Below are 57,671 nucleotides of genomic sequence, written 5' to 3' on the forward strand. Positions count from 1 at the left end.
CCTGGGGTTGACAATCCTGAGCGGGTGCGTAAGCTCTTACAGGGGGTAGCCAAACTAGAATTCTTACAAGTGTACAACTCTCCCGAACTAGGCAGTGCCATTCAGGCGATTAACAACCTATTAGTATCCGAAATGGAACCGGGAGAAGGTGAATCGCTGGCAGATGCTTTAGCCGATGAGGGTGAAGACGATTTATCGGATTTAAACCCTACCGAAGATTCGGAAACACTGGAAGGAGCTTTAGACCAAGACGATGTACCGGAGATTGCGGAGAATGAAGGGGAAGATGATTTAGAAGCGCAGCTATCGGGGGCTGATGCAGATTCTACTGCTCTAGATTCTATGATAAACTCTCAGGTTTCGCCCTTGTATAGCTTGGTGCAGAATGGTTTCGGTGGTTTAGCCTACCGGGTAGAGGATACTGCTAAAATCAATGATATTTTCCAGCGGGAAGATGTACAGTCATTACTACCTTCTGATTTGAGCTTGGCTTGGCAAGTAAAGCCCGACGATGAACAGAACCCCGTGTTGCAACTGTATACGTTACAGCGGGGACGAGGAGGAAAAGCTCCACTAACTGGTGAGGTAGTTACAAACGCCCGTCAAGATTACGATCAAAATGCCCGTCCGGCAGTGAGTATGCAGATGAATGCGGAAGGAACCCGACTGTGGCGTCGGCTAACAGCCAATAGTGTTGGTCAGCAAATTGCGATTGTACTTGATAACCGAGTGTACTCAGCCCCAGTAGTGAATGAAGAAATTCCGAGTGGTAGCTCTATCATCTCCGGAAACTTTGAGATCCAGGAAGCCCAAGACTTAGCGAACATTCTGGAGGCCGGGGCACTACCCGCTCCCACCCGCATTGTGGAAGAAGCAATTGTTGGCCCTACCCTAGGTCGCTTGGCTATCAAGCAAGGGGTTACCTCTATCTTAGTCGGGCTAGGACTGGTGGTGATCTTTATGATTATCTACTACGCTAAAGGTGGATTGGTAGCCAATGTAGCCCTGCTGTTCAACATCTTCTTTGTACTGGGAATCTTGGCGCAACCAACGGTTGGTGCCGCACTCACCTTACCGGGCATTGCTGGTATTGTACTAACCATTGGTATGGCCATTGATGCTAACGTACTGATTTTTGAACGTATCCGCGAGGAGCTACGAAACGGAATGCGGCTGAAAGCAGCAATAAAGACCGGATACAACAAAGCCTACAGTTCAATTATTGACTCCAATGCTACTACGTTCTTAACGGCTCTAATCTTATTCATTTTTGGACAAGGGCCGGTACGAGGATTTGCCGTAACCTTGATGATCGGTATTATCTGCTCGTTCTTCTCGGCGGTGTTCATCACCCGGGTAATTATTGAATGGATGACCCGCAAAGGCGATGAAAGTAAGGTTTCCTTCTCAATGCCTTTCTCCGGAAACTTGCTCAATAATTTGAACTTTGACTTCATGTCGAAGCGAAGAATTGCTTACATCTTTAGCGGAGCTTTTATTGGTTTGGGATTGATTGCGCTTATCTCTCAACCTCTTAATTTAGGCGTTGATTTTAAGGGTGGCCGCTCTTACGTAGTGACATTTGATGAGGCGGTAGTACCTTCCGATTTAATGACTTCGCTTTCGGATGATTTTGAGGATAAAGCGGTAGAGGTAAAAACTTTCGGAGCTACTAATGTGCTGAAAATTACCACGAGTTATTTGGTAGGTGATGAATCAGACGAAGCCGATACTGATGTACGCCAGCGGCTATTGGGTGGAATTACCGAGTTTACCGGAGGGAATTTCGTAGAAAACACAGCTGAATTGGGAGAGAATCAGTTTACCATTTCTAGTTCATCTAAAGTGGGAGCCACTATTGCCGATGATATTTTGAATGCTTCCCTGGAGGCGATTGTCTTTTCACTGATTGTGATCTTCCTCTATATTTTAATTCGTTTCCGTAAGTGGCAGTACAGTACCGGGGCGATTATTGCCTTGTTTCACGATGTACTGTTTGTATTGGGGGCTTACGCCATTGCCGGACTACTCGGTGTACGCTACGAGGTAGATCAGGTATTTATTGCAGCAATGCTTACCATTGTAGGTTACTCCATTAACGATACCGTAATTGTATTTGACCGTATTCGGGAAACATTGGGGGTGAAGCCTCGGCTACCGCTAGAAGAGGCGGTTAATGAATCGGTAAATAACGTAATGAGCCGTACGCTAATTACTTCACTCACTACCTTGTTGGTGGTATTTATTCTACTCGTGTTTGGTGGTGAGGTACTACGAGGCTTCTCGTTTGCCTTATTTATCGGTATACTAGTCGGTACGTATTCATCGGTATACATTGCATCTCCGGTAGTAGTAGACCTGACCCAGCGACGAGCCGAAGCACCTGCCCGGAAGCCGCAGAAAGCCTAGTAAGGGTGTTTAGTGTTATGGTGCTTAAATAAGGGTTAATATAGTATCTATAACACTTCGCGCTTTAACACCATAACACTATTCCCTTTGAAAAATCATTAAGTGCTGTTGGGGCAGTAGGTCTTTGTTTTCTACTAATTCAAGACCTACTGCTTCCATTTCTTTTACGGCCTGGGCTTCGGTCATTTTGTGCCGGGGCTTGATAGGCACCGATGGGTCTTCCGCCCGGTATTCTACTAAGGCTACTTTCCCAGTGGGCGATAGCGACTCGGCAATCGCTAACATCATTTCGTAGGGATGAGAAAACTCATGATAGGCATCCACCAGTAGAACCCAATCTACTGAGCCTTTAGGCAGTTTGGGGTCTTCAATCGTACCCAAAACAGTCTCTATGTTTTTGATTTGCTGCTTCTGCTCTTTTTCTTCTATCATTTGTAGCATCTCCGGCTGAATATCTACCGCTAGCACTTTCCCCTGCGGTACCAGCGGACTCATCCGAAAAGTGAAGTAACCCGAACCCGCTCCAATATCCGCAACCACATCGTCTTGTTTCAACGCTAGGGCATCAATAAGCAGATCGGTACGTTCTTCCTTCTCTCGCTCCGACCGTTCCAGCCATCCGGCTCCCAAGTGCCCCATCACTTGGGCAATATCTCTCCCAAAGTAAAATTTCCCCGTACCATCCGCACTGGTCGGATTACCAAAAGTATATAGGCTATCCGTACTCTGAGTAGCACTTGTCTGCGTTTGAGGCGATTGAGCACAAGCTCCAAATAACGCCCCAACAAATAAAAGAGCAATAAAATGGCGGCAGATCATCATTGATTTGTTTTTTACCTTCTGTCTTTCAAAATTCCGTTCTCCGTTTCTTATTCAAGCTCTTCAGCTGGATTCCAAAAATGATGATCAAAATCTTGAACCTTATCATCTACAACCCTGACTCCCTCTTGCTCTAAACGCTCTTGCATAGCCGTAGGCGTAGCAAAATGATGTTTTCCCGTGAGTAATCCGTTTCGGTTTACTACCCGATGGGCAGGAACTTCGGGGTCAGTGTGCGCCTGATTCATGGCCCAGCCCACCATGCGGGCACTACCTTTAGCACCCAAATAATGTGCGATGGTTCCGTAGCTAGTAACCCTACCGGGCGGAATGAGTTTTACTACGGCGTACACATCCTCAAAAAAACTGTATTGGTCTTTCTTAGCCATTTAACCCTTGTTTTGCTACAAAATTCGCAAAATATAGCACATCCTTATCACGTTAGCCAACCAGATTCCGTTATATTGACGATACGAACAATTACGGTGTATGTCTAAACAGCTCTTTTTCCCTCTGGGATTCCTATTGGTATGCCTATTAACCGGATGCGCTACGTCGAAGAAGCCAACGACGCGTCGGTCGGTTTCTCCCCCTCCGGCCCGACCTGCTGCAAAAGTACCAAGTACTCCTAAGCGTACCGCCCGGATTAACAAATTAGACGACCAACAGCAAAAAATTATTAATACAGCTCGTTCCTTCGCCGGAACCCCTTACCGCTGGGGGGGCACCACTCGGGGTGGGATGGACTGTTCGGGTTTACTCATGATTTCGTTTCAGGAAGCTGGAATTAATCTGCCTCGCACATCAGCAGAGCAGAGTAAGTTTGGCCGACTAGTTAGTATTCGCGAGTTGCGCCCCGGCGATTTAGTCTTCTTTGCCACTAAAAGCAAACATAGCCGTAAAGTCACCCACGCGGGGTTAGTAACTGAAGTTAGAGGAAAAAATAATGTGCAGTTTATTCATGCCTCTACCAAGCTGGGAGTAGTAGAAAGTAATATCTTTTCCGATTATTATCGCCGTACCTTCGTAAAAGCCCGCCGCCCCTTTTAATTTTATCACTTTTTGCCTACATTCGCAATCCAAAATATAAGATGTGAAAGTTGAACCGGGTTACCGAATGATATGAAAAAGCTACTTTTCACATTTTATATCTGATATTTCGTATTTTCACTGGGGGATTAGCTCAGCTGGCTAGAGCGCTTCGCTGGCAGCGAAGAGGTCAACGGTTCGAATCCGTTATTCTCCACACACTACCAAATGCGAAATCAGAGATATGAAATACGAAAGCTTTCTCATCGCCCAGTACCCGGTTCAGCTTTCATATCTCATATCTTTTTTGCTTCACGTCTCAGCTTTCGTATTTCCTCAAAGGCCATACTGATTACGTGTGCCTTACAACAACCACTAATCCATAGTACCTAAACAAAATATGATATTCTATGGCTGTTGTATTCAAAGCGCAAGATAACATTCGCTTAGATGAGCAAAATACTAGCGAAGAATTAAAACACAATCAGTTTTTTAATCAGCTATTCGCCAAAGAGTTTGAACGCTTAGAAAAACAAGGACATACCTATTTAGATTATACCGGCGGAGGACTTTACGGAGCATCTCAACTGGAAAAACATTTTGCGCTTCTGAAGCAGAATACTTTCGGTAATCCACACTCTACCAACCCTACTTCGCAATACGCTACGGCATTGGTAGAAGGTGCTAGAAAAGCAGTAATCGAATACTTTGAGGCGTATGATTACTACTGTATTTTTACCCAAAATGCCTCAAGTGCCATCAAGATCATAGGCGAATCTTACCCGTTCGGCAGTAATGGTCAACTGTTGCTTCTGGTCGATAACCATAATTCTATTAATGGCCTCCGAAGTTACTGTAGCAACCGGGGCGGAACGTACGAATATGTCGCCCTTCAAGAAGATTTGACCGTGGATGCTACTCAACTTCGTGCTCAGTTATCTCAAGTTAACGATACCAATCAGAGACTATTTACCTTTCCGGCTCAATCTAACGTATCAGGCGTAAAGCACGACTTACAGTGGGTATTACAAGCCCAACAGCAAGGCTGGGATGTTTTGCTCGATGCGGCGGCGTTCGTTCCAACCTCGCCCCTCAATTTATCCACCATTCAACCCGATTTTGTGAGCCTATCATTTTACAAAATGTTTGGCTACCCTACCGGAGTTGGTTGCCTACTCGTAAAAAAATCAAAGTTCCATAAGCTGATAAAGCCCTGGTTCGCAGGCGGAACTGTTCGAATAGCTTCTGTCAGGGCCAATTACCATTTTCTGGAGAATAACCACGAGCGGTTTGAAGATGGCACTGTCGACTACCTATCCCTTCCTGCCATCAAGATTGGCCTCGATTTTATCAATCAAATTGGCATTGAGCGAATTAATAGCCGAGTGACGTCTTTAAGCGATTATCTTTATCGCGAACTTCAGAAAATACGTCATATTACAGGCGAGCCGGTGGTTCAGGTTTATGGCCCTACTAACCGAAAAGAAGTTGGTGGAACTCTGGCTATGAATTTCTACGATGCCCGGGGCGAGCGTTATCACTTTCAAACCATTGAACATGAGGCTAATAAGCGATCAATCTCCATTCGCTCAGGCTGCTTCTGCAACCCCGGCATTGACGAAACTCAGCACAATATTTACACTGCTGAGCTAGAAGACTACTTTGTTTCGCATAGAGAGAGCAGCCACCAAGAAATTGTCGAGCAACTAGGGCACACCCGGGGTGCGGTGAGAGTATCGGTCGGCATAGCCACTCGCAAACAGGATTTAGATTTCTTTCTGGATTTTGTACACTCTTTCAAAAACAAAACCCAATAGTGCAGCCTAATATTTCTCAATTAAGATAACACTTGCTTAAACCTTCCGTATTTAAGAGAGCATAGTCCATAAAGCTGACTACTTGCATAACCTTTCTTAAACGATCACTTGGCCTAGAGCATGACTACGCAATTTCTTAAAAAGATTTATGCCACACATCAAGTCTGCACTACTTGCCCGTCGCCTACTGAGGTAGCGACTTTTTTTGATAAGTTATTGGGGGCACTGTTCGCTGACTTCACTCAACTAGCCCATCTGTCAGAAGCAGCATTTGTGGGGCTGATGGAGCAATTGCAGCAAGATCTTGATCGTCTGTTGCAACAAAGTCCATCGCAATTAGGAAAAGTATCGCAAGTAACCCAGGCGTTTTTTGATGCGGTTCCTGCAATATATAATTTAATTCAAGATGACGTTACCGGAATTTACGAGGGCGACCCAGCGGCTAAAGACCGAAGCCAAGTAATTCGCTCGTATCCAGGCTTTTACGCAATTGCTGCTTATCGTTTTGCTCATCAATTACATCTTCTGGGCGTAGAGGACTTACCTCGTATTATTACCGAATACGCGCACAGTAAAACGGGTATTGACATTCATCCGTCGGCTAAGATTGGCTCTCATTTTTGCATCGACCACGGTACCGGAATTGTGGTGGGAGCCACTACCATTATCGGTAATCACGTTAAAATTTATCAGAACGTTACCTTAGGAGCACTAAGTGTGAATAAGGAAGATGCGGCAATTAAACGCCACCCCACCATTGAAGACCACGTGATTATTTATTCGGGAGCTACCATTCTAGGAGGCAAAACGGTGATCGGACAAGGCAGTATCATTGGGGGCAACGTTTGGCTCACCCGCAGCGTGCCACCTAAATCCAAGATTTATTACCAATCGAGAATGTATAATGATGCCGATCAGGATACTGATCTTATCATCCACAAAATCAGTTAGTATATTTTTCGTTCACTTTCTCTTCTATACCGTCTATGAAGTTCGTTGATCTCATTGGGAACACTCCTTTAGTAGAATTGCAAAATATTCCTAAAAAAAAGAATGTCACCTTACTAGGGAAACTGGAGGGAAATAACCCTGGAGGAAGTGTGAAAGACCGAGCCGCCTACGGTATGATTAGAGGCGCGCTAGATCGAGGTGATATTAAAGTGGACGATCAGTTAGTGGAAGCCACCAGCGGAAATACTGGAATTGCCCTGGCGATGATTGCTAGTATACTAGGTCTGAAGATGACTCTGATTATGCCGGATAATTCTACCCGCGAGCGGGTGCTGGCAATGGAAGCCTACGGGGCTAAAGTTATCCTCACTCCCGCCGAAAAAACCATAGAATACTCCCGAGAGCTAGCTGAGCAAATGTCTACTGACGAGGGCTATTTTATGCTCAATCAGTTTGCTAATTCTGACAATTATAAAGCGCATTATCGTACTACCGGTCCCGAAATCTGGCAAGGTACCGAAGGGCAAATCACGCACTTTGTTTCAGCCATGGGCACTACAGGTACCATCATGGGAGTGTCTCGCTATCTGAAAGAACAAAATTCAGCGGTACAGATTGTGGGTACGCAACCTACCGATGGCTCCCGTATTCCCGGCATTCGCCGATGGAGCCCTGAGTTTTTACCTAAGATCTTCGATCCGGAACGAGTGGATAGAGTAATTGATGTAAGCGAAGCCGATGCCCGAACCCATACCAAACGACTAGCGAAAGAAGAAGGAATATTATCAGGAATGAGTAGCGGCGGCGCGCTCTATGCCGCCTTACAAATAGCCGAAGAAATTGATTCAGGAGTGATTGTACACATCGTTTGCGACCGGGGCGACCGTTATCTCAGTTCTGATTTGTTTACTTGATTGCCCTCCTCTAGCTAATTCCCTTCCTCATACTGATACCGAACGGCTTTAGCTTTCAATATCAATGCTGCAGTTGCTTCCGAATGCTCTATGTCTATATCATGGAAAACAATCGCATCGGCTCCTACTGCCCTTGCTCGATCAATCATAGCCTGCTGAATTTTTTCTTGACTTGCCAATGATCCTCCGCCATTAGCTAGGGTTCCGATAATCTCATAGGGTTGGTCAATTTTATTTTCATCATAGAAAATTTCAATTTCTTGAGGCGAATAGGGTGGATAGGTTTCGCCTGAATAGAATACACGGGCGTGCAACAAACTATGGCAAACATTGTGAGTGATAATAAAAGAGATTTCATGGCACTAATGGTTAGGTAAAAAATGTTGTAGCAGAAATAGATCAAATCCAGTGCCAACCAGGTGTTTGCTTTTGTCGTTTTCATAAAACAACTTCGTATCTACGTAATACTGAAGTGCAAAACAAACCTCCCTTAACCACGTTCTCGAGACTATGATAGGTTACCGATTTACCGATTATACCCCCGACCCTCAGCAGGAAGGGCAAAGTACTTTTGACCAGTTACTGAAGATTTTTATGGAGCTGATGGTAGTCACCTCGGGTGATGTTTCTGAAACTTTGCAGTGGATGACTAGCCTGGACAACCAGTACAATATTACCAACGCTGACTACGGCATGGGTGATTTCATCCAAGACCTGAAAGACAAAGGCTACATCACTGATGAAAACCCCGAAGGGAAGTTTGAGGTGACGGCCAAGACCGAACGGAAGATTCGGCGCAGTGCGTTAGAAGAAATCTTCGGTAAGCTCAAAAAATCGGGTAAGGGCGACCACAAGACTCCCTACAGCGGTTTTGGCGATGAACCCAGCACTGATCGTCGTGACTACCAGTTCGGCGATACCCTGGAGCAAATTGCCATGACTGATTCTATTCGTAATGCTCAGATCAATCATGGTTTGGGAGATTTTACCCTCACCGAAGGAGACCTGGAGGTAAATGATACCGAGTATAAAACTCAGACCTCTACCGTGCTAATGATTGACATCTCGCACTCCATGATTCTCTACGGTGAAGACCGCATCACTCCGGCCAAGAAAGTAGCGATGGCTCTAGCCGAATTAATCACCACCAAGTATCGTAAGGACACACTGGATATTATCGTGTTCGGAAATGATGCCTGGCAAATTCAAATCAAAGACTTACCTTATTTACAAGTTGGCCCATACCACACCAATACCGTAGCCGGCCTGGAACTGGCAATGGATATTCTGCGTCGCCGGAAAACCGCGAATAAGCAAATCTTCATGATTACCGATGGCAAACCCACCTGCCTGAAGCAAGGCATTAAGTACTATAAAAATAGCTTTGGACTGGACAGCAAAATCCTGAATAAAACGCTAAGCCTGGGAGCACAATGCCGACGATTGGGCATTCCAGTTACCACCTTTATGATCGCTTCCGATCCCTACCTGAAACAGTTCGTTCAGAAATTTACCCAGGTAAACAGCGGCAATGCCTACTACAGCAGCCTGAAAGGGTTGGGTCACCTCATTTTTGAAGACTACCGCCGCAATCGCCGGAAAAACTTCAAACAATAACGTAGTCATTAAATGTTAAAGCTTAGAAGCAAGTTGCTCAATGTATAGTGTTTGGGGTGAGGTACAATCTATACATAATGCCAAGCACTAGGCTCCCAGCAAGTAACCAAACAATTTACCTATTCTTTGATTCGATTATAGTACATGAATTACCAAGATATACCCTCTGATAAGCTGACTAAAATTCATACGCTCGGTGAACTAAAAGCCAGCGGCTATCAGCCCAGATCAGTAAAGCAAGAGTTACGCGATAATCTCATTCATCGGCTTCAGAGCAAGGAATCTGTTTTTGAAGGTATTTGGGGCTACGAAGAGTCCGTAATTCCCGATACGGAACGAGCCATTCTCTCCATGCACAATATCATCTTTCTAGGATTGCGAGGACAGGCCAAAACTAAAATGGCTCGCATGATGGTAGAGTTGCTAGATGAATATATTCCGATTATTGAAGGAGCTGAACTGAGTGATGACCCATTGCAGCCTCTTTCGTACTACGGAAAAGTTACTGTGGAAGAACACGGCGATAAGACCCCAATCGCTTGGGTACACCGCTCAGAACGATACACCGAAAAATTAGCCACGCCCGACGTTTCGGTTGCTGATTTAATTGGTGATACTGACCCTATCAAAGCCGCTTCGCTGAAACTCCCTTATTCTGATGAACGAGTAATTCACTACGGCTTAGTTCCGCGCTCGCACCGGGGCATCTTTGTTATTAACGAGCTACCCGATTTGCAAGCCCGCATTCAGGTAGCCTTATTCAATATTTTGCAAGAGGGCGATATTCAGATTCGGGGATTCCGGGTACGCTTACCGCTGGATATTCAGTTTGTATTTACCGCCAACCCCGAAGACTACACCAACCGGGGCAGTATTGTTACGCCACTAAAAGACCGGATTGATAGCCAGATTATTACCCACTACCCGCGTTCTATAGAAATCAGCCGTAAAATTACTGAGCAGGAAGCTCAGGTTAAGGAACCTCAAGAGAAAATATCGCTTACTAGTATAGCGAAAGATTTGGTTGAGCAAATTGCTTTTGAAGCACGCGAAAGTGAGTACGTTGACGAAAAAAGTGGAATCTCTGCTCGTTTAACCATTTCAGCTTACGAAAACCTGCTAAGCTCCGCCGAACGCCGAATGCTCATCAATAATGAGAAGAATACCCTTATTCGCGTGTCTGATTTTGTGGGTGTCATTCCGTCTATCACTGGAAAGGTAGAGTTGGTATACGAAGGCGAGCAGGAAGGCCCAGGCATTGTAGCCCATAACTTGGTGGGTAAAGCCATTCGCACTCAGTTTGTGGAATATTTTCCGAACCCGGAAGATAAACGTAAGCAGAAAGAACGAAACCCGTACCGAAAAATTGTTAACTGGTTTGGCGAAGGAAACGAAGTAGATTTACTTAACGACCTTAGCGATAGCCAGTACAAAAAGTTGATAAAGAGTGTACCCGGCTTGCAAGATTTGGTAGAAGAGTACCACAAAGGCTTGAGAGAGGCCGAAAAATTATTTATGATGGAATTTGCGCTGCACGGATTGGCCGAGTACAGTCAGCTCAGCAAAAAGCAACTTACTTCGGGTACCCAATTTAAAGACTTACTCAGCAGTATGTTTTCCATGTCGGACTACGACGATGAAGATGACGATTAAAATCAATGTGCAGTGTACAATTAACAATTAGCAATAAAATAGCTTTCGCTTTAATTGTTCATTGCACATTGTTCATTGTTAATTGAGAGTAGGACAATAACGAAAGTTAGTGGACGATTAACGATTAGCGATAAAATAGCTTTTGCTTTAATTGTTCACTGCACATTGTTCATTGCTAATTGATAAAGGTGTGTTGTTACCGGATATTCGTCAGCTAGTAGAGCAGGGCGAAAGTGAAACAGTAGAATTTAAGCGAAAAGTAGCCCATCCGGATAAAATCATCCGGGAGATTGTTGCTTTTGCCAATACGCACGGCGGAAATTTGCTCATTGGGGTGGATGATGACGGAAGCATCCCGGGCATTAAGTTTGCCGAAGAAGAAATATTTGCGCTAGAGCAAGCCATTCAGCGCTGGTGCCGTCCCCGCATTGATTATCAGTACGAAGTAGTACCGCTTAATCAGAAACGAGCCGTAGTTAACTACACTATTGCTGAGAGTCCCCGCAAACCACACTTGGTGCTGAACAGTGCCCTAAAGTTTTCAGAAAATAATGGTTCTGGTGCCCAACACCATACTGAGAAGAAAATCGTTAAACCCCAGCGTAAAGGTACGGCCTACGTCCGCTACCAAGATCAAAGCTTGCAAGCCAGCACCGAAATGTGGCAAATCTTAAAGCAAGGTAGGCGCAACCGAGACATCCGCTTCACTTACGGCGACAAAGAACGCTTACTGATGCAGCACTTGGAGCAGCACCGCAAAATTACGCTACGAGAATTTTCTATCGTCGCCCAACTGCCCCGTCGGGTAGCATCCCGCACGTTGGTGCGCTTGGTTCTAGCCAATGTGCTAACCATTATTCCGAAGGAAAAGGAAGATGTATTCATCCGCAATTTTTCTCATTAATTCCCTATATTTGTTGCCCTCTTTCGAGTAAGATTACCAGCTGTAGGTGCCCACGTAAGTTTAAATTTTTTCTATGCCACGAAGTAAGAAAAATACTACCCCCTCTACCGAGGAAAAGAAAATTTTTGTTCTAGATACTTCCGTTATTCTGTACTCTCACGATTCTATCATGAATTTTGATGAGCACGATGTTGGCATACCCATCACCGTACTGGAAGAATTAGATCAGTTCAAAAAAGGTAGCGATACTCGCAACTTTGAGGCGAGGGAATTTATCCGCTTGCTCGATTCGCTCTCCGAAAAACACACCTTGCAAGACTGGATTCCGCTGAACGGTCGGTCCCGAGGCAGTTTTAAAGTGGTGATGAGTAACGAAAGTAAAGTCAACGCTGAAGAAGTGTTTGATGAGCGCAAACCTGACCACAAAATTCTGAATGCGGCTCTCACATTACGCGATGCCTACCCCGACCGACAGGTTGTTTTAGTGACTAAAGACATTAATCTTCGCTTGAAGGCTAAGTCACTTAATCTGGTAGCTCAAGATTATGAAACTGGGAAAGTAAAGCATGTAGACGACCTAGACCAAGGAACTACCGTGCTAGAGCGGGTAAACAGCCAAAAGATCTCAGACATGTACAAAGATGGCTTCTGCGAAGTGGAGGACATCCGAGGCGTGAAAGATGTAAAGGCCAATCAGTATTATATTCTGAAAAGCTCTAAAAATTCGGCCCTTAGCTACTACAATCCGGAAACGCAGAAGATGGAGAAGGTAGAAAAGCGAACTGCCTACGGAATTCGCCCGAAGAACGCTGAGCAGACCTTTGCCTTACACGCCATTACCAATCCTAATGTTCGGTTAGTCACCGTTCAAGGAGTAGCTGGCACCGGGAAAACCCTTCTGGCCTTAGCCGGAGCCCTGGAGCAGCGGCGGGAGTTTAAGCAAATCTATCTGGCTCGCCCCATTGTACCTTTAAGTAACAAAGACATTGGCTATCTACCGGGTGATATTAAGTCGAAGTTGAACCCGTACATGGAACCGCTGTGGGACAACTTGAAGTTTATCCAAAACCAGTTCAACGAGAACGATAAAGACTTCACTCGTATTACCGAGATGGTGAACAAGGAAAAATTGGTAATCACCCCGCTAGCGTATATTCGGGGGCGTAGTTTATCTAATATTTTTTTTATTGTGGATGAAGCCCAAAATCTCACCCCCCACGAAGTGAAAACGATTATCACCCGGGCGGGCGAGAATTGCAAGATTATATTTACCGGAGATGTCTACCAGATCGATACCCCCTACCTTGATTCCCAAAGCAACGGTCTTTCGTATCTGATTGATCGTATCGCCCAGCACCCGCTCTACGCTCACGTTACATTGGTTCGGGGCGAGCGTTCTGAATTAGCCAACTTAGCAAACGAACTGCTGTAGAAAGAATACTTAACTACCGTTCTAAAACCTCTTGTAATAACGCACTTTTGTCTTATGGACAAGAGTGACTTCTGTTCTACGAATGAGCAATGCAAACTCTGGTGGATGGCACGCATCCAGCGGGGATAGAGTCGCCTGCTCGAGATGCCGTAATTTGCTTTGCTCATCCGGCAAAAGTGTTTTTTGCTATCTCTAAGTTGCCTACTATTACAACTACTTTCTAAAGCATAATTGTATCGAGTTCTTTGAACCTGAATAGCCGATAAACTTTTTGAAGTCTGCCAAGTTTTACTGTTAGAACTCACACATAATTTTTTAGCAGACCGCATTTATTTTTTAGCGGCTCACCAATCATATTAAAGAGTTACCACTATGATGATTTCTAAGTATTTATCAGCTAACAACAATGTTATAGGATGCCCGGTGCACAATTCCGTAGAGGAAAAGGTGGGCATTATTCAAGATGTCTTTATCAGTCCCGAAACAAATCAGATCGTTTTTGCTATTCTAGAAGAAGGAGGTTTTTTAGGATTGGTTAGCGATGAGTACGCAGTGCCCTGGTCGATGCTAGAGTTCAATACCAACTCTAGTTCCATCTTGCTGGAAGTGCGTAAAGAGAAAATTAAAAACGCCCCGAAGGTAGATATTCAAAAATTGATAAACGGCGACCGAGCTGAGATAAGCAAATTAGAAGAATACTACGGAACACGAGATTTATCTCCTAAAGGCGATGTAGACCAAGAAGATTACCAAGCTGAGCAAAATACTGACCACCCCCACCAAGGCTACGAAGGGTCGGCTAAAATCACGGGGGAAGTTGACTCAGCCCCTCCAGCCGAGGGTATGGATTACGAAAAAGTGAAAGGGATCAATCAGAATAGCTAAAATAGAAAGCTTAGAAGCTGTTTTAAGATGTATGCTGAACTGAAAATGCTGCTATTTTAGTAGTATTTTCGGTCAGTGAGATGTTTTAAAACAGCTTCTTAGCTATTTTCCTATTTACAAACCTCGATAGTACTCCAAAGCCTCTCGGATAGCCGATTCCGTTACTGCAACATCAAAGTGAGCTTTTCCTATCTTATCTAGTAAGGTGCAAAGAATAGCACCTTGTTGATTCTTCTTGTCTTGCTTGGTCAAGTGCGTAATCGCTTCCAGAGATTCTAACGGAATATCGACTTTACCAAAAATCGCCAGAATAAAATCTTCTATCTCCTCGGCCTCTTCCAGACTAAGCGAAGCGTACTTCACCGAAAGTTGCGCTTCGGCAATCATTCCAATGGCAATTGCCTCACCGTGAAGCAATGGAGTTGCTGATTCCAGAAAATGACTTTCTACCGCATGGCCCACCGTATGCCCGAAGTTCAGAATCTTCCGCAGACCGCCTTCCCGAAAGTCTCGTTCTACCACCCACGATTTTACCTGTACCGAATGCCGAATATGCTCCACCCACGGCTGGTTGGCTAATGCAACACCCCGCAGCTTGTTCCAGTACGTTCCGTCCTGAATAAGCGCGTGCTTAATCACTTCCGCAAAACCCGACCGTAGTTCTTGTTCGGGTAGTGTCTTTAGAAAATTGGCATCAATCAGCACTTGTTGCGGTTCCTGAAAAAGGCCAATGTGATTCTTAAATCCGTTGAAGTCAACCCCCAGCTTCCCCCCTACCGACGCATCTACTTGGGCCAACAAAGTGGTTGGAATATTTACGAATGACATACCTCGCTTGTAGGTGGCGGCACAAAAGCCTCCCATATCACCAATCACCCCGCCCCCCAGGTTAATCAGTAGTCCTTTACGGTCGAAATGCTCTTCGGTAAGCTGCTGCCAGATATACGCGCAGGTATCCAGATTTTTGTAGACCTCGCCACTTTTTATCTCAATAATTAAACAATCGGTAGATAGCACTTCCTGTATCAGTGGCAGGCAGTGTTCTCGAATGTTCTCATCAACCAGCACTGCCACTTGCGACGGCTTTTGCCGACGTAAGACATCCGAAAGTACTCCAGTGATATTATCAGTAATTGTTACGCTATTAGCGGGCATGAATTATTAGTGTTATGATGCGAAGTGTTATGGTGTTGATGTACTTGAGAAATGGAGCATTTCTAAACGCTCTAACACCCAGCACCATAACACTGTAACACCAAAATTATGATTCTACTCGTAAGCCTGATTCGGTTTCGCTTTCGTTAGGCAGATTATCCATTACTTCCGTTTGCTTGCGGATCGATTCTACGTGCAGTAGATTGAATAGGTCAACAATAAATCTTTCTCGTAAATTGGCATCTTTCGCCCACTCTTTACGCGATTCAAATACCCGGTTCCAGCGGTCGAGCAGAAAAGCGGCTACGTTGTTTTTCTTTTTCCAAGCACCAATCTGAGCCACTAAATCTAAACGACGGGCCAGTAGCTCGATCATTTCCCGGTCAGAGTGGTCAATCTGGATACGTAGTTCTTCCAGGTGGGTGATGTACTCAATATCTTCCGAAGAAGCCTGACGAATTTGTAGATTACGGATGATCTCTCCCAGGGTTTGCGGGGTTATCTGCTGGCGAGCGTCGCTCCACGCCTGTTCGGGGTCGCGGTGGGTTTCAATAATCAATCCCTCAAAGTTCAAATCCATCGCAATCTGACAAGCCTCGGCAATATCTTCTCGCTTACCCATGATATGACTAGGATCACAGATCATGGGTAAGCCCGGTAGCTGCCGTTTCATCTCTATTGGTAATTGCCACATGGGAACATTGCGGAAACGGGTTTTCTGGTAGGTAGAAAACCCTCGGTGAATTGCGCCTAGCTTAGTAACTCCGGCTTGGTTAAGTCGCTCCAACGCGCCCATCCACAATGCTAAATCCGGGTTGATTGGATTTTTTACCAATACGGGTACATCACAACCGCGCATGGCATCGGCAATTTCTTGCACAATAAACGGACTCACCGTACTGCGGGCTCCCACCCACAGCACATCTACACCATAGTGTAAAGCCTCTTCTACGTGCATTGCATTAGCCACCTCTACCGAGAATTGTACACCCAGTTCCTTCTTTATGTCCTGAATCCACTGTAAGGCTTCCTGCCCTACTCCTTCAAAGGTATTCGGGCGCGTTCGGGGTTTCCAGACTCCGGCTCGCATCAGTGTTACGCCTTGTTCTTTTACAGCCTTCACGGTATCATAAAGCTGTTCTTCTGTTTCGGCACTACATGGCCCGGCAATAATAAGTGGATCGGTTATACCAATGTTCCACTGCGATAGTTCAGTGAGTTTCATAGAGATTGAAAACAAATGTGCTTACTAGAATAGTTTACTGTAATGAATGAATAATGATTAGTGATTAATGACTGATGAAGGTCCATTATTCATCAATCATTAATGATTACAGTTATGGAGTACATACTTACCGAAGCCTCTCCGGTTTCATTTGATAATACTGAAATTGCTTTTTCGTACAAGTCTAACCTGGATTTACGGAAAACGTATTGGCTATTCAAATCAATTAACTACCCTTTCCTAACTAACATAGGTACAAAGGTGGTGAAAATCGCCTTAAAATTAAAGTTACCTATTCATGGCGTACTAAAACACACCTTATTTCAGCAATTTTGCGGAGGTGAAACCATTGCCGATTGTACCGATACTATCCAAATGTTGGCGTCGCACAATGTAAAAACAATTCTGGATTATTCGGTAGAAGTTAAGAAAACCGAAGAAGGCTTTGAGCATACCACCGAAGAAACGTTGCGAGTTATTGAAGCTGCTCAACATACTCCTGACATGCCGTTTTGCGCTTTTAAGATGACGGGTATTATGCAATTTGAATTGATGGCTAGAGTACAAGCTGGGCAATCTCTTTCGGCGGAGCAAGAAGCAGCTTTTAATCGGGGGAAGGCCCGGTTGGAACGACTGTGCGAAGCAGCCTATCAGGCCGATGTGGGTATATTCATCGATGGTGAGGAATCCTGGATTCAGGAAGTGATTGATAGTTTGGCTAATGAGATGATGCAGCGATATAACCAGAAGAAAGTAATCGTGTACAATACTTACCAAATGTACCGTCACGAAATGCTAGATAACCTCAAGAAAGCCTACCGACAAGCGGTAACCCATCAGTATCATTTAGGTGTAAAACTGGTACGCGGTGCTTACATGGAAAAGGAGCGAGATCGCGCCCAAGAACAAGGGTATACTGATCCCATTCAACCCAATAAAGAAGCAACAGACGAAGACTATAATCGGGCACTACTGTATTGCCTCAACCATAAGCAGCGAATCTCACTATGCTCCGGCTCGCACAATGAGTATAGTAACTACTACCTCACCATGCTAATGGAAAAACACTCCGTGAAGCCCAGCGACCCCCGCATATATTTCGCCCAGCTCTACGGCATGAGCGATAACATCTCTTTTAATCTATCACGAACGGGCTACAACGTAGCCAAGTACCTTCCCTACGGCCCCTTAGAAGCCGTAATGCCCTATCTCTTCCGCCGAGCCGAAGAGAATACCTCCGTTCGGGGCCAGAGCAGCCGCGAACTTACAATGGTTAGTCAGGAGATGAAACGACGTAAACGAAATTAATCCCAAGCCAAAAACTAGTACTAGCCGATTGCTTTTTTAATTATCTCCAAAGAACCTGAAGAGAACGGTAAGCTAAGTGCTGCTTGCTGTCCTTGCCCCGACATTTTTCGCCAGGTTTTAGCCACAATATCTATGACTTTTTCATCGGTATGTTTCTTAGCAAACGCGGCAAAGTAGTACTGTAGGAAAACCAGACAGATTACATCTTCCAGCACTTGCACCTCCGCATCGCGTTTTAATTGCTTTTTGCTAATTAGAGATACCACCCGAGCGACTGCTTCCTGCTCGTAGCCTTGCTCCTGCATAATCTCGGCAGCCCGATTACTGTGGAATTTTTTAAGCTGGCTACGCCACAGCAGATAGCCTTTACGATCCATCGGATACTGATTTCGTGGTATTTTCCAACGCTCAATATGCTGGCTGCGGGCGGCTAATTGCAGAGTTTCAGGAGCATCCGGATAAAAAGCGTGTAGGGTTTCGCTCATCCGCTGAGCGTAGAGCAACTCCGAAGGTACTACCCGCCCAGCTTCATCGTAATCGGTTCGGGGATCCTGCCGGTTGGCTTGGTCAAAAGCTGCCAGCGTACGGGGAAGTCGATGAATACTACTATCGTGGGCCATAGCATCTAAGATACGTAGCCAATAATCAAAGTCAGCATCATTTTTAATTTTAACTCTTCTCGAGTGCTAATCACCTGCTCAAAACTTATACTAAAGCTAAGCCAGCCACCTTTTGCTGCACCGATTCCCAGTGCTTGGCTACCACGGCCCCAATCACAATAATGGCGGGCGACTGTAGTTTTTGCTCCCTAACGGTTTGCTGAATAGATTGTAAGTTTCCAATCCCTATTTGCTCATTTGAACAGGTACCGTTCTGAATAATCGCAATAGACTCATCGCCACCTCGGTGCTGAGAAAAAAGCTTAATAATACTGGACAACTGACGCATACCCATAAGAATCACTACGGTGGCCGACGACTGAGCCGCCAGTGCCATATCCGATGAGAGCGTACCGGAGCGGGTGGTTCCGGTGACCACCCAGAAGCTTTCGCTTACTCCCCGCGAGGTTAGGGGAATATTGTTGGTGGCAGGAACGGCTAGCGCACTACTGATACCCGGTACCATCGTCACTTCCAATCCGTGCTTTATTGCGTATTCTTTTTCCTCTTGTCCTCGTCCGAACACAAACGGATCACCACCCTTTAGGCGTACTACGTGTCCGTGAGAGTAAGCGTACCGTACGATAAGCTGGTTGATGCTTCGTTGTTGTACTTGATGCAAGCCCGCTCGTTTCCCCACGAAAATTTTAAGTGCTTCCGGTTGGCAGTACCGCAACAAGGTCGGGTTCGCTAGGGCATCGTACAGCACCACATCGGCGGCTTCTAGTGCCCGAACTCCTTTCAGCGTGATGAGTTCTTCGTCACCCGGGCCAGCACCTACCATTGTTAAACGAGGATTTACAGCGTAATTTATCATAATTCGTAGCTTCTCAGTTAAGTAAAGGCAGATAATTTTTACGTAAAATTACTTATTTTTATTTTTATTTTACGTAACTACTTCCGTATTTAGACTAATAATTACGAAATTTTACTCAAATAGTCCTGTATGCGTCATATTGTTGTCATCGGAAACGGAATGGTAGGTTACAAATTCTGCGAGAAGCTACGTAAGCTAGCTGACCCTACTCAAGTAGCCATTACCGTATTTGGAGAAGAGTGCCGTCCGGCTTACGACCGGGTACATTTAAGCGAGTACTTTAGCGACCAGAATGCTGACAAACTCACTTTAGCCCCCGCTCGCTGGTATGAAGAGCAGAACATTCAATTACATACCGGCGAACTGATTGCCTGGATTGACCGAAGGAATAAAACCGTAGAAACCCATCGGGGTAAAACGTTGAGCTACGATCAATTAGTAATTGCCACCGGCTCTAGTGCCTTTGTTCCACCCATACCGGGTACCGACAAGCGGGGAGTGTTTGTGTACCGCACTATTGAAGACCTGGAAGCCATTATCGCCTATGGCAAAAAAATGCGATCGGCAGCGGTGCTGGGTGGTGGTTTGTTAGGGCTGGAGGCGGCAAAAGCTATGGTTGATATGGGTTTGGAAACTCACGTAGTAGAATTTGCTTCTCGCCTTATGCCCCGGCAGTTAGACGAAGTCGGAGCCCGCACGCTGCAAACCCGAATAGAGGAATTAGGTATTCAAGTTCACCTGAACAAAAATACACAAGCGATTAGCGGCAATGGTAAATTGGATGCGCTGCGCTTTGCCGACGAATCTAACTTACCAGTAGATATGCTGGTGATCTCGGCGGGCATTCGCCCTCGTGATGAGCTGGGTCGTTCTGCGAGACTAGATATTGGGCCACGGGGCGGAATTGTGGTAAATGACGCTATGCAAACCTCTGACCCCGCTATCTACGCTATTGGAGAGGTCGCATTACATCAGGATATAATCTACGGGCTAGTAGCCCCGGGGTACGATATGGCCGAAGTAGCGGCTCGTCATTTGGTGGGCGATATTGAGAAAAACTTTTCCGGAGATGATATGTCTACCAAGCTCAAGCTAATGGGCGTAGATGTGGCGAGCTTCGGTGATGCTTTCGGGGCAAAATCTGAGCACAACGCGATTGTTTTCGAAGATAAGGCGAAAGGAGTCTACAAACGTATCAATATTTCAGCGGATGGTAAACGACTATTAGGGGGAATGTTGGTGGGCGATGCCGAAGCCTACAATATGCTATTGCAAACCATGCAAAATGGCATGGCTCTTCCGCCCAATCCGGAAGATCTGATCTTGGGAAGCCGAGGCGGAGAAACTTCGGGAGCTGGTCTGGATAGCTTACCCGACGAAGCCCAAATTTGCTCTTGCGAGGCGGTAACTAAAGGAATGATTTGCGAAGCAGTGCTCACCGGAGAGGCGCAGAGCGTAAAAGAAATCAAAGCCTGTACCAAAGCGGGTACGGGCTGCGGGGGCTGTATGCCAATGGTATCCGATCTGTTTGACCTAGCTCAAGCCAAAATGGGAAAACGGGTTCGGAAAACGCTTTGCGAACATTTTAACTATACCCGTCAGGAGCTACTAGACATTATTCAGGTAAAAGAAATAAAATCGTACGATACTCTACTGAATGAATACGGAACGGGTGATGGCTGCGAGGTATGCAAACCGGCGGTAGCTTCTATCTTGGCAAGCCTCTGGAATGAACTGGTTACCCAGCAAGACACCATCCAGGATACGAACGACCGTTTTCTGGCCAATATTCAGCGGGGCGGCACCTACTCGGTAGTGCCTCGGATTCCGGGTGGGGAAATTACTCCGGACAAGCTCATCGTCATTGGGCAGGTAGCGAAAAAGTACGATTTATATACGAAGATTACCGGAGGGCAGCGCATAGACTTATTTGGTGCTCACTTGCACCAGCTACCCGACATCTGGGAAGAACTTATTGCGGCGGGTTTTGAGAGCGGTCACGCCTACGGCAAATCCCTACGAACTGTTAAAAGCTGCGTAGGTTCAGCTTGGTGCCGCTATGGCTTGCACGATTCGGTCTCTTTTGCCATCGAAGTGGAAGATCGCTACAAAGGCCTTCGTTCTCCCCATAAGCTAAAGGGTGCTGTATCAGGTTGCGCCCGAGAGTGCGCGGAAGCCCAAAGCAAAGATTTTGGCATTATTGCTACCGACAAAGGCTGGAATCTTTACGTATGCGGCAACGGCGGAATAAAACCTCAACATGCCTTGCTGCTGGCGCAGGACGTAGATAAAGAAACCTGCATCAAGTACATTGATCGCTTCCTGATGTTTTACATCAAAACCGCCGAGACTCTGACTCGTACCGCCCCTTGGCTCAATAAGCTAGAAGGAGGCATTGACTACTTACGAGATGTAGTGGTAAACGACTGCCTTGGTATTGGCGAGCAGCTAGAACAGGAAATGCAACGTACTTTAGCCGTGTACCGCTGCGAGTGGAAGGAAGTAGTGAACAACCCCGAGCTACGGGCTAAATTCACCCACTTTATTAATTCCGAGGCTACCGATCCCGCCGTACAGTTCGATGAAATGCGCGGGCAAAAAGTACCAGCCAAATGGTAAAACCGGAAAAGGGAGAACGAAGAAAGGTTAGTGGGTTATACTTTTCATTCATTTAGCATTCGCTCCCTCTTACGTTTCCCATCCTCCTTTTTCCTAATCTCTAAAATCCAATCTCCAAAAGCTATGACTAATACGCTAGACTATAAAACCGTTTCATCAGAAAATGTAACCAACTGGTTCAAAGCTGCCCCGGTAACCGCATTTCCCGCCAATGGTGGGGCGTGTGTGTTGTACCGGGGAAAGCAAATTGCCGTATTTAATTTCACCCGCCGGGACGAATGGTACGCTTGCCAGAACCTTTGCCCGCACAAGCAGCAAATGATTCTCTCCCGAGGGATGATTGGTTCGGAGCAAGACGAGCCGAAGGTGGCCTGCCCATTTCATAAGCGGGCCTTTTCACTCCAGTCAGGAAAATGCCTTAACGCCGATGAATGCGCTATTGCCACGTACCCGGTGAAAATAGAAGAGGGCTACGTATACATCGGTTTTGACGAAGCCTGAGCGATGCCATTCTACATCGGCTACGGGATAAAATATAGGGTGATGGCAAAGCTCTTGTTCTACGGTCTGCGTTAAGTGAGAGCGCTTGCTTGACCCACTTCAGTGTTACCCAAGCTTTTTTATAGCAAGAATAAAAATGTTAGCTTCGTAACAATATGAAAGTATTGATTACCGGAAGCAGTGGTCATTTGGGCGAAGCTATCGTCAGGAAGCTAAGAGAAACTTCCTATGTTCCCGTAGGTGTCGACATTAAGCCGTCGGAGTTTACTACCCACGTAGGTTCAATCACCGATCGGGATTTTGTGATGGAAACCCTGAAAGGCGTAGATTTTATCATCCATACTGCTACTCTGCATAAGCCTCACGTGGCTACGCATACTTATCAGGATTTTGTAGACACCAATATTACGGGTACGCTGAACTTATTGGAGGTAGCTGCTGCTAATCGTGCGAAGGCATTTATCTACACCAGCACCACTAGCACATTTGGCGATTCACTCACTCCTCCACCGGGCGAGCTGGCGGTCTGGGTTACTGAGCAAACGCCATCCATTCCTAAAAATATTTACGGGGTTACTAAAGAGGCAGCCGAGAACCTTGTCCAACTGTTTTCTCGCAACCACCAACTACCGGGTGTAGTACTTAAAACATCTCGTTTTTTTCCGGAAGAGGACGATAAAAAGGAAATGCGGGATGCCTACGAAGATGCTAACCTGCGGGTTACCGAACTTTTATATCGGCGAGTGGATCTTGAAGATGCTGTTTCGGCTCACCTTCAGGCTATTGAACGAGCCGAGCAAATAGGCTTCGGGAAGTATATCATTAGTGCTACCTCGCCCTTTCAACCGCAGCACTTGACCATGCTGCACGCAGATGCTGCTTCGGTAGTGCGTCAACTTTATCCTGATTTTGAAGATATTTTCAGTCAGAAAAGTTGGAAGATGGTTCCTCAAATAGACCGAGTGTACGTGAATAAAAAGGCTCGACTTGAGCTGGGCTGGCAACCGAAATACGATTTCAGGTATGCTTTAGATTGTTTAAAAAGAGACGAGGATTTTCGCAGTCCGTTAGCTCGGACGGTAGGCATAAAAGGTTACCATCCCCAAAAATTTATTGATGGTCCCTACCCGGTCACCAACCACTAGCTGTTCGGTACTCTACCCACTCAATAATCAAGTTCACCCTCCCTTTTGTGAAGCAGTTAAGATTTAGCTGAGTAATCAACGTTCAGACTTTGCTCATCTATCCGTATTTTTACGTACTTTGCCCATTATTTCAACAGGATGAAAGCGAGCGAACGCAAGAATAGCTTTGAGAAACTATGGGTTTTATACGCCCTCGCCTTATTCGGTATTGCCGCATCCATCATCAGCAGCCAAGTATACGTACAGCAGTACTTCAGCAAGCAAGAAAACGACTCCCGAATTATTAACATTGCCGGACGGCAGCGGATGCTGAGTCAGAAAATCAGTAAGCTAGTCTTACAAATTAATGCCACCGATGAGCCAGTCTCTCAGGAAAAATATCGAAATCAACTGGCTCAAGCCGTAACACTCTGGGAGCAGTCTCACCAAGCCTTACTTCAGGGTGACCCTGATCTTCAGGTGCAAGTTGATAATAGTGTATCCATTGACTCTATGTTTCAGGCTCTGGAGCCTGAGTACAACATCATTGTTCAAAGTGCTAAACAGCTAGTTGAACAGCTTGAGTTTACTACACCCAATCGCTCTGATTCTTTGCTGATGCTTGCTGCGAAGATTCTAGACAATGAATCTCAGTATCTGGAAGAAATGGATACCATCGTATTTCAGTACGATAAAGAAGCGCGGGAGCGGGTGCTGTACTTGGAGAAAATAGAGTTACTGCTGCTGGGTATCTCGCTGGTTATTATTTTGTGTGAGCTGCTATTTATCTTTCGCCCCACTGTTCGGCAAATTCGCAAAACTATCAAAGAATTAATTCAGTCGGAGAAGTTGGCAAAGGGGATGGCTAGGGAATTAGAGGTATTGTATAATTCTTTGGAAGCATCGTATCAGGAACTAGCCGAAGTAGAGCTGGTAGAAGACACTCCCACCTTATACGCTAAGACCGATGCTACTGGCCGATTTTCGTACGTAAGCGACATTTTTAGCGGTGATCTGGAATACAATGTATTTGAGCGAAACGAAGATTTATTTTCTTGGCTAGAACAAGAAGGGTATAGTGCCGATCAGGTAGAAAACATCCGACGCCGGGCACTAGCTGGCAATACCTGGGTAGGCGAGATCAAAGCTACTTCTGAGTCGGGCGATTTTATTTGGTTGCTGGCTCATATTGTGCCTACACTTGACGATCAGCAGCAAGTAGAATCCCTCAACCTGATCTGTAGTAACCAAACCGAGCTGAAGGAAGCCCAGGCCCGCTCGCACGAAATTACCCGGGAAAAAATAGATAAAAAAGTAAAAGAGCAACGCTTCCGCTCTAGTCTCATACTAGAAGGGCAAGAAGAAGAGCGCCGCCGCATCTCCCGCGATATTCACGATGGCATCGGGCAATTACTTACCGCCCTGAAATTTAAGGTAGAAGCAATTGATTTGGCCCCCAACATGCCCAAACGAGAAACTGAAGTGCAGGAGGCGCAATCACTCCTCAACCACATTATTCGGGAAGTGCGACGGGTATCGTTTAACCTCAATCCCAGCGCACTGAACGACTACGGCCTGATTCCCGCTACCAAGCGATTCTGTGCCGAGGCCAACCGATTGTCGGATAAAGCTATTATCTTTGACAATGAGACCGGTTTTATTAATCGATTAGAAAAAAATATTGAAACTAATTTGTACCGCATTATTCAGGAGTCGGTGAATAATGCTATCAAATACGCTAACGCTAATGAGATTCGGGTGATTTTTAGTCACAACGCCCACTACCTGAATGTAGCGATTCAGGACGACGGCGTAGGTTTTTCTTATCAAGAATACGCCCAACAACCGGCTCCCATTAGCAAAAATGGTTCAGGGTTAGGATTGTTCAATATGCGGGAACGGGCTAGTTTCATTAATGCCACGCTGGATATTCATTCTGCCGAGGGCAAAGGCACCCAAATTAACATACATTTACCCATCAATGAGCGAGTCAATGGATCATATCAAAGCAGTACTAGCGGATGACCACGGGGTAGTTCGCAGTGGTATTAAGTCGCTACTAGAAAGCGAAGGCGATATTCAGGTAGTAGCCGAAGCAGAAAACGGGCAGGAAGCCCTTCAGCAGGTGGCCACGTATCAACCAGATATTGCTATTCTTGACATTCGGATGCCAATAATGAATGGGCTAGAGGCAACCCAAAAGATTAGTGAGCAGGAGCAGAAAGTGAAGGTACTGATTTTGTCTATGCATGACGACGAAGAATACATTCTGCAATCGGTAGAGAGTGGAGCCGCGGGCTACTTGCTGAAGGGCTCTAGCAAAGAAGAGTTTTTGAAAGCAGTGCGAACCGTACACGAAGGCGAACGCTACTTTAGTGCCGATGTCTCGCGGGTGTTCGTAAATAACTACCTTAACCAAAAACCTTCTAAAGTAAATCGCGCTCCCAATGTCTCCCAGAACACTTACGACCTTACCAAGCGGGAAAAACAGATACTACGGTTACTTTTTGAAGGGGTAGGGAACAAAGAAATTGCCGAGCAACTGGACAAAAGCATTCGTACCGTAGAAACCCATCGGTTTAATATTATGAAGAAATTGGGGGTGAATAATGTAGTAGAACTCATTAAAAAGATAGAGGACGAGCAAGTACTCAAGGGTACTTTGTATGCATGATACTGCTCGATAGCAATACTTAGAGAAAATGAAAAACGAACAATGCCCAATATGCTACTCAAAGCTTGAGGTTGTAGATTGTGCACCTTGTAACGACTGTGGGCATTTGGAGGAAGAGATTGAACATTTTAAGCAAGGCAAACACCAATACAATGTTTACAATATTTATAGGGGGCTAAAATTACAACTATGTGACTTCTGTGATGTTGACTTTGGATCGTATAAAGGTGAATATCTCGGATTTAATGATAATAAGAGGATTGGATACGAAAACTTTGAATTCGTCTCTTCCGTAGAAGCACCCTCAATTGAAAAGGCTAAATACTGTCCTGAATGTGGAAATCAGCTAGCTTTCTTGAAGTTTCTTAGAGATTTGAGGGAATTCATTAAAAAAGAAACTGTTGCTGGCAAAAAGTAAAGCATGTTCTATTAACCACAATTTTTTCGTATGAACGTAAGCAAGCAGGATATAGTAGCTTTAATTTTGTGCGGAGGATTCAGTTCCCGGATGGGTACCGATAAAGGGCTGAAAGAGGAAGGGGAAATTCCGTGGGCGCAACAATTGTATAATCAGCTATCTGAGCTAAAATTACCGACCTACCTCTCCGTTCGCTCCGATCAGCAGGCTGCCTACGCGAGTCGTCTGCCTGATATATCTTTAATTACCGACGAGGTGCTTACCGGGATTAATGGGCCATTACGGGGTATGATCTCAGCGCATCGGGTCTTTCCGCAGCAGCATCTGTTAGTGGCTCCCTGTGATACGCCTCGTTTAACCGCGGAAGCATTTGACCTTTGGATTGACACCTTTCAACAGCAAAATCAACCACATACCGCAGTAGTTTGCCGCACCGGAAAGCAGATGCAACCTCTGTGTGGAATTTACAGCCAAACTGGTTTAGCAAATTTAGATAACCTTTATCAGCAAGGTCGCCTCACCGACCAAAGTATGTACGCTGTTGTTGAGCACCATTTGAATAGCTTTTTTCTGGATGTTCCTAACGAAATGATCAGCCTGTACAAAAACTTCAACACCCCGCAGGACTAAGAAGCAGTGAACAGTGAGCAATGCCGCCGTGGCTCGGTACAGTTAGCAATGACTGATGATTAGTGACTAATGACTAACGACAAGTTAGCCACTACTTCCCACCTCTGACTTTTGCGAAGTAATTTCCTTTAATTTCTCAATTCCTAACCTCTTATCATACTTCCAACCCCTCTCTTTCCATCCATCATTAATCATCAGTCGTTATTCATTATTCACCTTTCTAAGTAATTATTCTTAATTACTGAATTTTTGGAAAATATTTTTACGTAATATTACGTAAAAACAAAATTCTTCTTTACCTTTGAATCAATCCGGATGATTCAAGTAACTCACTCAAACTGTATCCCTCATGCTTCAATCATTTACCAAACTTTGCCTAGCAGTTTTGCTGGTAAGTCTAAGCACCACAGCGTACAGTCAATTCACGCTGAGTGGTCAGATACGCCCCCGGGCTGAATTCCGAAACGGGTTCAAAACCCCCAACACCGAGGCTAATGATCCTGCGTTCTTTATTGAGCAACGATCCCGAATTAACTTCGGCTACCAACACGAAAAATTAGCGTTTCAATTATCCCTGCAAGACATACGCATCTGGGGAAATGCGGCTCAGATATATAAAAATGATCCGGCACTCACTAATGTGTACGAAGCCTACGGCGAGTACCGCTTCTCTCCTAAAACCGCTATTCGAGTCGGCCGCCAAGCTTTAAACTACGATAATGCCCGGTTTCTGGGAGATCTCGACTGGGCCCAGCAGGGACGTAGCCACGATGCCGCCTTGCTCATGCTAAGTGACTCCAGTGGCTGGAAACTTCATGTGGGTGCAGCTTATAATCAAAATGTTCCCTTTGAACCGGGACAGCTTTCGGGCACCTTCTACGACGGGGTAAATAATTATAAAACTATGCAGTTTGCTTGGTGGCATAAAGACTGGGCTGCCGCTAATGCTTCATTCCTCATCTTCAACGATGGCCGTCAACTGGCCGATTCTAGTCTTAATTTTCGCCAAACCTACGGATTTATCGGTAGCAAGCAGATCAAAACAGTTAAACTCACTGGCGAGCTGTACTACCAGGGCGGGAAAGATCCGGCTGATCAGGATGTGAACGCCTGGCTTATCGCACTAAACGCTACTGTCAACACTTCGCTCACCCCGCTTACGTTAGGGTTTGATTATCTGTCGGGTTCAGAGGCGAATGCCAATACTAACCGAGCGTTTGTCCCGCTCTACGGCACCAATCATAAGTTTTACGGCCTTATGGACTATTTCTACGTGGGTAACAATCACGGTCAGGGCGGGCAAACGGCTGGTTTACTAGATGTGTACGTGCAGTCCAAATTCAAACTCAGTAAAAAATCGGCTTTAATCGCCCACGCTCATTACTTTCAATCGCCTACTACTATTTACGCAATGGAAGGTACCGGAGAAAAGCTTTCCGGTACGCTGGGCGAGGAAATAGATTTAGTGTACAATCTCAACCTAAGCGATGAGGTTAATTTTAAGCTAGGCTACTCCCACCTATTCTCTACGGAATCACTGGAAGCCCTTAAGGGCGGAGCACAACGACAGGGTCAAAACCAATGGGCCTGGATGATGCTCACCTTCAACCCTACCTTTATTTCTAAGTAAATATACGTAATCAGTAATGACTGATAAATAATGATGAATGATTAAAGACGATCACACCATTAATCATCACTCATTAGTCATTACTCATCAATTATTCTTCACCACTCACTAATTATTAGTTATGAAATCCAACAAAGCGACTTCCATCAATTTGTTTAGTCTCAAAACTATCCAGATGCGTACTTTTCATCTGAGTTGGTTTGCTTTCTTTTTGTGCTTCTTCGGCTGGTTTGGCATCGCCCCGCTTATGGCTGTAGTTCGGGATGAACTAGATTTAACTAAAGGGCAAATTGGGAATATTATTATCTCTTCCGTAGCCATTACCGTGTTTGCCCGGTTAGCAATTGGCTGGCTCTGCGATAAAATTGGTCCGAGAATTACCTATACTTACCTACTAATCTTAGGTTCTATTCCGGTGATGTTGATTGGGCTAAGCAACAGCTACGAAAGCTTTCTCATCTTTCGCCTTGCCATCGGGGTGATCGGGGCATCGTTTGTGATTACTCAGTACCACACATCCATGATGTTTGCCCCTAATGTGGTTGGTACGGCTAATGCCACCACCGCCGGTTGGGGTAACTTGGGCGGAGGAGTTACTCAAATGGTGATGCCTCTCATTTTTGCGGCATTTGTCGGGCTTGGCTTTCTAGATGCCTCTGCTTGGCGTTACGCGATGCTAGTTCCCGCCGTCGCCTTGGTAATCTGCGGAATACTTTACTATCGTTTCACTACCGATTATCCCGAAGGCAATTTGAAAGACTTGAAAAAGATTAACCCTGACTTTGCAGCTAAGAGTAAGAATGCCAAAGGCTCATTTGTGGCTGCTATGAAAGATTACCGGGTTTGGGCGTTGTTTGTTATCTACGGCGCCTGCTTTGGAGTAGAACTCACGATCAATAACATTGCAGCTATCTACTACCACGACTATTTTAATCTGGACCTGAGAATGGCTGGGCTCATCGCCGGACTGTTCGGGCTGATGAATATCTTCGCTCGTTCGCTGGGTGGTATCTTTGGCGACCGGGCCGGTATCAAGTACGGACTGAAGGGTCGCGTAGCATTTTTAGGTATCGTTCTACTCCTGGAAGGGATCGCGCTGATTATCTTCTCCAAGATGGCGGTGCTGCCGTTGGCGATTATCAGCATGATCGTATTCAGTCTGTTCGTACAAATGTCTGAAGGAGCTACCTACTCAGTGGTGCCATTCATTAATAAGAAAGCTATTGGTGCTGTATCGGGAATCGTTGGTGCGGGTGGTAATGCCGGCGCCGTAGCAGCTGGCTTCCTGTTCAAAGCTGAAAATATCTCCTATCCCGAAGCGCTCACCATTGTAGGAATGGTCGTGGTCGGAGTATCTGCTCTGTCCATGCTGGTTCGCTTCTCTACGGTAGCTGAAACTGAAGCCAAAGCCGAGATGGACATAGCACTGGCTAGTAAAGCTGCTCTAAAATCTGAACCTATTCCGGTCACTGCATAATAGCGGGGGTGCTTGACTAGGCTACGAGTTTTGAGTTGCGAGCTCTTAGATTAGCTCGCAACTCAAAATTCGTATCTCGAATTCCAACTCGTATCTCAGTAACCTATGAAGTCATCTTCCCCCATTCGTACCACTTGTTCTTACTGCGGAGTAGGCTGCGGAATCCTCGTAAACCAGGATGCCAAAGGCCGCATTGAGGTGAAAGGCGATCCTGATCATCCGGTCAATCGGGGAATGCTTTGCTCTAAGGGAATGAACCTGCACCATGTGGCGCAAAACCATACCGACCGCATTCTGTATCCGCATATGCGGTGGAGCCGCCATCATCCTATGCAGCGGGTCAACTGGGATACAGCTATTCAACGGGCGGCTGCCGTCTTTAGCTCAATCATTGATCGGCATGGGCCGGATTCGGTAGGGCTTTACGTATCGGGGCAGTGCCTGACTGAAGAATACTACTTGGCCAACAAGCTTACCAAGGGCTTTTTAGGAACCAATAATATTGATACCAACTCCCGCTTGTGCATGAGTTCAGCGGTGGTAGGCTACGTGAAAGCTTTCGGGGAAGATGCGGTGCCGATTAGCTACGAAGATATTGAACTAGCCGATTGTTTCTTCATTGCGGGAGCCAACCCAGCCTGGTGTCATCCTATTTTGTTCCGGCGTATTGAGCAGCACAAGGAACGTAATCCCAACACCAAAATTATTGCGGTTGATCCTCGCCAAACCCAAACTTGTTCTCAAGCTGATCTGCATCTGCAAATCCGTCCGGGCACTGATACCACTTTGTACCAAGCCATCGGTCGCTGCCTGATTGAACAGGGCGATATTGACCTAACATTTATTAAGAGCCATACCGACGGCTTCGAGAAGTACCGTAAGGAGGCAATGCAAACCACGTTAGCCGAAGCGGCAGCCATCTGCGATGTATCTATTGATGACATTAAAAAAGCCGCTCGCTGGATTGGAGAGTCTAAAGGCTTCTTGACCATGTGGGCAATGGGGCTAAACCAGAGTACTTCCGGAGTCAATAAAAACTTAGCCCTCATCAACCTTAACTTGATTACAGGACATATCGGCAAGCCCGGCTCTGGCCCATTCTCTCTCACCGGACAACCCAATGCGATGGGCGGACGGGAGGTAGGTGGGATGGCCAACCTACTGGCAGCTCACCGAAACTTGCTTGACCCCGCGCAACGCCAAGCCGTAGCCGACTTTTGGGAGGTAGAAAAAATTGCCGATAAACCAGGACTCACGGCTACCCAAATGATTGACGCCCTAGAAGATGGGCGCATGAAAGCGATCTGGATTATTTGCACTAATCCGCTGGTAAGTTTGCCTAACGCCCGGCGGGTAGAAGCCGCCCTGAAGAAAGCTTCGTTTGTCATCGTGCAGGATATTTCCTATCGCTCAGATACGGTGCCCTTCGCTGATTTATTGCTACCAGCGGCCGGATGGTTGGAGAAGGAAGGCACCATGACTAACTCGGAACGACGGATTACCTACTTACCCAAAGTGATTGACGCTCCCGGGGAAGCCCTGCCCGATGCAGAGATTCTGTGTCGCTTTGCTCAAAAGATGGGTTACTCCAGCTTTAATTACCCGGATACGGCGGCAATTTACGCTGAGCACTGTGCATTGACGAAAGGAACCAATATTGATATTTCCGGGCTGAGCTATGAAACTTTAAAAGCCCGTAAAACGGTGCAGTGGCCGGTTCCTTCGGCCGATCACCCGGGTACTCCCCGGCTGTTTACCGATCATAAATTTTACACGCCTAACGGACGAGCCCAAATTCTTCCCAGCGGGCCTTCTCACCCCGCTGATACCACCACTCCCGATTATCCGTTTATTCTGACTACCGGACGCATCCGCGATCAGTGGCATACTATGACCAGGACCGGAACGGTACAAAAGCTTAATCAGCACTTATCAACCCCATTTTTGGAGATTCATCCTGATGATGCCCGGGCAAGGGGTATCAAAGATCGAGATACGGTCGTGATTCGAAATGATCAGGGGGAAGTGCGGGTTCATGCTAAAGTCACCAAGACCATTAAACGTGGGGTAGTGTTTCTGCCGATGCACTGGGGAAAGCTACTTCAGCAAGATTTTAGCCGGGCCAATAACCTAACTACCGGAGTGATTGATCCGGTTTCTAAGGAGCCGGACTTCAAATACACGGCAGTAGAAGTAGCTCGCTATCAGAAAGAAAAGCAAAAGATTATCATCGTTGGAGCCGGGGCTGCCGCCTACCGATTTATTAATACTTACCGGGAGCTCAATCAGGATGATGAGCTACACGTATTTTCCAAAGAGGCTCACCCATTTTATAATCGGGTACTACTGCCCGAATACGTCAACGATCAATTGGGCTGGGATGACTTAGTGAAGTTTAAAACGGCTGACGCCTTTGATGAGCTAAACGTTCAATTGCACGCTTCTAATCCCGTTGAGTCTATTAACCGGGAGAAAAAAATCATCACCGACAGTCAGGGGCAAACCCACCGTTACGACTTGCTGGTTCTGGCCACCGGAAGCCGGGCGTTCGTTCCCCCGGATGTACCCATGCATTACCCTGGCATTTTTACCTTGCGCGACCGCAGCAACGCCGATAAACTCAAAGCCTACTTGCCCGAAGAAAGTCAGGTGCTGATTGTAGGGGGTGGTTTGTTAGGATTAGAGTTGGCAGCGGCGTTATCAGAAGTAGGAGTTCAAGTGTCTATTGTGCAGCTTTCTTCCCGGCTGATGGAACGACAACTAGACACCACCGCTAGCACCTTGCTCCGCGAGCAAGTAGAGCAGATGGGGATTAAAATTTACACTAACGATCAAGTACAATTGATCGATCCTCATCGTCCCCGAGAACCAATCCAAGTTCGACTTAAAAGTGGTAAAGCTCTGGGTTGCCACGCAGTAGTGTATGCCGTTGGTACCCGCCCGAACAGTGAATTAGCCAAAGAGGCCAAACTGGACTGTGGACGAGGGGTGAAAGTAAACGATTACCTGCAAACCTCCGACCCGACTATTTTTGCCTTAGGTGAGATTGCCCAACATCGGGAAAAAATACTGGGAATTACCGCGGCGGCCGAAAAACAAGCTGATGTTGCCGCTCGCTTCATCAATGGTGATCTACTTAGTCGCTACGAGGGTAGTGCGCCCATGAATATCCTGAAATTCACAAATCTGAACCTCTGCTCCGTTGGTATTCCCGAAGTTCCCCACCCGCAACGGGACGAATACGAAGAGGTGGTATTTATCGATAAGGCAAAAGCATACTACAAAAAATGCATTATTCACCAGGATCAGCTAGTAGGTGCCATTTTGATGGGGAGCAAGGACGAATTTGCGGAGTTTAAGCAACTTATTGAGACCCAAACTGAACTGGGTGACCAACGAGAGCAGCTCCTGCGAAGCAAAGGGGAACGTCAAGCGGTGATTGGCAAAATTGTATGCTCCTGCGGAAACGTTGGACAGGGAAATATCGATCAGGCTATTGAACAAGGAGCCGATCAGCTAAACACCCTTTGTCAGGCCACCGGGGCCGGATTAGGTTGCGGAAGCTGCAAACCCGAAATACAAGCTATCCTGAAGGAGAAAGCCACAGTAATCGTGTAGCAGTGGATAATAATGATGAATGAATGATGAGTAATGATTGATGACAGTCACTTGTAGACTGTGGACTAATGACATATGACCAATGACTGAAACATTACTTTCGGAAGATTCCGTAGGAAAACGTACCTTGCCCATTGTGTTGATTCGAGTGTTTGTCAAGGGCGGTATTATCTCACCGGGCGATTTGCTGGGGGTGCTCAAGGTAGCTCAAGCCTTAGACCTGGATTATATCCACTTAGGTTCACGGCAAGATATTCTCTTTCCTATTGAGAAATCTAAAGTTGATTTGTTACCCGTGCTACTGGCAGCGTTACCATTGCCGTATGAATATCAGGAAAGTGAGCAGCAAAACATCATAAGTTCGTACATCACCCGCGACATCATTTCTTCCACTCGCTGGCTAGCTCCCCACATCTACCACTACGTTCTGGATAGCTTCGACTACCTCCCTACGCACAAGATTAATATCATTGATCCCTTGCAGGGCATGGTTCCGTTGTTTACGGGGAATATCAACTTCATTGCCTCGCCTATTGACAACTACTGGTACCTGTATTTTCGCTATACCGATATTCAGGCCAAACCCTGGTGTTGCCCCGAACTAATTTACGGCTTTGATCTGGCCAAAGTAGCTCAAGCCGTGGAGAAGCTCAATCCCCTAGCCAACCAACTCTCTTTCTCTCAACTCTACGAACAGCTTAAGCAGCAGGTACACTTTAACACTCGACCTATTGAGCAACCTTTAGCGTACCCCGATACCATGTTTCCTTACTACGAAGGCATCAATCTGATGGAAGGTGGTAAGTACTGGATGGGATTGTACTGGCGAAATAATCGGTTTACTATCAAATTTTTGCAGGCCCTTTGCGAACAATGTTTGGCCACCAACATCGGTAATATTGGGTTAACCCCCTGGAAGTCTATTGTAGTAAAAGGTATTACCGAAGGCGACCGACTGGCCTGGGAGAAGCTATTGGGGAAGTACGGTATCAATATGCGTCATTCCTCTCTCGAGCTAAATTGGCATATACCCGTAGCTGATGATGAAGCACTTGAACTAAAGAATTATTTGGTTCGGGTGTTAGACCAACGCGATATTAGCACCTACGGATTGACATTTTCCGTAAAAACCCAAGCCCATCAGATATTATTTTCCTCAGTAGCTATTGAGAGAGTAGTTGCTAGCAATGAGCAGGCACCCACGCAATACAATATTCTATACGCTAAAGACTTCAACCCCAACCTGTTCGAATTTATTTACTACGCCCGATCAGTGAGTAAAGAAGTTATTCCTTCCTTACTGATAGAGTTAAGTAAGAAATACTACGAACAGTTGCACGCCAAGACCGTGCCATCGGAAAAATCAGTGCAGCTTTCCTTATCTTCTGTTGCTGAAGATCGGCAGGTTTATCAATGCACACAATGCCTGGGAGTATACGATAGCCAAATTGGTAACCCCAGTGCGGAGATTAACCCTGGTGTAACCTTTGAAGATTTGCCGGAAGACTACACTTGCCACGTCTGCAGTGCTCCGAAGGCTAGTTTTGCCAAAATCACGTTATCTGAGTTGCTGTGATCCACCCGGCCTACCCATCATCACTCCTACACGAACAACCTTGTACCTCTCCAATAAGAACTTACCTCCCATTAGGTTGCTAAAGCAATGCTTAATCCAATCTTAGTATACACAGAAGTATACCCTCTTTATTATTACGGCATCTCACCAAAAGCTCCGTGAGACTGGTCGGCAGATTTAAGAACCGAGCAGGGTTTTCATAATTTTAGATTGAAAAATGTTGCCAAATACACGTCTATTCATTAACATAGCAGCTATTAATATGACAGTTTGAATTCGTTATTGTATTGAACTACTACTTCATAGTGGAATTCTTGTCATATTCGCTACTATTAATCCATTCGTTAAAAAGTAATTTACCGGCATGGCCTATCTTTCCGGTAGAAAGCCTGCCCATTCACATTTACTACATTACTAAAACTATTAATTATGAGAAGTTATTTACTCCTTATCTGCTTATTACTAGGGGGCACCCGTATTTGCGCTCAGAGCGACGCACCCATGATCATTGGTATTACCGATTTTATTTTTGATGGTAACGAAGAAGTGAATCGGAAGTACAGTGGCTCACTTTCCAACAATGTGTATGAGGCTTTTTCAGAAAGCAAAATGTTCAAACTCGTTGAGAGAAGTAAGCTATCAGAAATCAACGAAGAACTCGATAGAAATAGAGAAGAGTGGCATATCCTATCTGATTTTTTGGTGGAGCAAGGTAAAATACTGGGAGCGAGCCACCTGCTAGTAGGCGAGATTGAGTTTATCCGCTTCGAAGAAGCAGGCTCTAGCGTGTTTGCTAGCTTACTAAGCGACGACGACACAAAAGATAGAAACGAAAGGGATGGGTTGAAAATGCTAAAAGCTGCGGTAGATCTCAACTTTAATATTGTAGATGTGGAGACTGGAGAGATTATCGAGACCGAAAGCCTTGATTTTGGAGGTGATGCCATCCAAGTAGGCTCCACTGATAGTGCCTCAGCAGTGCTAGATTTGAAAGAAGACATCTACAAGAAGACCAACAGATTCATCTACAAGCACTGGCCACAAATATACGACATAGTGAAGATCGAGGAGCGAGGCAAATTTGGTAAGCCAGCACTGTTCTACATCAACGGCGGAGCTGCTAACAATTTGGAACAAGGAAATAAGTTTCAAATCGTAAAAGTTGATTCTTTAGACCTAGGTGGTGGTAATATAGAAATAATAGAGCGTTCATTAGGTGAAGCAGTTATCTATGAAATCAACAGCCCTCAAGTCTCCTTATGCAGGGTTGTTTCTGGCCGTAAAGAAATATTAGAAAGCACCGACAACGGTGAAACAGTATTCTGTAAACGCCTCTTCTAGTATGCTTAGACTTAATGAATCTACACTACTATTTCTGCTGGGGGTTTTGCTAGTAAGTGCTTGCAAGACTCCACTGAAAACAACTGATGTGTCTTTAACCGGAAGCTACGACCGGAATACCTTACAAATGAGTGCCACGGGCTACGGTGAAACGGAAGAAGATGCTGAGATGGATGCGTATCGTCGGGCACTTGACGCAGTGATGTTTAGAGGGTTTCCCCAGGAAGGGTCATCAGTACGAGACCCATTGATCATGGATAAGGCTAAGGCAGTGGCAAATCACGAAGATTTCTTTGATAAACTCTACAGTGAGAGGCTACTGGAAGAGTTCATACTATCGTCATCTTCGGCGGGCAAGCAAAAGCAAGGGGGACAATACGAGTCTAAACAGAATATATCATTTAATCTACGACTGTTACGTAAGAGACTCCAGGACGAAGGAATTATTAGAAAATTCGGAATATAGTTTACTACGCATGAAAACCTACTTACTACTAATTGCCCTTTTCGTTGGGGTACTGTTTTCCAGTACATTCGCTCAAGCGCAATCTGGCACCGCCGACCAAGTAACCATCCAGCCGACCGTAATGGTAGTGCCCTTTGTAAAACAAGATGAAGATATGCGGGCAAAAATTGAAAACGATCCGAACATAAGGCTGGCACTGTCGAAAGTAAAGCAAGGGTTTGATGAGCGGGAATTCACTACATATGATTTCATTGCCAGCTACCGAGCCATGGTACGGAGAAGCACAATGAACATGGAGAACCAATCCGATCTTAAACAACTAATCATCGCTGAGTCGGGTACCGATATCTACGTTGACACTGACCTAATTATCAACAAAGCAGATGGCGGTAATAGTGCTCAAATCATTCTTCAGGCCTACGATCAGTCAACAGGACAGTCGTTGTCAAATGCAAACGGCAGCTCCGGAGTTTTTCGCACCGATCAAATTGGGATTTTAGTAGAAAAAGCCAGCGAAGACGCGATTAATAAAATGCTGGACGTGATGATGGAGAAATTTACTGCCATGCGGAGTGAAGGGCGTTCATACGTAATCAACTTCAATTTAGCCAATGATGCCTCAATCACTATGAATGAACCTAAAGGAGAAAAGAATACTCCGCTAAAGTTTATTATTCGTGATTGGCTCAAGAAAAACGCCCACAATGGCTACTACCACATGAAAGGTTCTACCGAAACGTCTCTCTCAGTAGATGATTTTAGACTACCCGCTAATGGGCAAATCGGTGATTTGGAATATGAGATGTATAGCTTTTTCCAGGATATTGGACTAAGTGCTAATACATCATTAGTCGGGCAAGAACTTGTAGTCACCATCACCGAATAATTTAGAGTACCGTGAAATACTTGTTTTCTGCTATCCTACTGGGAATGTGTCTGATCTTAGAGTCAGTATCTTACGCCCAAAATGATTCTAACGACGGATTGGTGCTCACCTACAATCCACCCAAGAACCTTGGGGAACTAAACGCTGGTCAGCTAAAAAAGCTGGAAGCCAGAGTAATGACAATTCTCACCAAAAACGGTATAGCTTCGCAAGGAGAGTTTTCGCCGTTTATCGTGACCCCTTCCGTAAATTTCTACGAATCGGAAGTGGTGGAAGGATTACGAAAGTTATACGTAATGAAAGGGGATTTTGGCCTAACCGTTGGACTAAAAAGTGGTGAAGCCTTTACTTCAGAGACAGTAGAGATTATTGGTAGCGGAACCAATGAGGCGCAAGCGAAGAATAATTTCATCAACAAAATTTCTAGTAAAGCCAACAGCTTTCAAGACTTATTCTCTCAGGCGACGGATGAGGTTACCACCTACTACGCCAACAACTGCGATCAGATTATTAGTGAGGTTACTAATCTTAGAAATACCGAAAAGTATGAGGGTGCCCTTATTCGTTTGCTTTCCATCCCTTCCTACGCCAAAGGTTGCCACGCCAAGGCCTCAACACTGATTGCGGAAGCCTATCAAGAGTATCAAGATAGAAATTGTGAAAGATTGATTAACATCGCCCAAAGCGCGATAGCTCTACGGCATTATGATGCCGCAGTAGGGGCGCTGATACAAATCAATCCACAATCCAGTTGTTACGAAAAAAGCCTACCCCTGAAAGAAGATATCACCGCAGCTACGCAAAATCATTACGATAACATGTGGCAAATGCAGCAGGATATACTGCAAAGCTACACCACTATTCTACAGGCCAAGTACCAAAACCAATCAGGCAGTGCCACCCCGGCAATTCATATCATTACGCCCGTACAGGCAGCAGGTACTAACTCAACAGTTGTTTATAATACTCGGGTGGCAATTCACGGTCAGGTAATCAACGCCCAGAATGCCCAAAAACTATTCATTGATGGATTAGAGACTACCTGGGATTCAGAAGGTGAGTTCAACCGAACACTACTGCTCGATACCGAAGAGAAAACCGTTAGAGTTGAGGTGATAAGCCAAAGTGGAAATACTTCTGCAAAGGAGCTTTATTTGAAAAGAAGCAGTAATTCAACTCCGGACGTTGTAAACCAACCAAGTGTTAATGCTGCCAACCTGACTAAAGTCGCACTAGTTGTAGGTAATAATCAGTACGAAGAAAGTGCCCTCAGGAACGCAGTGAACGATGCACTGAGTATGGAGAGTGCATTAGCATCGCTCGGGTTTCAAGTTACCAAAGCAATAGATGCTGACAGTAAAACCATGCGAGAAAAAATTCCGGCGTTTGTGGCACAAGCAAACCGAGCCGATGTGTCGCTGTTCTATTACTCAGGGCACGGATTAGAAATCAATGGGATCAATTATCTGGTTCCGGTAGACAATGCTACAGGAGGTATCGATAAATATATTAATATTAACGAAGTACTGGAAAAGATTCAGAGCAGTAGCGAGCGCGATTTAAATGTTGTTATCCTGGATGCTTGCCGTTCGTCAAATTTTATATCAGCTAAAGATGCCGAACGAATCGGTTTGGCTACTATAAGCCCGCCTACCGGAACCTTAATTGCTTACGCTACTGCCCCGGGCGAAACTTCCTCTGACGGAACCTCTGCTGAGGGTAACGGAGTATATACCGGACAGCTTATTAAGCAAATTGTTCTTCCGCAACGCATAGAAGATGTATTTTTAAATACCCGAAAAGCAGTTATGGAAAGAACCAATAACCAACAGCGCCCCTGGGAAGAAATGAGCTTAAATAATGTATTTTATCTAAAAGCGAATTAGTAGTAAATTATTCAAGCTCGTTAAGCATTTTAGCTGCTTGTTTATTGTAAGGGTGCTGCTCTTTGTTTGATATGTTAGTAAGCAATTCTACCGCACTTGTTTCGTCTCCGTTGGTAAGATAAGCTATTGCTAAGTACCACTCAGCATAAGGGCGATAGCCACTGTTACCCTGAGCTATTCTTTCCAAATACTCAATACCTCGGGATAGATATTCATCATTAACATTTTGCTGATTGAGCATTAGCAACGTAACTGCATTATATAATAATGCCTTATTATTTTTGTCTCCTTCCGGTACTTCGTTAAATAGTGATTCCGCTTCGGAATAATTCTTTTGCTCGTAAGCCTCCAGTGCTAGCTTAGTATTTATATCTAAACCGTCTTTTGTACGAGGAGTGTCGTCGGGCAGTTCAGTATCCTCTGGTAGGTTAGCCAGAGCCAAATGCTCAATAGTAACTCCTGGCGAAGTATCTATTAGCAGAAAGAAAACCAGTGAAACCGCCAATATCAGGGATGCAGCTACTGCCAGCACCCAAGTGGGGCGCAAGGAGTGTACTTTAGCCTGCGGGCTACCAGTACTACTTCCGCCGGTTTCATCAATTTTTTCCGAGCTTCCCTCGGTAAGAAGATCCTTTTCTACTTGAGCTTTAAGTTCTAGCAATACTTCATCGAGGGCATCCCGTTGCTCTAATCGCACTGCTTGCCGTAAATCTTCCTGAAAAGAAAACTCTTCCTGAAACTCCGGATCTTTTTGATATTCCTTCAGTTCTTGGGACTCTTCCGGTGTGATGTTGCCCAATATATTTTTTTCAATCAGTAGCTTTTGTCGTTCGGTAAGCATTATTTATTCGTTTGTTCAGGCCCAAAAACTTTTTTTCTTAAATTATCTACACAAACTGATATCCGAGTCTTGGCTACATCAGCACTAGCATATTCCATAATCTCAGCGATCTTCTTGTGGTCGTAGCCCTTATCAAACCGCAGGAAAATGATTTTCTGACACCCCTTTCCTAGCTTGCGGATCCCTGCCCGAATTCGCTCAATTCGTTCATTTGAGTAAAATAAATCAGGATCAAAGAGTGACTCGCTATCGGCTTCCTGTCTAAAACCATCCATACCGCCTCGGTCTCGCTTATCCTTTCGGGTAATATCTATTAGCTTGTTATAGCCAATCCTAAATAGTAGAGCCTTTACGTTTTTAATTTCTCCTTTAGCCTTTGTCTTTCTTCCGTTGTTTATCAGAAAATAAACGTCCAGAACCGCATCGTGAAAGGCAGTTAGACAGTTGTCTTGACCAAACTCCCTTTGGTACTTTCCAACGAACTTCCGCACATTATCATTGTACAATTTCTTAATTTCTTCTTCTGGACTTTGGTTATGGTCGTTTTGGTTATCCTCCATTAGCTAAGGCGAAAATAAATATAAAGGGTAAACATTAGTTTAAGTAGAGTTAAGTGCAGCCAAAGTAATAAACTACCGCTAAAGTAAAAAGCACGGCAGTAAACGTTAATCAAAATACTTTCCCGGATACCGGGCAATGTAATCCGTTTTTGCAAAACACACAAATTTTGTACATCTCAGTACGCCAGACGTATAAATATGCACAAGAAAGTGCTTTTTAACTACTCTGCGAACCTCACCTATACTGCGACGACCTTGCTAAAAAAGGAGAATAGAATTTTTCTAAAATTATTCCGGTAAAATGTTTACCAAACCGAAAGTTCACCGACTTTACTAAATGGGTCTGAGTGAAATTGTGTCACTATCACTTCTCAATATTCCACTCTCACCCTTTTGAAGGGGGTGTAAGCCCTCAAAACTCGCCAATACAACTAAGGCAAGTTCTGTCCGTCTCAATCAGTCTCACTACTTGCTTGCAAAAAACTAAAATTTACTCCACAAAAATGTTTACCCAACACCCCAAGTGCCGACATATTGATGTAAATGCGAAAGCGGTAACAACGGAAGATAAAAAAATGAAAAAATAATTCCTCAAAATGTTTACCGCAGCTACCACTCTCCGACATACAGTCAAAAGCAACTAACAATGAGCTATTCAAAATAAATCTGGAGAAACTTTAAGCAGACGTCTTTTCAGAAGCACCGAAGATACGGGTGATAGGGATACCCCTTCTGTGCTTCTATCCCGAGAAAATAGCCTAACGGCTTACCAGTCATTTTTTTTCAAGTGATGTAAAAACCAATTGTATCGTGAAAAATCTATTAAAACTAGTATTAGGAATCTGTGTAGCACTATCCCTAGTACACTGTACCTCTGACGCCGACCAAGAAATCTTCGATGAAACTCGCGTAGCTATCGAAGAAGATGCTAAAACACTCGGGGGGGGAGAAGGAGAGCACGACTATTGTCGTGGCGGTTGCGAATAATCAGGTACTCAGTAGTGTTTAAAAAAACACTACTGTTTTATCAATACCGTATAGCAAGCTATCTTACAGTTACCATACTGCTATTCATCTTCTTAACTTTCAATACTGATCAAAAATAATTATCATTGTGTATGATCGTATTCTACGTAACCAAATATAGAAACGCAACTAAAGACGCATTCACCCCAAGAACCTGATGCAATAAACTTAATCTCAATACGCAAATTTTTTATAATCCTTTAACCTTAATTTCTATGAAAACCCTACTAAAAGTAGTGGTCAGTGCAGGTTTTGTTTTATCGTTTATATGCTGCACCTCCGAAGTCGATGAAGCAATCTTCGATGAAACTCGCGTAGCCATCGAGGAGGAAGCCAAGACCTTAGGCGGTGGAGAAGAAGAGCACGATCCCTGTCGTAAGGATTGTGAGTAGATCAATGTTTCACCAATGGCTCTCTCATCCGGAGGGGAGAACTTAAATACATCGTAGTAGGTTCTCTAGTCTCTGTAGGAATTCCTATATTTAGCTCTAGGCTAACCTACTATGATGTATTTACTTCTACTTTTCTTTTCCTTTACTGTTTCCACCCCTCTTGAGGATGAAAATACTAAAAATAATACTTTAAGAGCACAGGCTGATTCTTTATATACGGTAGCTGAAAATTACTACGATCAAGGGCAAACGACTCAATCAATCACGACTCTTCAAAATGCTTTACCTATATACGAGAATCTAGGCGATTCTACTCGAAAATCAGATGTATTTAATAATATTGGGTTTTTCTATACTACTCTAGGAGAACTAGATCAAGGTATAAGTTATTTTAAACAGGCACTTCGTACTGATAAATTTCAGCAGGACACTTCCCGGATGATTGGCCGGATAAAAAATATTGGGATTGCTTACCAAAACAAAGGGTTTTATCAAACCGCACTCAGTCATTATTTAGAAGCCTTACAATTCGCTCAAGAAGCTGATCGAGGAAAAAGTATTGCTTCTATTAGTAATTCTATCGCCTTACTACTTCAAGAACAGGATCAAATTGATAAAAGCCTGTTCTATCATAAAATGGCACTTCAGCAGTGGAAATCACTTCAAATGAAAGATAAAGTAGCCTATTCGTATAACAACATCGGAGTACTGTACGATGATACGAATCAGTACGATTCGGCTCTGCATTATTACTTTCGAGCACTAGAGCAAAAGCAGCAAACTGGAAGCAAAAGCTCGCAGGCGATTACACTCTATAATATCGGAAATGTGTACCTTCAATTGGATAGTCTGGAAAAAGCACAGAACTATCTACTTCAGGCGTTACCTATTCAACGGGCGGTGGGTAACAAGGAAAAATTAACGGCTATTTACAACAGCATTGCCGAATGGTATCTAGCTAAACAAAATCTACTACAAGCTATAGCGTACATGGATAGTGCCCGGCAGCTTATTCAACAAACCGATATCCGTACCGATAAACTGGAGAACTGGAAGTTACGAATAGACGTGCTGGAGCAGCAGCAGCAGTTTGGGGAGGCCAATACCTTACTGCATCAGTGGGCTGCCCTGCGGGATAGTTTGTTCAACGAAGAAAAAGTGGCGGTGGTAAAAACCCAATCGGAATTTGAACTTAACCAGGCTAATCAGGAGAAAGAACTGGCTCGGCAGGAAGCTACGTTGGCGCAAACCGAACGGGAGCAGCAACGGTTGATTACTATTTTTCTGGGGCTGGTAACCACTCTATTATTTGTAATTGGGGTCGTTATCTGGAATAACCGCCGTAAGATTCGCCAGAAGAACGCGCAGCTCCAGCAGAAAAACCAGTTGATTGAGCTTCAGAAGTCAGATATTCGGCACCGCACCCAAAACGTGCTGGAGCGGGTGGTGTACGTACTGCAACTGGTTTCGCAGGAGGTTGACGACGAAGAGCAAAAGTTCCAGATCAAGCGGGGCGAGAATATGATCTTTGCCTTGTCTAATCTGGAAGAAACGTTGTACGAATTAGAGGATGAAGAGCAAGTACCGGTGGCCTTCTTTTTCAACAAGCTACTAAACGAACTACTGAAATCACACACGCTTAAGGCAAAATTCAATCTAGATATTGGCTCATCACTCGTATTACCTATCGATGTAGTTATTCCCCTAGCACTCATTACAGCTGAACTGGTAACTAACGCCATTAAACACGCTTTTGCCGAAATGGCTGATCCCACACTGTGGATAACAATACGCCACCAAGGCAGTCAATTACACCTGTTGGTTCGGGATAACGGGGCAGGGTTTAGCGAAGCCGTTATTGCTAAGGGGTTCGGACAACGGCTTATCCGAAAGCTAGTAAAGCATTTAGATGGCATGATGGATTATACCACCCAGCAGGGAACCGAATTTAGTCTTATATTTCCGATAAAATCTACCTAAACTACTTATGAAGTTACTCCTCGTTGAAGATGACCCCATGATTGCCGATCAGATTTATGAAGATGTAACCTCATTCTATCCCGAACGCCTTACTATTATAGGCCCCTACAATAACTTTGATAGCGCGGTGGCCGGATTGGTAAAAGAAAAGCCCTCGTTGGCGGTGCTGGATATTCACTTAAAGCGAGAGCGAGAAGCGGGCATTCGCCTAGCCGAAGCTATAAATCAGGTACTGCCCATCCCCTTTATTTTTCTGACTGGGCTACCCGATAGGAAAGGTTTTGAGAAAGCTAAGCATACCCTTCCGGTCGCTTTCCTTAAGAAACCCTACGAAAAAGACGGGCTGAAACGCGCCCTAGACTTAACAATGATGCATGTTGAGCGAAACAAAGTGGCGACGCAACAAACCATTCCTGCGGTTATAAAGCCACTAGGGGAAGATGGTGTTTGGGTTACCACCTCCCGTAATGAACAAGAACTGCTCAAGCTTAATGAGATTATATTTCTAAAAGTGGACGACCACTACATTGATGCCCATAAAGTGCAGGGAGGAACACCCACCATGTTTAAGTCTTCCCTACGTGACTTTTACGAAGACTACCTGAGTGCGTTCAGCAACTTTTTTCACCTCGATCGCTCGCACGTAATCAATCTGAAATATGTAACCAGAATCAAGGATAACCACGTTTACCTATCAGAAGAAGATAAATTTTCTATTCCTAAAAACCGACGCATTGATCTCTACAAGCGTTTGGGGGTTTACCCAACCTGATACGTAACCGCCCTCAATTTTCACCTTTACGAATATAATCGGGGGTTCTGCGAACTAATCCCTGCCCTACACGAAATAAAGTTCGTGCCTACTTTGGCGTGCCCTATTTTTAGCGAATTGGCTCCGGTAATATCGGCCACCCGACTGACACAAGGAACTAAACAAAAAAAATTTAAAAATCTTCCAAAAAATGTTTACTCACCAGGCCTTGATGCGACTTCCTAGTGAAAATCAATTTAAAAACATTCACTTACCATTTTACCTATGAAGTCAATACTTACCATCGTCTTGGTGCTGCTCGTAGTCTTTTATGCTTTCCTTGAAGGGTTATTGTAGACTATTATTAACTAAAAATACTAAACCAAAATTATCTTAATTATGAAAACGCTTATTACCTCTTTTGTTGTAGTCTTCATCTTAGCGGCTTTGCCCAGCTTTGGTCAGTCAGCATATCAGTCCGGCAACTTTATCATTAACGGTGGCATTGGTCTTGGCTCCAGTATCTACGGCACTGTTTCTCTCAATGGTAGCGCTGAATATTTTATTAACGACGAAGTTTCTATTGGTGGTGGCATAGGATACTCTGGCTACAGTCGCGGGCGTTACTTTGGCGATCCGCTGCGGGTCAGTGTGATTTACGTAGGCCCCCGGGGCTCATTTCACCTTTCCAATACACTCGGAATAGACAATAGTGCACTAGATGTATACGCTGGGGTTTTTGTCGGCTACGGTATTGTTTCTGTATCGTACCGAAACGAAAGAGTGTGGGGAGCAAACCCTTACTACAATGGCTATTCCAACTTTAATTATGACATCTTCGGAGGTGCCCGATATTTGTTTAACGAGAATCTGGCCGCCTACGGCGAGCTTGGATTCGGAATATCGGTACTACAGCTAGGAATTACTTTTAGTCTCTAATCTGAAAGTGCGTAAAGTCATGAATGACCTAGCCTACAGTATACTATTCTTTTGGGTGTTGGCCGTAATTCCCGCTTACAGTCAAAGTCCCGAAAGCGATGTGCAGGAAATTCTTCAAAGGTTAGATGCGGGCGAGCCTGTAGAGAATATGGTGATGAATTTAGGAGATATTAACTTCCGGTTTGGTACCGCCGATCTGGAGCCGCAGGCAACTACCTATTTAAACCAAGTGGTAAATCTGATGCAAAAGGCTTCCAATATAGAACTCTACATTCAGGGTTTTGCCGATAATGTTGGAAGCTCAGACTTTAACAAGAGATTATCTACGAATCGCGCTCAAAACGTGCTGATTTATCTTGAGAAAAAAGGAGTTGAGTCGGATAGATTGATTAGTGAGGGGTTTGGTAGTGGTAAACCCGTTGCTGATAATACTACCTCCGAAGGAAGAGCCCAGAACCGAAGGGTAGAAATGGAGGTAATTAAACCCGAAGCCGTTGAAACTATTCAGGATATTATTGTGCTAACCAGCCGCCAACGAATTGGCTCAGTAGTTATTGACTACAACGAGGAGCAGGTACGCTACCAGCAGTTTACCAGTAACGATACAATGGTTGTGCAAACTGAAGAGGTAGATACCATTTACTTCTCGGACGGTACTGTGAAAGCTTTTCCCAGGCCAGTGAAAGAGAAGTTTGATTTTGCTCAGTGGTGGGGTGATAACGTGCCGATCTTCAAAACATCTGAGTCCTTTCACCGAGGCAATTTTATAGTCGGCTTAGGCATTGGGTTAGATAATGTAGACATCGGCTACGGTGATAGCGAACACCCGATTGTTATTCCCCCGGTCATGCTCATTGTTGAGCTACCGATTGGGTACAACGTGGGGCTGGGAATGACAGCTGGGGCTATGCACTGGGGCGTACCCGAAGTAGACGACATTCTATACGAATACTACGCCGTGAGTGCCCGGCTGGCCTATCACTTCAATCTGGGACGAAAGGTAGACCTCTACATCGGAGGAGCAATCACTGGGCGACAGATTACAAAAACAGAGGGCGATGAGCGTAACAGTAAACAAGAAATTGATCCTGGGTTACTCTTGGGCATTCGCTATTACATTAACAATACCTTCGGAGTCTTTGGTGAAATTGGCGACGAGAGCGTGGCCTACCCTAAAGTTGGCCTAGCCATCAAATTTGGAAATTAAATATAGCTAAACAACCTATGAGAAATCTAATAATTCTGTTAGCCGTAGCCACGGTGTGTGCTTCTTGCTACGAAGATCACTCGGATTTAATTCCTGATCCCGAAGTCTTACCGGGTGCTATGAACCTTTTAGCTAGTGATGATAAAGCCCTTACAATTGACCTCACGTGGGATGAGGTGCCAGGGGCTGATTCTTATAAGGTTTTTCGGCGAGACTACTTTGCGGTTGAAGACTCAATGCTAGAAGTTGGGGAATCAGACGTTACATTTTATACCAATTTAGATGTTGAGTCCAGCACCTCTTATGAGTACTACGTAGCAGCATTCAACGGAGTGCTAGGAATACCTTCAGATACTGTGGTAGGTTCTACCCGACGCATTACTACGGAAGAAACTTTCGATGTACTAGCAGAATTTACCGATGGTGAATCGTATGAATCTTCAGGGGCTTACCAGCTAGGAGAAGTTATTCTTACAGTTATCGGTGAACAAGCGCAGGCATCAGCTGATTTGGTATTTCTGATTGATAATACCGGAAGCATGAGTGATGATATTTATTATATCCAGGTCAATCTCAATGCCATCATTGATGCATTACCAACGGGAGTACGGGTAGGAGTAGCCGAATACGGAGATAATAATGTAGATCCTACCAACTGGTACGAATCCACACCGCTCACCAGTGACCTAGCCTCTATTAAAGATTATATCAACGCCATTCAGGTAAGTAGCGGAGGCGATACACCAGAATCGGTATACGATGGATTGTATCGTACCATCGATGAAATGAACTGGAGTTCTTCAGTAAAGAAAATGATAATTGTCATTGGGGATGCTCCACCGTTAGAAGGGTTCTATTCCAATTATACGCTCAAAGAAGTAGTAGAAAAAGCCAATGAGGTTGATATTGTTGCTAACCTATATCCCATTTTAGTCTACTGAAATACGTCCGCTTGCAGTACGTAGCTCAAAATTCATATCAATACCAATCATGTACAATATTTTCATTAAAACTTATGTAACCATGACACGAACATTCTACTTTCTCGTCGTTCTAATTTTAAGTCTATCTCAGTCTTACGCCAAAGTAATTCGGGTAGATAACAACGAAGGCGCATCAGCCGATTATATCAAACTACAGAATGCTATTAATAATGCCGACCCAGGCGATTCTATTTACGTGGTAGGCTCACCAAATTATTATGATACTAATACTCAGGGACGTTTAGTAGAGATAAGATTAAACAAAGAGGTAATCATCATTGGTCCCGGGTACTTTTTAGGAGAGAATAACAATACTCAATTCAACAAGCAAACTGCTAAGGTCTACCAAATCAATATTGGCGAAGGAGCAGATAACTCAATACTCACTGGTCTAGACTTCAACGCTAGTAGCAGTTCATATATAAATATTAATCGGGAACGACTGGATGGAAGCCAGGGCAATAATAGTCCCAATAATATCACGATTACTCGGAATATTATTGACGAACTATATATTTACCATGCCTCAAATACCTTAGTAGAAAGAAATTATATCAGTACCAATGTTAACCCTATTTTCCTAGATGAAACCTCTAGCCGTAGTGTCATTCGTAATAATATTCTCCGATCCGGTAATAGATATGCTACAATATATGGCGACTTTCAAGGAGTATTATCTAATACTGTAATCAGTAATAATACGCTAACTAATGGTCTTTATCGCATCCGTGGAGCTACTATTCAAAACAACATATTCATTACTGGAGGGTTTAATGATTGTGATGATAACAATGTAAAGAATAATATTTTCACTACTGTAGAGGATGCTGTATTCCCCGAAAATTCTACGGCCAACGATGCAGAAAACAATATTTTCGGAGCGGTACAAGCCAACTTGTTCATCGCCCCTACCCCTTCTTTGGATAGAGATTTTCAGTTAGCCGATCAATCACCCGCTCGGGGAATTGGTATTGACGGAGTTGATGCCGGGGCTTTCGGAGGAACTAGTCCTTATAAAATATCTGGCCTACCGGGTATCCCAGCCATCTATGACCTCACGACCAGTGGGATTGGTACGCCTACCGATGGAATGAGTGTAACTATTAAGGCACGATCTCACAACTAGGCTACCCATGAAGATTTTTATTAGCCTATTGATGATAGCACTGCTATCAACCACTAGCCTTTGGGCGCAGAATATTGTAGCAGCCGAGTACTATATTGACACTGATGCGGGATTTGGTCAAAATACACCCATCCCTCTTAATGGACCAGGTAGTAATATTACCCAATCCTTTACGGTTGATTTGAGCGACGTAAGTATCGGTTCGCGCACACTATGGGTACGCGTAAAAGACGATCAGGGCCGTTGGAGTATTGTTACTAGTCGGGCATTTCTGGTGGAAAACATCATTCCTGAGGAGGGAATTTTAGCTGCCGAATACTTTGTCGATGAAGATTTAGGTTTTGGTAACAACCAGCGCATTCCGCTGAATAGTATTGGGAGCGATGTAACTGTTACTTTTACCGTAGATCTGAGCGATTATAAACCAGGTATCCATATGCTTTATGCCCGCACTTTAGATGTGAAAGGGAACTGGTCAATTGTAAGCCATATGCCTTTCGTAGTGGTAGACAACGCTGAGTTGAATAATATAATTGCGTTAGAATATTACTACTACAGCGTAGCGGAGGAAGCTATTGTTGGGTCAGATACACTGAATTATCGTTTTTCTGAACCCAAGGCTTTTGTCAATGAAGCATTCCCAGCTAATGTACAATCCTTATCTAATGGTGAGGAGTATATACTTTACGTTTGGGCAATTGATGTAGCGGGCCGTCGCAGCTTAGCCAGTACTACGCAATTTAAGTACTGTAACAATATTAATGGCGATTGCAGGAAACCTCTGGCTATTGACTCCTTGGTAGTGACCAATATAGGTTGTGTACAAGATGAGCTAGGCAAAGTAGAAATCGCTGCTTCGGGAGATGGTATACGCTCGTATAGCTTAGATAACGTTACTTTCTACGAAAGTAACGTATTTACTGGTTTGCGGGAAGGCACCTACACTGTGTATGTCAAATCCGGTACTGAAGTAATCAGTGAGGACTTCATCATACGGGTCGCTACCGTAGTGGGAGATTGCCCCGACCCCAGCCCTAAACTTGAGTTCAAAATTACCAATACTACCTGCGCCACCAGTATTGATGGTGAAGCGATAATTTCAGTTGTGAACGGAGGCAGCAGATTTACCTACAGCATTGATGGCACTACCTACGTAGCTGATAGTGTATTCACTGACTTAGCTTCCGGAGACTATACGGCTTATGCCCAGAGCGCGGATACTACCATTTCTAGAAGTTTCTCAATCAGTTCCCCTGATCCAATCATCTTAATAACTCAAAGCGCTATATCTCCCACCTGTGCCCAGCCGCAGAGCGGTAGCTTTACCGTAGTAGTTGCTGGCGGGGCTGGTGATAATTATACTTTTCGTATTGACGGAGTTGCTACTCAGACCAATGGTACATTTACCGGATTGGCCGCAGGAAATTACCAAGTGATTATAGAAGATGAGAATGGCTGTTCTATCACAACCGAAGTAGAAGTTCCGGCGGATGCCGCTGCTCCCGCCACTCCAATCATTACTTCTCAGTCTAACGCTGACCCCGAAGCCCTAGCAACAGAGGTAATACTTACCGTGAGCAACGTAAGCGGAATCTTCACTTGGTTTCTGGATGGCGAAGAAGTTACGGGTGAATCGTCCAACCAAATTACGCTGACCAGTGGTGGAGCCTACACGGTGCTGGTTACCAATGCCGAAGGATGTCCTAGTGCTATCTCTGATGGGTTTCAAGTAACGTCCATCACCAATGAGTTAGCTCAGAATGTGTTAGTGTTTCCTAATCCAGTGCAGGCTGATTTACAGATTACTCTGCCCAAAAGTATAAACCGGGCAGAAGTAAGTGTATACAATTTGCAAGGCAAAGCCATGATTAGGCAAACGTTCACACATCAGCCTAGCATTCGGCTAGAAACGCGGAGACTACCCACCGGAACTTATTTGCTACAGGTTACCAGCTCAAAGGGTATCATTCAGCAGAAAATTCAGAAATATTAAACTAATCGGAGGGAAAGGTGTCGCTTTCCCCCCTTTACCTCTTATGTTATGAAAAAGATCATTACACTTTGGTTATGCCTTTTACCGTTTCTTGTTGCTGTTGATTGTGGTGGTGAAGAACCTACCGACCCATCCCAGCCAGATACTCCCGAAGAGCGGCTAGTACAAAACTGGAATATTACTGCCGTAGTTATTGACGGACAATCACAAACACCTAGTAGCCAGTCTAATGTTGGGTTTAATTCAGATAATTCGTACAATATTACTTTACCGGAACTAGAATTCTTTCCTGCGTCGGGTACTTGGGAGTTCACGGGCGGAGATACTAAAATTTCTATCAACGATGGGCAATTTGTGTTCGATGTGATTGAACTAGATGAAGACAGTATGATTCTCGAGCTGAACTACGAAAACTTCAAGTCCGAACCTACCGTCTATCAACTAACATTTTTAGTAGTCGGCTAATTACAGCACAAAAAACAACAGTTCTGTAGAGGATATTGACTGACGAAAGTCGCCGGTCATAGAGTTAGAATTAGACATTCACTTAAAGTAGTGAAGAAAAAGCAACTAAGCAAAACGAACATAAAGAGATTCTCCAAATATTGGAGAAAAGTGAAGTTCCCTTTTTTATCAGAAAAGGGAGGCGTACAACAGCGCGGCAGCCGCGCTGTTGTACATCCCTATAATTCAGGCTTTCAGCTCTATTGAAATTTTTATTTATGGTGCGTATCCCAAAGAGTACATACCACAACTGTTGTTACAATCCGTTTCAATGCAACCATCATTATGATGCTTTATCAAACCCTAATTTTTTCTGGTGAAAAGAATCTAATTTATTAAGTAAGTGGAATAGCATACCTTTCTCTTTGGTCGTCAAATCGCCGTTAACAGTCTCAGATAACTTTGATATTACTGGATATAGCTCTAGCAGTTTTTTTTGACCTAAATCTGTAATTTGCTGAAGTTTCTTTCGCTTGTCATTTTTATCAGGTACTGACCGTACATATTTTGAACTCTGTATTCTCTTTAGCACTTCCATGCCTGAGCTTTTTTCCATCCGGGCAATTTTAATCAAATCTACCATCCCCATGTCGCCTTGATGACTAAGTATTGCGAGAAAAATAAAATCCCATATTGTACTGATACCTGTATCACGCAGACTTTCTCTAATATGTCTGCTCACATACTGTTGCATTAATGCCAAGAGCTCGAAATTCTTCCTATTGGTATCCCGCCCGCTGCTTTCAAATTGTTCTGTAGCGAATCTGACAATTAACCATTCTTTAAATTTTTGTAGGCTCATATCAGAAGTGGAGTCATCTACAGCTTCATACTCCTCTACGTAATCAATGAGATTCTTTATGAGGTCAAATTTATTCATTTAAACCTTTTTAGTATACTTACGTTCTTTATTTTAAAAAATTAAAATGAAAACATTCTAAATATGAACCTAAGGCAAATATTCATATTACTCACCACAATACTTATGGTAGCGGCTAACAATTTTTATCCGCAAATAAGCGAGTTATTATTTGATCAAAAACCTGATGCATTCGGAAAATATTTCGAGGCTATGACAATCATTAGTCCACCTGCGTTCACCTTTACTATATGGGTTCCCATTTTCTTGGGAATGATTTTATTTTCTATATACCAGGCATTGCCCAAAAACAGAGAATCTGATTTCTTTGACAATCTACTATTACCAGTTGTAATCATTAATGTTTTCAATAGCATAAGTTTATATGGCACCTATGTCTATAACATTTTCATACTGATATTTCTTCTAATTGGCCTTGGCTGGGCTTTCTTTCTTATCGAGAAGGTTAAATCAAAGCAACCGAAATTTTTCTGGCTTGTGGAGTTTCCATTTTCTCTGTTTTTTGGGTGGATAACAGTAGCTTTAATTTTGACTATCAGTCAGAACTTAAAATACCTCGATTGGGGTGCGCTCGGATTGTCAGAGGAATTTTGGTCATTTATAATAGTTTCTGTAGCTACAACGATTGCTGCGTTGGTATACCTAAGATATAAGAGCCTTACCTATCTGTCAGTATTGATTTGGGCTTTCATAGGAATTTTGTTTACTAATTATCGGCTAGGTAATTGGGGGAATACAATCTTTATTTTTTGCGTAGTCATTTTTCTTACATTTATTCCTATCGGAAGAAGATTGAAAACTAAAATGGCGTGACGAAGATTGGTTTCTTTCAATTAATCACGACGTTGGCGTAGATAAACCCATGCGATATCTATCTTGTAAGTGAACAAACTAATATGAGTTGTATAATCAAACCTTTTCTGTAAATCCGATAGTAGAGAGTATACAATGCTTTTATAAGGTATCCCTACGGTGAAACGGACTTGATAAACAGCCGAGTGCGCCATTATCTTTGAAGAAAAAAGGTTATGGCACATTTTCGTACTGAGCAAAAGATGTTTCCTGTAGTGGAAGCTTGGCAGAGCAGTGGACAAACGCAAAAAGCGTTCTGCGCTGCGCATAATATTTCTGTTTCGGTGTTGGCCTACTGGCTACGGCGTTACCGCGATCACCACGTTGATGAGAGCGATGAGTCCGTTGGTTTTGTTCCCGTCCGTATGGATGTATCCGGTCCGGCAGCCCTGGAAGTGAGTTTACCTTCGGGGGCGGTGTTGCGTTTTGCACAAGTAGTACCGGTGGGGTATCTGAAAGCTTTGCTGTAGATGTTGATGAGCTTAGCCAAGCGAATATTCTTGTATTCGCACAGCGTGGACATGCGCAAAGGGTTTGATGGGCTATCGGGCATCGTATCTCAACAGATGGGTGCGGATGTACTGTCGGGGGATGCCTACGTGTTTGTGGGGCGCCGGAAAGACCGTTTAAAGTTACTGGTATGGGAGTCTTCGGGCTTCGTATTATACTACAAACGCCTAGAGGCGGGTACGTTTCGTTTACCTAACGGTAAGCAGTCTGCCGTAGAGCTGTCTTCGGCTGAACTGTGGGCGTTATTGGAAGGGCTGGACGTAGAGGTGAAGCAGCGACGAAAACGCTACAAACTATCGGCCTGAGTGTTTGCATTTACCATGCACCTACTTATGTTTGCTGCTATGGATTATGCCGCCCTACAAACTGAGAATCAAGCTTTGCGTGAACAGAACAAACTGTTGCGACAAGAACTGGCTGAACTGAAGCGGCTGGTCTATGGCCTAGGCGGCCCCGCAGCAAAAGGGAACGTTTCGTAGGAACCGCTACGCCGGGGCAACTTAGCTTGCTCTCTAATGAAGAGGTCGTAGCGAAGGACGGTGTTGAAAAGCAAACGTATCAACGAACGATAGCCAAACCTGCCGCATCCATTGCCCCTTCACGCAAACTGCTACCGGCTCACTTGCCGCGTATAGAGGTAGTGCTGGAACCCGAAGAGGATACCTCAGCGATGAAGAAGATTGGTGAGCAGGTGAGCGAAGAACTGGATTATGAACCGGCTAAGTTGTTTGTGCGCCGTTACGTCCGACCGCGCTACGTGAGTGCCGAAGAAGACTTTTATGTAGCTGCTTTGCCCAACCGGCCCATTGATAATCATTCCATGACGGAGGCATCCCTGGAGCCGGACTACTGGCTCAGATTCTCATGGATAAGTTCTGCGATCATTTGCCCGTCTACCGGCAAGTACAGTGCTACCAACGATTGGGTATCAGCCTCTCAGAAAGCACATTGGGCGGTTGGTTGAGTAGCGCTTGTGAACTAATCAACCCCCTCTACGCGGCTTTGCGCAAATGTGTACTCGGTCAGGCATACTTGCAAGCTGATGAAAGTCCAATACCGGTGCTGGATAAAAAGAAAAAAGGCAAGACTCACCGAGGCTATCAGTGGCCGGCACCCCGGTGGGCCTACCATAGTCCGGAGATTAGACTGGTGTTCTTCGACTACCAGTCCGGACGAGGCAGAGAGGGACCCAAAGAATGTCTGAAAGCCTTTTCCGGTTACTTACAAGCCGATGGCTACGAAGCCTACGAATGGCTCAACGCCCAGCGCAATGACATTACCCTACTGCATTGTATGGCGCACGCCCGCCGTTACTTTGAAAAAGCCCTGGACAGCGATGCCGAACGGGCCACCTATGCCCTGTCCGAAATACAGAAGCTCTATGCAGTGGAACGTCACGGCCGACAAGAGGATCTCTCAGATGAACAACGCTACGTGTTGCGGCAAGAACAGGCGGTGCCCATTCTGGAAGAGCTACATGCTTGGTTGCTCGAACAAGCGGCCAATGTATTGCCTAAAAGTCTGATCGGTAAAGCCGTTGCTTACTCACTGCGCCGTATCAAAACTTTATCGTTGTATACCACTGACGGGCGGCTGGAGATCGATAATAACCTGATTGAAAATACCATCCGACCTATTGCCCTGGGCAGAAAAAACTACCTGTTCGCCGGGAGCCACGCGGCCGCCCAACGTATTGCTGTCTTCTACAGCCTGTTGGGCAGCTGTAAACTGCACGGCATTGAACCTTACAGCTATCTGAAAGACATCCTGGAACGACTACCCGATCATCCCATCAATGAAATAGAAGACTTGCTACCCCACCGATGGAAACCCCGGCAAGCTGACCAAAAAACTGAGCCGATCACCGTCGCCGTCTAGTTCACCGGAGGGATACTTTATAAGAACATATTCAAATCCAACTACAATACTTCCGAATAAGAATGTCCTGCTTCTACATCACCGCCCTTGGCGTAGCGTAGCCACTGTTTTGCAGCATAATCGTAGAGAAAACCTTCCTGAATGCCATATTCAAATTCTTCTATCAAACGAATAATCTTTTTGGTATCATTCTTCACTCCGGTAGTATGGCATACCTCAATGATGATTGGGGTATGCTGATGTTCATTATCGTAAAGCAACACATCTTGTACTGGTCTGTCCTTCGTCTATCATGGTTTCGGGTAAAGGCTCTAAATCAATTGAGTGTATAACAAAAAGGGTGTAACTCAGGCAGCTTTTTGGTAAAGAGCTTGTTGTTCGTGTTTGACTACTGTTTGTAGGTAGTTGTCCCAATCGCCGTTCTTTCTGACGGCTCGTAGGTTGAGCATATTCTGCGCACCTTGTTTTCCCCAATGCATGCCGTTTCTCTCCATACGGCTCTTTACAAAATGTCCACAGGCACTTTCCACCGCTCCGGTGGTGATAGGAAATCCTAGCTGTAGATAGGTTTTGTAATCTACCATATGCTGATGGTTGGTCAGGTAGGTGATGGCTCGTTGGACAGTGTCACGCTTGTATTGAGACAAGGTAGCCTGTTGCAAGATAACTTGCCATTGCTGTCGTACCTCATCATGCTGGCTGTCTAGTAACAAGGCGGCTTGGCTTCTCACCCAAGCAAAACGATTGGGATGCTTCTCCCCCCAATGAGCGTTAGCCACCTTCCAAACGTACTCTAGCAAGTGAATAAA

The 57,671-nt window shown here is 44.7% G+C and carries 53 protein-coding genes and 1 tRNA gene (2 of these 54 running past the window's edge); 42 read left to right on the top strand and 12 right to left on the bottom strand.

The window, feature by feature from the left end; genetic code table 11:
• Positions 1 to 2,409: the 3' portion of a protein translocase subunit SecDF gene (gene secDF, locus P0M28_RS09660; protein ID WP_302209673.1), read on the top strand. It extends 654 nt beyond the left edge of the window; only the last 2,409 of its 3,063 coding nucleotides appear in the window; its start codon lies off the left edge, out of view; it ends in the stop codon at positions 2,407 to 2,409.
• Positions 2,410 to 2,487: 78 nt separating this feature from the next.
• Here secDF and P0M28_RS09665 read toward each other — a convergent pair whose 3' ends face one another.
• Positions 2,488 to 3,231, bottom strand: a complete 744-nt coding sequence (locus tag P0M28_RS09665) for a class I SAM-dependent methyltransferase (RefSeq protein WP_367281909.1) — start codon at positions 3,229 to 3,231, stop codon at positions 2,488 to 2,490.
• A 47-nt stretch (positions 3,232 to 3,278) separates the two neighbouring features.
• Positions 3,279 to 3,617 (bottom strand): MGMT family protein, encoded by a 339-nt coding sequence (locus P0M28_RS09670; protein ID WP_302209675.1) that lies wholly within the window; start codon positions 3,615 to 3,617, stop codon positions 3,279 to 3,281.
• A gap of 100 nt (positions 3,618 to 3,717) precedes the next feature.
• On the opposite strand from P0M28_RS09670, the gene P0M28_RS09675 reads away from it, so the two are divergent.
• The 5 genes from P0M28_RS09675 (at position 3,718) to cysM (ending at position 7,939) form a co-directional block, all read left to right on the top strand.
• On the top strand, positions 3,718 to 4,278 hold the full coding sequence (locus tag P0M28_RS09675) for a C40 family peptidase (RefSeq protein WP_302209677.1): 561 nt from the start codon (positions 3,718 to 3,720) through the stop codon (positions 4,276 to 4,278).
• A gap of 122 nt (positions 4,279 to 4,400) precedes the next feature.
• A tRNA-Ala gene (locus P0M28_RS09680) sits at positions 4,401 to 4,474 on the top strand.
• Positions 4,475 to 4,667: 193 nt separating this feature from the next.
• Positions 4,668 to 6,074, top strand: a complete 1,407-nt coding sequence (locus P0M28_RS09685; RefSeq protein WP_302209679.1) for an aminotransferase class V-fold PLP-dependent enzyme — start codon at positions 4,668 to 4,670, stop codon at positions 6,072 to 6,074.
• Positions 6,075 to 6,194: 120 nt separating this feature from the next.
• Positions 6,195 to 7,025 (top strand): serine O-acetyltransferase, encoded by an 831-nt coding sequence (locus tag P0M28_RS09690; RefSeq protein WP_302209680.1) that lies wholly within the window; start codon positions 6,195 to 6,197, stop codon positions 7,023 to 7,025.
• Positions 7,026 to 7,060: 35 nt separating this feature from the next.
• Positions 7,061 to 7,939 (top strand): cysteine synthase CysM, encoded by an 879-nt coding sequence (gene cysM / locus P0M28_RS09695; protein WP_302209681.1) that lies wholly within the window; start codon positions 7,061 to 7,063, stop codon positions 7,937 to 7,939.
• A 14-nt stretch (positions 7,940 to 7,953) separates the two neighbouring features.
• Here the strand turns inward: cysM and P0M28_RS09700 are convergent, their stop codons facing one another.
• Positions 7,954 to 8,256 (bottom strand): hypothetical protein, encoded by a 303-nt coding sequence (locus P0M28_RS09700; protein WP_302209683.1) that lies wholly within the window; start codon positions 8,254 to 8,256, stop codon positions 7,954 to 7,956.
• Positions 8,257 to 8,449: 193 nt separating this feature from the next.
• On the opposite strand from P0M28_RS09700, the gene P0M28_RS09705 reads away from it, so the two are divergent.
• The 5 genes from P0M28_RS09705 (at position 8,450) to P0M28_RS09725 (ending at position 14,430) form a co-directional block, all read left to right on the top strand.
• Positions 8,450 to 9,556, top strand: a complete 1,107-nt coding sequence (locus tag P0M28_RS09705) for a vWA domain-containing protein (RefSeq protein WP_302209684.1) — start codon at positions 8,450 to 8,452, stop codon at positions 9,554 to 9,556.
• A gap of 144 nt (positions 9,557 to 9,700) precedes the next feature.
• A complete protein-coding gene (locus P0M28_RS09710) occupies positions 9,701 to 11,209 on the top strand; it encodes a sigma 54-interacting transcriptional regulator (protein ID WP_302209686.1) in 1,509 nt (502 codons plus the stop codon).
• Positions 11,210 to 11,399: 190 nt separating this feature from the next.
• Entirely contained in the window at positions 11,400 to 12,113 is a 714-nt protein-coding gene (locus tag P0M28_RS09715) for an AlbA family DNA-binding domain-containing protein (protein WP_302209688.1), read from the top strand.
• 73 nt (positions 12,114 to 12,186) lie between these two features.
• Positions 12,187 to 13,545, top strand: a complete 1,359-nt coding sequence (locus P0M28_RS09720) for a PhoH family protein (protein ID WP_302209690.1) — start codon at positions 12,187 to 12,189, stop codon at positions 13,543 to 13,545.
• A 372-nt stretch (positions 13,546 to 13,917) separates the two neighbouring features.
• Entirely contained in the window at positions 13,918 to 14,430 is a 513-nt protein-coding gene (locus tag P0M28_RS09725) for a PRC-barrel domain-containing protein (RefSeq protein ID WP_302209691.1), read from the top strand.
• A 114-nt stretch (positions 14,431 to 14,544) separates the two neighbouring features.
• Here the strand turns inward: P0M28_RS09725 and aroB are convergent, their stop codons facing one another.
• Together aroB and P0M28_RS09735 are read right to left on the bottom strand one after the other, a co-directional pair.
• Positions 14,545 to 15,585, bottom strand: a complete 1,041-nt coding sequence (aroB, locus tag P0M28_RS09730; protein WP_302209693.1) for a 3-dehydroquinate synthase — start codon at positions 15,583 to 15,585, stop codon at positions 14,545 to 14,547.
• Positions 15,586 to 15,691: 106 nt separating this feature from the next.
• The gene (locus P0M28_RS09735) at positions 15,692 to 16,810 is read right to left on the bottom strand and encodes a bifunctional 3-deoxy-7-phosphoheptulonate synthase/chorismate mutase type II (protein ID WP_302209695.1); all 1,119 of its coding nucleotides are present in this window, start codon (positions 16,808 to 16,810) and stop codon (positions 15,692 to 15,694) included.
• Positions 16,811 to 16,924: 114 nt separating this feature from the next.
• On the opposite strand from P0M28_RS09735, the gene P0M28_RS09740 reads away from it, so the two are divergent.
• Positions 16,925 to 18,118 carry a proline dehydrogenase family protein gene (locus P0M28_RS09740; RefSeq protein ID WP_302209696.1) on the top strand — a complete coding sequence of 398 codons (1,194 nt, stop codon included), beginning with the start codon at positions 16,925 to 16,927 and terminating at the stop codon, positions 18,116 to 18,118.
• A gap of 20 nt (positions 18,119 to 18,138) precedes the next feature.
• Here P0M28_RS09740 and P0M28_RS09745 read toward each other — a convergent pair whose 3' ends face one another.
• Both P0M28_RS09745 and cobA read right to left on the bottom strand, forming a co-directional pair.
• On the bottom strand, positions 18,139 to 18,738 hold the full coding sequence (locus P0M28_RS09745) for a DUF4202 domain-containing protein (protein ID WP_302209697.1): 600 nt from the start codon (positions 18,736 to 18,738) through the stop codon (positions 18,139 to 18,141).
• 85 nt (positions 18,739 to 18,823) lie between these two features.
• The gene (gene cobA, locus P0M28_RS09750; protein ID WP_302209699.1) at positions 18,824 to 19,594 is read right to left on the bottom strand and encodes a uroporphyrinogen-III C-methyltransferase; all 771 of its coding nucleotides are present in this window, start codon (positions 19,592 to 19,594) and stop codon (positions 18,824 to 18,826) included.
• 129 nt (positions 19,595 to 19,723) lie between these two features.
• On the opposite strand from cobA, the gene nirB reads away from it, so the two are divergent.
• The 15 genes from nirB to P0M28_RS09825 all read left to right on the top strand — a co-directional run bounded on the left by nirB (position 19,724) and on the right by P0M28_RS09825 (position 40,440).
• On the top strand, positions 19,724 to 22,213 hold the full coding sequence (gene nirB / locus P0M28_RS09755; protein WP_302209701.1) for a nitrite reductase large subunit NirB: 2,490 nt from the start codon (positions 19,724 to 19,726) through the stop codon (positions 22,211 to 22,213).
• A 123-nt stretch (positions 22,214 to 22,336) separates the two neighbouring features.
• Positions 22,337 to 22,714 (top strand): nitrite reductase small subunit NirD, encoded by a 378-nt coding sequence (gene nirD / locus P0M28_RS09760; protein WP_302209702.1) that lies wholly within the window; start codon positions 22,337 to 22,339, stop codon positions 22,712 to 22,714.
• Positions 22,715 to 22,869: 155 nt separating this feature from the next.
• Positions 22,870 to 23,859 carry an NAD-dependent epimerase/dehydratase family protein gene (locus tag P0M28_RS09765; RefSeq protein ID WP_302209703.1) on the top strand — a complete coding sequence of 330 codons (990 nt, stop codon included), beginning with the start codon at positions 22,870 to 22,872 and terminating at the stop codon, positions 23,857 to 23,859.
• A gap of 138 nt (positions 23,860 to 23,997) precedes the next feature.
• Positions 23,998 to 25,863: a sensor histidine kinase gene (locus tag P0M28_RS09770; protein WP_302209704.1), complete on the top strand. Its 1,866-nt coding sequence runs from the start codon at positions 23,998 to 24,000 to the stop codon at positions 25,861 to 25,863.
• Complete coding sequence (locus P0M28_RS09775) at positions 25,832 to 26,512, top strand: response regulator transcription factor (protein WP_302209706.1); 681 nt, start codon at positions 25,832 to 25,834, stop codon at positions 26,510 to 26,512. The genes P0M28_RS09770 and P0M28_RS09775 overlap by 32 nt, the downstream gene beginning before the upstream one ends.
• A gap of 28 nt (positions 26,513 to 26,540) precedes the next feature.
• On the top strand, positions 26,541 to 26,930 hold the full coding sequence (locus P0M28_RS09780; RefSeq protein WP_302209707.1) for a hypothetical protein: 390 nt from the start codon (positions 26,541 to 26,543) through the stop codon (positions 26,928 to 26,930).
• A 30-nt stretch (positions 26,931 to 26,960) separates the two neighbouring features.
• Positions 26,961 to 27,560 (top strand): molybdenum cofactor guanylyltransferase, encoded by a 600-nt coding sequence (locus P0M28_RS09785; RefSeq protein ID WP_302209709.1) that lies wholly within the window; start codon positions 26,961 to 26,963, stop codon positions 27,558 to 27,560.
• Positions 27,561 to 27,909: 349 nt separating this feature from the next.
• Positions 27,910 to 29,190, top strand: coding sequence for an alginate export family protein (locus P0M28_RS09790; RefSeq protein WP_302209711.1), 1,281 nt, complete (start codon positions 27,910 to 27,912; stop codon positions 29,188 to 29,190).
• 121 nt (positions 29,191 to 29,311) lie between these two features.
• Complete coding sequence (locus P0M28_RS09795) at positions 29,312 to 30,667, top strand: NarK family nitrate/nitrite MFS transporter (RefSeq protein ID WP_302209712.1); 1,356 nt, start codon at positions 29,312 to 29,314, stop codon at positions 30,665 to 30,667.
• A 105-nt stretch (positions 30,668 to 30,772) separates the two neighbouring features.
• On the top strand, positions 30,773 to 34,285 hold the full coding sequence (locus P0M28_RS09800; protein WP_302209714.1) for a nitrate reductase: 3,513 nt from the start codon (positions 30,773 to 30,775) through the stop codon (positions 34,283 to 34,285).
• An 82-nt stretch (positions 34,286 to 34,367) separates the two neighbouring features.
• Positions 34,368 to 35,861 (top strand): rubredoxin, encoded by a 1,494-nt coding sequence (locus tag P0M28_RS09805; RefSeq protein WP_302209716.1) that lies wholly within the window; start codon positions 34,368 to 34,370, stop codon positions 35,859 to 35,861.
• 429 nt (positions 35,862 to 36,290) lie between these two features.
• Positions 36,291 to 37,202, top strand: a complete 912-nt coding sequence (locus P0M28_RS09810) for an LpoB-related protein (RefSeq protein WP_302209717.1) — start codon at positions 36,291 to 36,293, stop codon at positions 37,200 to 37,202.
• A gap of 1 nt (position 37,203) precedes the next feature.
• Positions 37,204 to 37,668 carry a hypothetical protein gene (locus tag P0M28_RS09815; protein WP_302209719.1) on the top strand — a complete coding sequence of 155 codons (465 nt, stop codon included), beginning with the start codon at positions 37,204 to 37,206 and terminating at the stop codon, positions 37,666 to 37,668.
• Between the two features lie 10 nt (positions 37,669 to 37,678).
• Positions 37,679 to 38,554, top strand: a complete 876-nt coding sequence (locus tag P0M28_RS09820; RefSeq protein WP_302209720.1) for a DUF6175 family protein — start codon at positions 37,679 to 37,681, stop codon at positions 38,552 to 38,554.
• A gap of 11 nt (positions 38,555 to 38,565) precedes the next feature.
• Positions 38,566 to 40,440 (top strand): caspase family protein, encoded by a 1,875-nt coding sequence (locus P0M28_RS09825; protein ID WP_302209721.1) that lies wholly within the window; start codon positions 38,566 to 38,568, stop codon positions 40,438 to 40,440.
• 7 nt (positions 40,441 to 40,447) lie between these two features.
• On the opposite strand, the gene P0M28_RS09830 is transcribed toward P0M28_RS09825, so the two are convergent.
• Entirely contained in the window at positions 40,448 to 41,281 is an 834-nt protein-coding gene (locus tag P0M28_RS09830; RefSeq protein ID WP_302209722.1) for a tetratricopeptide repeat protein, read from the bottom strand.
• Positions 41,281 to 41,841 carry an RNA polymerase sigma factor gene (locus P0M28_RS09835; RefSeq protein WP_302209723.1) on the bottom strand — a complete coding sequence of 187 codons (561 nt, stop codon included), beginning with the start codon at positions 41,839 to 41,841 and terminating at the stop codon, positions 41,281 to 41,283. Before P0M28_RS09835 ends, P0M28_RS09830 begins: the two co-directional genes overlap by 1 nt.
• An 810-nt stretch (positions 41,842 to 42,651) precedes the next feature.
• Here P0M28_RS09835 and P0M28_RS09840 point away from each other — a divergent pair.
• From P0M28_RS09840 to P0M28_RS09885, 10 genes are all read left to right on the top strand, one after another.
• Positions 42,652 to 42,828 carry a hypothetical protein gene (locus P0M28_RS09840; protein ID WP_302209724.1) on the top strand — a complete coding sequence of 59 codons (177 nt, stop codon included), beginning with the start codon at positions 42,652 to 42,654 and terminating at the stop codon, positions 42,826 to 42,828.
• A gap of 254 nt (positions 42,829 to 43,082) precedes the next feature.
• On the top strand, positions 43,083 to 43,259 hold the full coding sequence (locus tag P0M28_RS09845) for a hypothetical protein (protein WP_302209725.1): 177 nt from the start codon (positions 43,083 to 43,085) through the stop codon (positions 43,257 to 43,259).
• A gap of 111 nt (positions 43,260 to 43,370) precedes the next feature.
• Positions 43,371 to 45,239, top strand: coding sequence for a tetratricopeptide repeat protein (locus P0M28_RS09850; RefSeq protein ID WP_302209726.1), 1,869 nt, complete (start codon positions 43,371 to 43,373; stop codon positions 45,237 to 45,239).
• Positions 45,240 to 45,246: 7 nt separating this feature from the next.
• Complete coding sequence (locus P0M28_RS09855; protein WP_302209727.1) at positions 45,247 to 46,011, top strand: response regulator transcription factor; 765 nt, start codon at positions 45,247 to 45,249, stop codon at positions 46,009 to 46,011.
• Between the two features lie 378 nt (positions 46,012 to 46,389).
• Complete coding sequence (locus P0M28_RS09860) at positions 46,390 to 46,929, top strand: hypothetical protein (RefSeq protein WP_302209736.1); 540 nt, start codon at positions 46,390 to 46,392, stop codon at positions 46,927 to 46,929.
• A 19-nt stretch (positions 46,930 to 46,948) separates the two neighbouring features.
• Complete coding sequence (locus tag P0M28_RS09865; RefSeq protein WP_302209737.1) at positions 46,949 to 48,136, top strand: OmpA family protein; 1,188 nt, start codon at positions 46,949 to 46,951, stop codon at positions 48,134 to 48,136.
• A 17-nt stretch (positions 48,137 to 48,153) separates the two neighbouring features.
• Positions 48,154 to 49,077: a vWA domain-containing protein gene (locus tag P0M28_RS09870; RefSeq protein ID WP_302209738.1), complete on the top strand. Its 924-nt coding sequence runs from the start codon at positions 48,154 to 48,156 to the stop codon at positions 49,075 to 49,077.
• Between the two features lie 82 nt (positions 49,078 to 49,159).
• Positions 49,160 to 50,245: a right-handed parallel beta-helix repeat-containing protein gene (locus P0M28_RS09875; RefSeq protein WP_302209739.1), complete on the top strand. Its 1,086-nt coding sequence runs from the start codon at positions 49,160 to 49,162 to the stop codon at positions 50,243 to 50,245.
• A 7-nt stretch (positions 50,246 to 50,252) separates the two neighbouring features.
• A complete protein-coding gene (locus P0M28_RS09880) occupies positions 50,253 to 52,238 on the top strand; it encodes a T9SS type A sorting domain-containing protein (protein WP_302209741.1) in 1,986 nt (661 codons plus the stop codon).
• Between the two features lie 48 nt (positions 52,239 to 52,286).
• Positions 52,287 to 52,703, top strand: coding sequence for a lipocalin family protein (locus tag P0M28_RS09885; protein WP_302209742.1), 417 nt, complete (start codon positions 52,287 to 52,289; stop codon positions 52,701 to 52,703).
• A 322-nt stretch (positions 52,704 to 53,025) separates the two neighbouring features.
• Here P0M28_RS09885 and P0M28_RS09890 read toward each other — a convergent pair whose 3' ends face one another.
• A complete protein-coding gene (locus P0M28_RS09890) occupies positions 53,026 to 53,622 on the bottom strand; it encodes a MarR family winged helix-turn-helix transcriptional regulator (RefSeq protein ID WP_302209744.1) in 597 nt (198 codons plus the stop codon).
• A 63-nt stretch (positions 53,623 to 53,685) separates the two neighbouring features.
• Here P0M28_RS09890 and P0M28_RS09895 point away from each other — a divergent pair, with 63 nt between their 5' ends.
• The 5 genes from P0M28_RS09895 (at position 53,686) to tnpC (ending at position 56,862) form a co-directional block, all read left to right on the top strand.
• Positions 53,686 to 54,435 (top strand): TspO-related membrane protein, encoded by a 750-nt coding sequence (locus P0M28_RS09895; RefSeq protein ID WP_496060941.1) that lies wholly within the window; start codon positions 53,686 to 53,688, stop codon positions 54,433 to 54,435.
• 215 nt (positions 54,436 to 54,650) lie between these two features.
• Positions 54,651 to 54,944, top strand: coding sequence for an IS66 family insertion sequence element accessory protein TnpA (gene tnpA, locus P0M28_RS09900; RefSeq protein WP_302205096.1), 294 nt, complete (start codon positions 54,651 to 54,653; stop codon positions 54,942 to 54,944).
• On the top strand, positions 54,945 to 55,289 hold the full coding sequence (tnpB, locus tag P0M28_RS09905; RefSeq protein WP_302205097.1) for an IS66 family insertion sequence element accessory protein TnpB: 345 nt from the start codon (positions 54,945 to 54,947) through the stop codon (positions 55,287 to 55,289). It abuts the gene before it with no gap.
• Positions 55,290 to 55,489: 200 nt separating this feature from the next.
• Positions 55,490 to 55,948 carry an IS66 family transposase zinc-finger binding domain-containing protein gene (locus P0M28_RS09910; protein WP_302205098.1) on the top strand — a complete coding sequence of 153 codons (459 nt, stop codon included), beginning with the start codon at positions 55,490 to 55,492 and terminating at the stop codon, positions 55,946 to 55,948.
• Positions 55,849 to 56,862 (top strand): IS66 family transposase, encoded by a 1,014-nt coding sequence (tnpC, locus tag P0M28_RS09915; RefSeq protein ID WP_302205099.1) that lies wholly within the window; start codon positions 55,849 to 55,851, stop codon positions 56,860 to 56,862. Before P0M28_RS09910 ends, tnpC begins: the two co-directional genes overlap by 100 nt.
• A 41-nt stretch (positions 56,863 to 56,903) precedes the next feature.
• On the opposite strand, the gene P0M28_RS09920 is transcribed toward tnpC, so the two are convergent.
• Complete coding sequence (locus P0M28_RS09920) at positions 56,904 to 57,125, bottom strand: hypothetical protein (RefSeq protein WP_302209746.1); 222 nt, start codon at positions 57,123 to 57,125, stop codon at positions 56,904 to 56,906.
• A gap of 84 nt (positions 57,126 to 57,209) precedes the next feature.
• Positions 57,210 to 57,671: the end of an ISKra4 family transposase gene (locus P0M28_RS09925; protein ID WP_302204760.1), read on the bottom strand. It continues 999 nt past the right edge of the window; only the last 462 of its 1,461 coding nucleotides appear in the window; its start codon lies beyond the right edge, outside the window; its stop codon occupies positions 57,210 to 57,212.

Origin of the sequence: Tunicatimonas pelagia (genome assembly GCF_030506325.1) — a bacterium.
Classification (GTDB): domain Bacteria; phylum Bacteroidota; class Bacteroidia; order Cytophagales; family Cyclobacteriaceae; genus Tunicatimonas; species Tunicatimonas pelagia.

Bases quoted from the DNA above. Each gene is read 5' to 3' on its own strand.
- P0M28_RS09665 (WP_367281909.1), bottom strand. From the start codon at position 3,231: ATGATGATCTGCCGCCATTTTATTGCTCTTTTATTTGTTGGGGCGTTA.
- P0M28_RS09670 (WP_302209675.1), bottom strand. From the start codon at position 3,617: ATGGCTAAGAAAGACCAATACAGTTTTTTTGAGGATGTGTACGCCGTA.
- P0M28_RS09675 (WP_302209677.1), top strand. From the start codon at position 3,718: ATGTCTAAACAGCTCTTTTTCCCTCTGGGATTCCTATTGGTATGCCTA.
- P0M28_RS09685 (WP_302209679.1), top strand. From the start codon at position 4,668: ATGGCTGTTGTATTCAAAGCGCAAGATAACATTCGCTTAGATGAGCAA.
- P0M28_RS09690 (WP_302209680.1), top strand. From the start codon at position 6,195: ATGACTACGCAATTTCTTAAAAAGATTTATGCCACACATCAAGTCTGC.
- cysM (WP_302209681.1), top strand. From the start codon at position 7,061: ATGAAGTTCGTTGATCTCATTGGGAACACTCCTTTAGTAGAATTGCAA.
- P0M28_RS09705 (WP_302209684.1), top strand. From the start codon at position 8,450: ATGATAGGTTACCGATTTACCGATTATACCCCCGACCCTCAGCAGGAA.
- P0M28_RS09710 (WP_302209686.1), top strand. From the start codon at position 9,701: ATGAATTACCAAGATATACCCTCTGATAAGCTGACTAAAATTCATACG.
- P0M28_RS09720 (WP_302209690.1), top strand. From the start codon at position 12,187: ATGCCACGAAGTAAGAAAAATACTACCCCCTCTACCGAGGAAAAGAAA.
- P0M28_RS09725 (WP_302209691.1), top strand. From the start codon at position 13,918: ATGATGATTTCTAAGTATTTATCAGCTAACAACAATGTTATAGGATGC.
- aroB (WP_302209693.1), bottom strand. From the start codon at position 15,585: ATGCCCGCTAATAGCGTAACAATTACTGATAATATCACTGGAGTACTT.
- P0M28_RS09735 (WP_302209695.1), bottom strand. From the start codon at position 16,810: ATGAAACTCACTGAACTATCGCAGTGGAACATTGGTATAACCGATCCA.
- P0M28_RS09740 (WP_302209696.1), top strand. From the start codon at position 16,925: ATGGAGTACATACTTACCGAAGCCTCTCCGGTTTCATTTGATAATACT.
- P0M28_RS09745 (WP_302209697.1), bottom strand. From the start codon at position 18,738: ATGGCCCACGATAGTAGTATTCATCGACTTCCCCGTACGCTGGCAGCT.
- cobA (WP_302209699.1), bottom strand. From the start codon at position 19,594: ATGATAAATTACGCTGTAAATCCTCGTTTAACAATGGTAGGTGCTGGC.
- nirB (WP_302209701.1), top strand. From the start codon at position 19,724: ATGCGTCATATTGTTGTCATCGGAAACGGAATGGTAGGTTACAAATTC.
- nirD (WP_302209702.1), top strand. From the start codon at position 22,337: ATGACTAATACGCTAGACTATAAAACCGTTTCATCAGAAAATGTAACC.
- P0M28_RS09765 (WP_302209703.1), top strand. From the start codon at position 22,870: ATGAAAGTATTGATTACCGGAAGCAGTGGTCATTTGGGCGAAGCTATC.
- P0M28_RS09770 (WP_302209704.1), top strand. From the start codon at position 23,998: ATGAAAGCGAGCGAACGCAAGAATAGCTTTGAGAAACTATGGGTTTTA.
- P0M28_RS09775 (WP_302209706.1), top strand. From the start codon at position 25,832: ATGGATCATATCAAAGCAGTACTAGCGGATGACCACGGGGTAGTTCGC.
- P0M28_RS09780 (WP_302209707.1), top strand. From the start codon at position 26,541: ATGAAAAACGAACAATGCCCAATATGCTACTCAAAGCTTGAGGTTGTA.
- P0M28_RS09785 (WP_302209709.1), top strand. From the start codon at position 26,961: ATGAACGTAAGCAAGCAGGATATAGTAGCTTTAATTTTGTGCGGAGGA.
- P0M28_RS09790 (WP_302209711.1), top strand. From the start codon at position 27,910: ATGCTTCAATCATTTACCAAACTTTGCCTAGCAGTTTTGCTGGTAAGT.
- P0M28_RS09795 (WP_302209712.1), top strand. From the start codon at position 29,312: ATGAAATCCAACAAAGCGACTTCCATCAATTTGTTTAGTCTCAAAACT.
- P0M28_RS09800 (WP_302209714.1), top strand. From the start codon at position 30,773: ATGAAGTCATCTTCCCCCATTCGTACCACTTGTTCTTACTGCGGAGTA.
- P0M28_RS09805 (WP_302209716.1), top strand. From the start codon at position 34,368: ATGACTGAAACATTACTTTCGGAAGATTCCGTAGGAAAACGTACCTTG.
- P0M28_RS09810 (WP_302209717.1), top strand. From the start codon at position 36,291: ATGAGAAGTTATTTACTCCTTATCTGCTTATTACTAGGGGGCACCCGT.
- P0M28_RS09815 (WP_302209719.1), top strand. From the start codon at position 37,204: ATGCTTAGACTTAATGAATCTACACTACTATTTCTGCTGGGGGTTTTG.
- P0M28_RS09820 (WP_302209720.1), top strand. From the start codon at position 37,679: ATGAAAACCTACTTACTACTAATTGCCCTTTTCGTTGGGGTACTGTTT.
- P0M28_RS09830 (WP_302209722.1), bottom strand. From the start codon at position 41,281: ATGCTTACCGAACGACAAAAGCTACTGATTGAAAAAAATATATTGGGC.
- P0M28_RS09835 (WP_302209723.1), bottom strand. From the start codon at position 41,841: ATGGAGGATAACCAAAACGACCATAACCAAAGTCCAGAAGAAGAAATT.
- P0M28_RS09845 (WP_302209725.1), top strand. From the start codon at position 43,083: ATGAAAACCCTACTAAAAGTAGTGGTCAGTGCAGGTTTTGTTTTATCG.
- P0M28_RS09850 (WP_302209726.1), top strand. From the start codon at position 43,371: ATGATGTATTTACTTCTACTTTTCTTTTCCTTTACTGTTTCCACCCCT.
- P0M28_RS09855 (WP_302209727.1), top strand. From the start codon at position 45,247: ATGAAGTTACTCCTCGTTGAAGATGACCCCATGATTGCCGATCAGATT.
- P0M28_RS09860 (WP_302209736.1), top strand. From the start codon at position 46,390: ATGAAAACGCTTATTACCTCTTTTGTTGTAGTCTTCATCTTAGCGGCT.
- P0M28_RS09865 (WP_302209737.1), top strand. From the start codon at position 46,949: ATGAATGACCTAGCCTACAGTATACTATTCTTTTGGGTGTTGGCCGTA.
- P0M28_RS09870 (WP_302209738.1), top strand. From the start codon at position 48,154: ATGAGAAATCTAATAATTCTGTTAGCCGTAGCCACGGTGTGTGCTTCT.
- P0M28_RS09875 (WP_302209739.1), top strand. From the start codon at position 49,160: ATGACACGAACATTCTACTTTCTCGTCGTTCTAATTTTAAGTCTATCT.
- P0M28_RS09880 (WP_302209741.1), top strand. From the start codon at position 50,253: ATGAAGATTTTTATTAGCCTATTGATGATAGCACTGCTATCAACCACT.
- P0M28_RS09885 (WP_302209742.1), top strand. From the start codon at position 52,287: ATGAAAAAGATCATTACACTTTGGTTATGCCTTTTACCGTTTCTTGTT.
- P0M28_RS09890 (WP_302209744.1), bottom strand. From the start codon at position 53,622: ATGAATAAATTTGACCTCATAAAGAATCTCATTGATTACGTAGAGGAG.
- P0M28_RS09895 (WP_496060941.1), top strand. From the start codon at position 53,686: ATGAACCTAAGGCAAATATTCATATTACTCACCACAATACTTATGGTA.
- tnpA (WP_302205096.1), top strand. From the start codon at position 54,651: ATGGCACATTTTCGTACTGAGCAAAAGATGTTTCCTGTAGTGGAAGCT.
- tnpB (WP_302205097.1), top strand. From the start codon at position 54,945: ATGTTGATGAGCTTAGCCAAGCGAATATTCTTGTATTCGCACAGCGTG.
- tnpC (WP_302205099.1), top strand. From the start codon at position 55,849: ATGGATAAGTTCTGCGATCATTTGCCCGTCTACCGGCAAGTACAGTGC.